The sequence below is a fragment of the Streptococcus pseudopneumoniae genome (assembly GCF_001073085.1).
Classification (GTDB): Bacteria; Bacillota; Bacilli; order Lactobacillales; family Streptococcaceae; genus Streptococcus; species Streptococcus pseudopneumoniae_M.
On the sequence record NZ_JVFV01000043.1, the window covers coordinates 1 to 57,671 of the forward strand.

Sequence of the window (57,671 nt, forward strand, 5' to 3'; positions counted from 1 at the left end):
TATGTGACTGACTTCGTCAGTCTTATCTACAACCTCAAAGCAGTGCTTTGAGCAACCTGCAGCTAGCTTCCTAGTTTGCTCTTTGATTTTCATTGAGTATAAAAATAGTATAAGACTGAAAAGGGGGATGTATGGCTCTATTTAGTAAAAAAGATAAATATATTCGAATCAATCCCAATCGTTCGACTGTAAATCAACCTCAGATCAAGCCAGAGGTTCCAGATGAGCTCTTCTCCCAATGTCCAGGTTGCAAATATACGATTTACCAAAAGGACTTGGGGAGTGAGCGTATATGCCCTCACTGTGGCTATACCTTCCGTATTTCAGCTCAAGAGCGTTTAGCTTTAACCATTGATATGGGTACGTTTTTGGAAATGTTTAAAGGGATTGAGACTCAGGATCCTTTGAATTTTCCAGACTATCGTAAAAAATTGACTTTGATGCGTGAAAAGACAGGTCTTGATGAAGCTGTTGTTACAGGAACTGCTTTGATTAAGGGAGAGAAGGTTGCCCTTGGCATCATGGATTCTAACTTTATTATGGCGTCAATGGGAACAGTTGTTGGTGAGAAAATCACTCGCTTGTTCGAATATGCGACCGCTGAAAAATTACCTGTCGTATTGTTTACAGCTTCTGGCGGAGCACGCATGCAGGAAGGAATCATGAGCTTGATGCAGATGGCCAAAATCTCTGCCGCAGTCAAACGTCATTCCAATGCAGGTCTCTTTTATCTGACAATCCTTACAGACCCGACGACTGGAGGAGTAACAGCTTCCTTCGCTATGGAAGGGGATATCATCTTGGCAGAACCCCAAAGTTTAGTAGGTTTTGCTGGACGCCGTGTGATTGAAAATACAGTAAGAGAAGACCTACCAGAAGACTTCCAGAAGGCAGAGTTTCTTCTAGAGCATGGCTTTGTAGATGCAATTGTAAAACGGCGAGAATTGCCAGATACGATTGCTCGATTAGTAAGGTTGCATAAGGGGGATCGTTGATGAATATAGCGAAAATCGTCAGAGAAGCACGCGAACAAACCCGCTTAACTGCCTTGGACTTCGCAACAGGAATTTTTGATGACTTTATTGAGCTGCATGGGGACCGCTCCTTCCGTGATGATGGTGCTGTTATTGGTGGTATCGGATGGTTAGGAGACCAAGCGGTAACTGTTGTCGGAATCCAAAAAGGTAAAAGTTTACAAGATAATCTTAACCGTAACTTTGGTCAACCTCATCCTGAAGGTTACCGAAAAGCCCTTCGTTTGATGAAGCAAGCAGAAAAGTTTGGTCGTCCAGTTGTAACCTTTATCAATACTGCGGGTGCCTATCCTGGTGTAGGAGCAGAAGAACGTGGTCAAGGTGAAGCCATTGCTCGTAACCTCATGGAGATGAGCGACCTCAAAGTGCCCATTATCGCCATTATTATCGGAGAAGGAGGCTCTGGTGGAGCTCTAGCTCTAGCAGTGGCTGACCGTGTTTGGATGCTAGAAAACTCTATCTATGCAGTTCTCAGTCCTGAAGGCTTTGCTTCTATCTTGTGGAAAGATGGCACGCGTGCCATGGAAGCAGCTGAGTTGATGAAAATCACTTCACATGAACTTTTGGAGATGGAAGTCGTAGATAAGGTTATTTCAGAGAGAGGCCTCTCTGCCAAAGAGCTGCTAGCTCGTGTAAAAAATGAACTTCAAACAGAAATTGAACAATTAAAACAATTATCGTCGGAGAAACTTTTGGAAGAGCGTTATCAACGCTTTAGAAAATATTAAAAAGACAGCTAGAACTAAAAAAGGTTCTAGCTTATTGGTTTCTCTCAAAAATTCATTTCAGGATTAAAAATTGACAGTTGAGGAAATGGAACTGAGAGTCATTAAAAAAAAGATGTATATTATATAATAAGGAATGATAATCTATAAGTGCTACAGAGAATAGACTAAGTTTTTATAGATTTTATGCTGTGCTTGGTCAGTATATAACTGATAAACTGAATAGGGGGTTGTTATTTTTTTCCTCCATCAAGGTAATTTTTTAGGAGTGAGTATGAAAAAACTAGGGCATTTGGGAGTCTTCATCTTACTGGTATTTTTATCGGTTTATCTACCAGAGTTAGGGATTATGCATCTGACTAAGTTTTTAGGATGGGGGATAGATGCCTATTCTATCTTTTTAACAGTAGAAGTAATAGCTCTTTTACTGTCATTTATCTACTGGTTGAAAAAGAAAAAGATGCTCTATATCGTTGAAAATGAGTCTTGGAAATGGTCGACAAATCTTTATCTTCTAGTCGCTCTAGTGGCTACTTATTTTGATCGTCAATTGGTGGATGCTTTTCAATTACAGTTTCATCACTTAATTGATAACAAGTATATCTTTCAAGACCTTATTTCGACTTTATATTCAAATGGACCACCTACTTTTTTAGCGACTAGTTTCTATTTTATATCGAGTGTCATCGTTGCTCCTATATTTGAGGAGACGGTTGATAGAGGGTATTTTATGAATACCTTCTTTCCCAAGTCCAGGTATTATCTGGATGTTATCTTATCAGCCCTTATCTTTGGAATCAGTCATTTGGTATTTTCCCATCGCGATCTCATCAGTTTGATGTTTTATAGTTTAGGCGGTCTCTTCTTTGCCCTTGTCTACCGTTGGACAAAGAATCTAAAAATCACAATCCTGTGCCATAGTTTTTTCAACTTTCTCACTTATGCAAAGCCCATCTGGATATTTGTTTATAATTATGTCTATTACCACTTTTTTAGATAGGGGAAGGGAAAGAAAAAAGTGTTTGATAATTGTCAAACACTTTTTCTATATTATTTAATCTTCTTCTGTCACAAATTGACTAAGGAGTCCATTGATGAAACGGGCTGACTTTTGATCTGAAAAGCTCTTAGCAAGTTCAATGGCTTCGTTAACAGCTACGAGCTGAGGAGTATCAAATGAAGTGATTTCAAAAACTCCTAGGCGTAGTAAATTCTTTTCTACCAAAGTTAGACGATCGATGGTCCAACCAGTTTTCAAATGTTGAGTGATTTGTTTGTCCAGATCATCCTTTTTAGCTTGGACACCAGAAACGAGCTCTACAAGGAAGTTAGGAAGTTGTACGTCTGTATCTTCGCGATCATGTGTGTAGGCGAAGCGACAAGCAGTTTCTAGATCTGAACCAAATTCAAGACTCATCAAGGCTTGGAAGGCACACTTACGTAGTTCACGTCTAGATTCTAATAATGGACTAGTCATTGAGGAAGTCCTCGTCGAATAAGTCTTTCAATTCTGGTTTTGGTGTTTTATCTGGAACGATACCTGCAACGTGAATGTTGACAGCAGAGATTTCAACATCAGCCATGTTACGGACAGCATCCTTAACAGCTTTCTGGATAGCCATAGCAACCTTAGGAACTTTGACACCGTACTCTAGGTAGAGGTAGATATCAGCTGTGAGCTCATCGTTTGCTTCTTTTAGATATACGCCACGACCAAGAGAAAGTTTTGAAAGGGTGTCAGATACTGATTTGTTTGAAAAAGAGTGTACGCCTTCAACTTTCGCAGTTGCAATAGCAATGATTTTTTCAAGTACACGTGGGGCGATGACGATTTCGCCAAGTTGTTCTTCAATTCCCATAGAATGACCTCTTTCTAGTTTCTAGAGATTAGGCGCGAGAAACGTAAGTTCCTTCTGCAGTGTTGATAATCAATTTTTGACCTGCTTCGATGAAGTCTGGAACGTTTACGACAAGACCAGTTTCCATTGTTGCTGGTTTACCAGAACCTGTAACAGTAGCACCTTTAATAGATGGCTGTGTTTCAGTAACTGTCAATTCAACAGTAGTTGGTACAGTCACACCGATTACTTCAGTTCCGTAGAATTGGATTTTTACATCTGAGTTTTCAAGGATGTAAAGCAATTCGTTTTCAACATTCACAACAGGAATTTCGTATTGGTCATAAGTTTCTGTATTCATGAAGTAAGCTGTGTCGTCCATTTTGTACAAGTATTGAGCTGGAACTGTTTCGATGATCGCTTGCTCAAATTTTTCTTCTGGGCGGTAGCTTGTTTCAAAAGTTGAACCAGTGCGGACATCACGCAATTTCATACGCATGATAGTGTTTCCTTTACCTGGTTTGTGGTGGCTAGCTTCCAAAACGCGGATCAATTTTCCGTCAGCTGTTTCAAAAGTCATACCAGCCTTTAGTTTACTTGCTTCAATCATGTTTATACCTCTTTTATAAATAGTTTACTCTTTATTGTACCATAAAATGCAATAATTCTCAAATATCAGATGAGCTTGAATTAGTTGACTGGTACGATATTTCCTTCTTCATCTTTGGTTACGAGAACATACTTGCCGTCTACCTCGATGTAAAAGTTCTTGCTTGCAGTTTGCCCATTATTTTGAATAGGGGCTTGAGTTTGGGCTTGTTGGTTGAGTTGACCGCCAAGTGTTTGTCCTAGGTTCATTCCCATAATCATGTTCATACCATTACCATTGCCTTCATTGTTAGCAGCAGCGATGAGAGCTTCATTACGAGCACGACGTTCTTCAATCTCAATCGTATTGTACTTCATAGCGACAAGCTCGCTATCGAGTTTACGGACAATATCTAAGCTTTCTTGATCATAGCTCAAATCTTCAAGCAGGATGTTGGTTGTTTCAATCCCATAAAGTCCAGCCCATACCTTGTTAACTTCTTGTTTTGCTAGCTCATTGAAAGTATCTTGATTGGCATTAAGGCTATAGATATCTACCTTGTTTTCATTGGTAAATTTAGCAATTGCAATGGCAATCTTTGGTGCGATATTTTGTCGAAGTGTTCCTTGAGCTACATTTTGTAATGTAAAGGCTTTATGGTCTTCAATCTGTTGACTGATGGAGCTAACATAGAATAGGACTGGATCAGCAACTTTGATATCAAACAAACCGTAGAAGCGGATGTTAAGTAATTGTTGATAACGTTCACTGAAGTATTCTACAGCATTCTGTGTACCGAATTTATTTCCGGCAACGGGTTGCATACGAATAAAGATGATTTCTTGTTGGGTAATGACTTGACCACCAAATGAGAAGCGGTTTTTGAAATTTTCCCAAGTGCCCTTTAGGCCACCTTTTTCAAGAAGCCAGGCATTGTCTCCAGAACGCCATTCGTGGCTACCAGCTTCTAAGACATCTCCAAGGAAGGTACCGTTGTTCACTAGAATAGCTACATAGCCTTGAGGCACAATGACAATGCTACCATCTGTTAGTAGTCCAGTGTTTTGATTGCTTTGTCTAGATTTACCATCTGGATCTTTTGAAAGAAGTTGGCCTTTAATGGCCAAAGCATCGGCTGTTAGGTTATTTGGAAGTACGATAGCTTCTTTAAATTTGCTATCGTTGAAACTATTAAGCCCTGAAGATAGAGCGGCACGAATAAATCCCATAATTTCCTCCTAATTATAAAGTTCGTCTTCATCCACAACATCGTAGGTATCGAGTACCCATTGATTTGGACTACGTGTGAGCTCAGCTCCGCAATATTCACATTGGCTAATAGCTGAGATTTTAAGTGGAGCACCACAGTTTGGACAGTGGTCACTGATTGCTTCATCACTGACATTTAGTTCAGTTTGACTTCCGTGTTTGCGGATAAAGTTCATTTGATAAACTGTAAACAAGTCCTCTTGAGGATCACCTTCGATGACACGTTTGCTTTGGTCTTCAATGACATAGTCTCTGAGTGTAGATGACAAGATAACAACAAGGGTATCGTTACCATCTGGATTTTCGTAGAAATCTTTAATGCGGATATTTTCAACATAGACTTTTTCTAAAACATTGGTTGTTTTTGCCCGAATATGATCTTCGAGTTGAGTACTATGTTGGGAATAGAGACTAGTACTTTCGAGAGAGCGAACCAAATTCCAATCCTTTTTAGTCCAGGCTGCCTGCAACTGAATATAGACTTCTTTAACCCATGAAGCGAAGGCATCAGTATCAAAGTTTGGATCACCATGTTTGACACGACTAACAGCTAGTGTGTTGTGTTCTACTCGGCGATGGCTAGGTGGATTATATCCAGTTGAACTGCCGTAAGACTTGCCAGAAGATGAATTCTGGTCGCTTAGATATTTGATGAACATGTAGAGTAAGAAACCTCCAACACCAAACATGATAAGCATGTTCATACCAGTACCTAAAGAACCACCTGAACTAGAGGAGCTACTTCCAGAGCGATAACTACTTCTATAAGAGGAGCTGCGACTTGAGCTACTGCGGCTGCTACTTCTTGAACTGCTTCGGCTAGAGCTACCACTTCGCGAATGGCCAACGCCAGCATCAATTGAGTTAAATGGTGTGAAGAAGAACAACAATAAACAAGTGGCGAGAAGAGTATATAACTTTTTCATATGTCTCCTAACTATGTGAGTACAAAAATAGTTTTTGCTAAATTTTATGTCTATAAAGAGTTTTGGAGTTTTATAGTTTTATTTTCAATAAACCACCCTATAATCCAACCAAATACGAGTATATAATTCTCGATAGCACCAATCGCATTAACAGGAGAATGATATTCAATAAAATTTAACAAATGATTTGTTCCTATTCCTATACCACCAATAATGAGGGCAAGAAGGGCAATTCGCAGGTAAAACCAATCGTACTTAATATTAACGGCAAGAATAATAATTAAGACAGCTAGATTCCAAATTCCAATTTCTCTTTGCCATCCTGCAGAAATACCGTAACCAGAATGCTCTCCCATATATGATGGGAGAAAGATTTGTAGAATAGAAGCACCCAACATGGCGACAATAACTAAAATAAATAGTACTCGTAAAAATTTGTTCATTTATTCTCCTTATTCTATTTTTTAGTAGAAAAGGCTATTAACGAAAGTATATTTACTCGTTCTCTTTCAACTTCGCCAATTCTTGGGCAAGTAGTTTAAGAGCGACTTGTGGGTTGGCTTGACCCTTGGTTGCTTTCATGAGGAATCCTGTGAAGGCCTTGTCAGCGTTACGTTTTCCTGACTTGAAGTCGGCAACAGCGGCTTCGTTATCCGCAAATACTTGATGAATAATTGGAATCAAAACATCAGGATCTGAGATTTGAACCAAACCAGCTTTTTCAACGTATTCACGAGCACTACCACCATTTTTAGCAAGGTGAACAAAGACTTTCTTGGCAATCTTAGACGAAATAGTACCGTCTTCGATGATGGCAATCATTTCAACCAAGTTTTCTGGTGTCAATTCGATTTGTTCCAGTGTCTTACCTTCGGCGTTCAAGAATTGAGCGACTTCACCTTGGAGCCAGTTAGAAACTTGTTTAGCATCACCACCGAGGGCGACAGCTTTTTCAAAGAAATCAGAAGTGACTTTATTGGCAGTCAACTGGCTAGCATCGTATTCTGATAAGCCAAGTTGAGATACGTAACGAGCACGGCGCTCTTTTGGAAACTCTGGCAATTCAGTACGCATCTCTTCGATCCATTCATCTGAGATTTCAAAGAGTGGTAGATCTGGTTCTGGGAAGTAGCGGTAGTCTGCAGCACCTTCCTTGACACGCATGAGGATGGTTGCTTTGTTCGCTTCATCGTAACGACGTGTTTCTTGGCGGATTTGACCACCTGAGCGAAGAATTTCAGCCTGACGTTGCACTTCGTACTCAAGACCCTTACGCACGTTTGAGAAGGAGTTGAGGTTTTTCAACTCAGTTTTGGTACCAAATTTCTCTTGACCATAAGGACGAAGGGAGATGTTGGCATCCACACGCATGGAACCTTCTTCCATCTTAACGTCAGAGATACCAGCATACTGGATCACTTCCTTAAGAGCTGTTAGATAAGCATAAGCTTCTTCTGGTGAGCGCATGTCGGCTTCAGATACAATCTCAATCAATGGCACCCCTTGACGATTAAGGTCGACATAAGAGAAACCATCTGTTCCGTGAGTATTTTTACCAGCATCTTCTTCCAAATGGGCACGCTCAATACCGATTTTCTTAGTTGTTCCGTCTTCTAGCTCCACTTCAATCCAGCCGTTATAACCGATTGGCTCATCAAACTGAGAAATTTGATAGGCTTTAGGATTATCAGGATAGAAGTAGTTTTTGCGATCAAAGTGCATCTTCTTATGGATGTCCATGTTGAGGGCAAGAGCTGCCTTGATACCAGCATCGACAACACCCTTATTGAGAACTGGCAGTACGCCAGGGAAAGACCAGTCAATCACGTTAGTATTGGCATTTTGGTCGTTTCCGAAGTGGGCAGAAGTAGGTGAGAAGATTTTTGAATTGGTGTTGAGCTCTACGTGGACTTCAAGTCCAATGACTGTTTCAAAGTTCATTAGTTATCACCTCCAAAAATCACGGGTTGTTGCTTGTGGTAGTCTGTTGTTGCTTCAAAAGCAGCAGCAGCTTGGTAGATAGTCTCTTCTGAGTATTTAGGACCAATCAATTGGAGTCCTACTGGTAGACCTTGAGCAAATCCAGCAGGAATCGAAATTCCTGGTAGACCTGCCAAGTTGACAGGGATGGTCAAAAGGTCAGCCAAGTACATGGCAACTGGGTCATGGTTGAGTGAATCCAAGTCATAAGCAACACTTGGAGCAGTTGGTCCCAAAATCAAGTCATAATCCGCAAAGACGTTTTCGAAATCTTGGATGATGAGGGTACGGACTTGTCCAGCTTTTTTATAGTAGGCATCATAGTAACCTGATGAAAGGCTAAAGGTACCCAGCATGATACGGCGTTTCACCTCTTCACCGAAACCTTGACTACGGCTGTTTACATAGATTTCATCAAGATTAGTCGCATCTTCTGCGCGGTAGCCGTAACGGATACCGTCAAAGCGTTGCAAGTTTGAGGAGGCTTCTGATGAAGCGATAATGTAGTAAACAGCAACACCGTATTTAGAGTGAGGAAGGCTGACTTCTTCGACGATAGCACCAAGTTTTTCAAAGTGTTTGGCTGCGTTAAGAATGGTTTCCTTAACCTCGGGGTCAATCCCTTCACCGAGATATTCTTTAGGCAAAGCAATTTTCATGCCCTTGATGTCTTTACCGATTTTTGAAGTAAAGTCGGCAATGCGGACAGGAGCAGAAGTAGAGTCTTTAGCATCTTCGCTGGCAATCGCGTTGAGCAAGAGGGCATTTTCTTTAACAGTTGGTGCAAAAGGTCCAATCTGGTCTAATGAGCTACCGAAGGCAATGAGACCGAAACGTGAAACTGTTCCGTAGGTTGGTTTGAGACCAACAATCCCGTTGAAGGCAGCAGGTTGGCGGATAGAACCACCAGTATCAGAACCAAGTGACAAACGGACTTGTCCTGAAGCTACAGAAGTAGCAGAACCACTTGATGAACCACCAGGAACCTTGCTGTGGTCCCAAGCATTTTTAGTCGCACCGTAGTGAGAAGTTTCACCTGAACCACCCATGGCAAACTCGTCCATGTTGGTTTTTCCGACAACAATCATACCCTTAGCTTTGGCATTGGCAACGGCTGTCGCATCAAAGATTGGCTCGTAGTTGTAGAGCATTTTTGAGGCTGCAGTTGTAAGGATACCGTCAGTAGAGATATTATCCTTAACAGCCAGTGGAATTCCAGAAAGGACATTATCCACGTCAATTCCAGCTTCATCAATAGCTTTAGCTTGTGCAAGGGCTTGCTCTTCTGCGATAGTGACAAAAGCGTTGATAGTTGTCTCGCGAGACTTGATATCTTCTAGCGTGGCTTGTGTCAATTCAGTTGCAGAAATTTCCTTAGAGACAAGGAGATTGTGCAAGTCTTCAATAGTTTTGTTATTAAAAGTCATTAGGCATCTCCTCCATCATCTAGGATAGCTGGTACCTTGATATAGTAGTTTTCTTTTTCAGGTACGTTTTTAAACAAGCGGTCACGGTCTGTTCCTTCTTCGGCCACATCAGGGCGGAGTACAGTTTTGCGGTCTGCCATGGTCGTAGTAGGTGCGACACCAGTTGTGTCGACTTCGCCCAGCAATTCAACCATGTCTACAATCTTGGACAAGGTAGTTGCAAAGGCAGCAGTTTCTTCTTCAGAGAATCTTAATTTTGAAAGATTGGCAACGTGTGTTACCTCTTCTTGCGTAATTTTCATCGGGTATCCTTTCGTGAAATGATGATTATTTATCTGTTCTATTTTACCATATTTTCCTATAAATAAGGTGAGCTAAGTTGAAAAGAAGTAGAAATTGAAAAATGGTTTTTAATTCGATATAATGGTTGAAAATAGAAGCAAGAACAGCATTGGTTTTTAGTCGGCAAACAAGATGCATACATTGACCGATTCGAACAAGTTAAGGAGGACATATGAAAATTTGGGATTTACTTTTTACCAGTAAAAAGACAGTTCCTCCTCATTTGGGGACGTGGTACTTCTTATTGCCTACTTCTTTAGTAATCATAGCTGTTTTATCGATTCGTTTCGCATCATCTAAAGGTTACAGAAACTTTTGGTATTGGGGACAATTGATTCAGTTGCTCATTATCAACGCTTGGTATATTGCGGCGCGTCTGCCTCTATCTGAGGCTCTTCCCTTTTATCATAGTCGCATGGCTATGTGGATGATTCTTTTTGCTCCTAACAAGACCTTTTTCAAACAATATTTCGCCCTGGTTGGAGTATTTGGTTCTATTATGGCTTTAGTTTATCCAGTCTTCTATCCTTTTCCTTTTCCTCATGTTTCCTCGGTTAACAATGTTTTCGGCCACTGGGCCCTCTTAGCAAACTGCTTGATTTATCTTGTCAGATACTATCAAGTTCAAAATAGGGATATTTGGAAGATTTGCCAGATGACTCTTGGAGTCAATGCTATCATTTTTCTAGCTAATCTTGCAACAGGAGGGAATTATGGCTTTATGAGCAAACCCCCTGTGATTGGGGATCATGGTAGTTTGCTTAACTATTTGATAGTAACCAGTTTCATGACAGGAACTCTCATCTTCATTAATCAACTTGTTAAATGGAAACATAAGAATAGTTAATATACAACTGAATTCGTTACCTTAAGGAGACTTTATGCATCATTTTATTACAAGAACCCAAACGACGCCACCGCCTATTCCGATTTTTTGGTATGGAGTTATGATAGGCCTTCTTGCCTTGTCTATTTATGCTTCTCTTACTTACTACAAAAATCCCAAATTTGTTCGATTGTTTAAGTGGATTCAAATAGCGCAATTGCTAGCGCTCTATACTTGGTATATTGGATTTGGGATTCCGTTTTCGAACAGTCTGCCTCTTTACCATTGCCGTTTGGCCATGTTTGCAGTAGTTTTCTTGCCAGATAAGTGGAAAATTAAGCAGTATTTTGCCCTTTTGGGAGCCAGTGGGGCAGTATTTGCTTTGGGCTATCCGGTTTTTGATCCTTATGATTTCCCGCATATTACCAGCTTTTCTTTCCTGATTGGGCATTATGCTCTCTTGGTCAATTCCTTGGTTTATCTCATGAATCACTATGATAAAAACCTGCTTAAAAAGTATCGCATTATCGCCTACACTTTTGTTCTCAACCTTTTCCTAGTTGGAGTTAATCAAGTCACAGGTGGAAATTACGGGCTTTTGAATACCACACCTTTTATCCCAGATGCCCCTATATGGATAAAGTATCTTCTGGTTTCAATCATTCTATCTGCAGCCCTAGTACTCTTTGATATCTTGTTTAAGAAACGTTGGCAAAAGAAAATTGCTCTAGAAACGATTCATCTGTGAAGCGATATTAAGAGTGATAGATATAAATAATCAACAAAAGAATCTGAAGAGCAGGTCTACTATCTTGACCTGCTTTTTCTTGTGTAAGCAATTGAAAAACTCTCTAAAATTCGATATAATGGAGTGTTGAAAGGAATTTTAGAGTCCGATGTAACAAAGAACGATTATAAATTGAAATTATTAAAAAAGTAGAAAGAAAGAGAACTTATGAACATTCAAGAAGAAATTAAGAAACGCCGTACCTTTGCCATCATCTCTCACCCGGACGCGGGTAAAACGACTATTACAGAGCAATTGCTATATTTTGGGGGAGAGATTCGTGAGGCAGGTACTGTAAAAGGAAAGAAAACAGGAAACTTTGCCAAGTCTGACTGGATGGATATCGAGAAACAACGTGGGATTTCGGTAACCTCATCTGTGATGCAATTTGACTACGATGGCAAACGCGTGAACATCCTAGATACTCCAGGGCACGAGGATTTCTCAGAAGATACCTATCGTACATTGATGGCGGTGGATGCGGCTGTCATGGTTGTAGACTCTGCCAAGGGTATCGAGGCCCAAACCAAGAAATTGTTTGAGGTTGTTAAACACCGTGGCATTCCAGTCTTTACCTTTATGAACAAGCTGGACCGTGACGGTCGTGAGCCACTGGATCTCTTGCAAGAATTGGAAGAAGTTCTAGGTATTGCGAGCTACCCGATGAACTGGCCAATCGGGATGGGGAAAGCCTTTGAAGGCTTGTATGACCTCTATAACCAACGCTTGGAACTTTACAAAGGGGATGAACGCTTTGCTAGTCTGGAAGATGGGGACAAGCTATTTGCTAGCAACCCATTCTACGAGCAAGTCAAGGATGACATCGAACTCTTGCAAGAAGCTGGAAATGAATTCTCAGAAGAAGCCATCCTTGCGGGTGAATTAACACCAGTATTCTTCGGTTCAGCCTTAACTAACTTTGGTGTGCAGACTTTCTTAGAGACTTTCCTCAAGTTTGCTCCAGAGCCACACGGCCACAAGAAGACAGATGGTGAACTTGTAGATCCTTACGACAAGGATTTCTCAGGATTTGTCTTTAAAATCCAAGCCAACATGGATCCTCGTCACCGTGACCGTATCGCCTTTGTCCGTATCGTATCGGGTGAATTCGAGCGTGGTATGAGTGTTAATCTCCCTCGTACTGGTAAGGGAGCTAAGCTGTCAAATGTTACTCAGTTTATGGCAGAAAGTCGTGAGAATGTCACTAATGCCGTAGCTGGAGATATCATCGGGGTTTACGATACCGGTACTTATCAGGTTGGGGATACACTAACTGTTGGAAAAAATAAGTTTGAGTTTGAACCACTGCCAACCTTTACCCCTGAGATTTTCATGAAAGTTTCTGCTAAGAACGTCATGAAACAAAAATCTTTCCACAAGGGAATTGAGCAATTGGTGCAAGAAGGAGCGATTCAACTTTATACCAACTACCAAACAGGTGAATATATGTTGGGTGCCGTTGGTCAATTGCAGTTTGAAGTCTTCAAACACCGTATGGAAAATGAGTACAATGCAGAAGTGGTTATGAGCCCAATGGGTAAAAAGACGGTTCGCTGGATTAAACCTGAAGATCTGGATGAGCGTATGTCTTCAAGTCGAAACATCTTGGCTAAAGACCGCTTTGACCAACCTGTCTTCCTTTTTGAAAATGATTTTGCTCTCCGCTGGTTTGCGGACAAGTATCCAGATGTAGAGTTAGAAGAGAAGATGTGATTCAGTAAGTCTACTTGATTGCAAAGCAATCTAAGTAGACTACGGCAAGTCCTATAAGACTTGCCTAACTGCCTCACTAACTTAGTTTTACAAATGGAATCGATTTGTAAAACTAAGTGTCGTAATCTAATAAACACTATTCACTAAGACGGTTTACCTAAACGCTTCACTAGGCAAAACCCACGAATGGTATCGATTCGTGGGTTTTGCCATCGTAACAGAAAGGAAGCGGACTAGCTGCCTTACTAACTGCGTTTGGCAAATAAAATCGATTTGCCAAACTCCGTGTTGTAGTAAAAAAGTATTTGCTTTGGAACCTTAAATCTATTTAAAAAGGCCAAGAATAATATCTTCTTGGCTTTTCTTCTTGGCTGATTTTAACAAAATTCCTAAACTCCGCCCTGGTGAGGGACGGAGTTTAGGAGATCTTTTAGGTCGCTAATCGGTAAATAGCTTCAGTATAGATATCCATTTTTAAACTATATAAAATTTATGCATAAAAATATTTTTAAAATTTTTAAGATGGTAGAAAAAATGAATTTCTCCGAGATAAAGTGCTGCTTGAAACAAAAAAAATCCCTTAGACCAGGACGATTGATCTAGCCTAAAGGAATGGATAGTTGGGTATTAGATACCGAAATTTTTCATAAAAATTGTGAAGAGTGCCAGTAAGATGAAGCTGATACTATTAAGTAGCATATGGACCGAGATAGACATTTCCAAACGTCTGGTACGATAAGCAGTCCAAGTGAGGACAGTAGACATCCAACCATAAATCAAGAAGGAAGGGAGATTAGAAGGCATATGTGCAAGGAGGAAGATTAGCCAACCAATGACATAGCCAAACTTTTCGTAGCCTTGGAAGAGTTTGGTAGGAATAATCCCGCGACAGATGATTTCTTCACAAATAGGTGCGATTAAAACGATGAGGAAGAAACTGCTAATCAGAGAGCTTTCAGAAATAAGGTTGTTAATTACTTGTTGATTAGAAGTTGTTGTTTGTTTCATGAGTTGTAACCAGATTCCACCTACAAGATTTCCAACATAAATAGCTAGGTAGCTAAAGACAATGCGAGGAAGATCGTTAACGGTGAGAAGTTTAGATTTTAAATCAAGCAACTTGCTCTTATGGGCTCCGTATAAAAAGATAGCAAGTACAAGAATCGAAATGAGGGACACAAGAATTGTTGACCAGATTGGATTAAACTGAATTTTAGTTAGTATAGCTAGAGTTAGCATAGGAGTCTGAGATAGAAAGATAGCTACTAACAAAATCCCAAACCAAGCGAGTCGTTTACGAAAATCTTTAAAAAAGTTCATTGATGTATCTCCTAAAATTTTTTTAATTATAACATAATTATTGCAAGGATTCTATTTGTTACCATAAGAGGAAGGTACAAACGACAAATAGAATATCCCGAATTAAATGACTGTAGAATGACACCTCTTGTCTTAAGTTTTTTGGGAATAAAAAACTGAGAAATAAAGCGCCAAGGCCAATATAAAAAGCGATGGATAAAATGGTGATTGGATTACGTAGGAAGATTAAAATGGAAATGAAGATGATGGAAAATCTCACTTCCTTGCTACTTGAATTTTTTTTCAACCTTCTCCATTTTTTCAAGGGGAGAAAGGTAATAAGATCAACTCCAAAGAGAAAAAAGAAGGAGGGGAGGATGAGTTCTACAGCTGCTTTTTGAAGTAAGTTGACAGTAACGATAGTATCTGATAGAACCAGCCCAACCCCGCAGAGGTTGACCACAATCATCATACTATAAAATAAAAAGATAAAGCGACTCCTATCAATCAGTCTATCTCTTTTCAGGTTTTGACTAGATAAATAATGCATAAAGGCACAAGACCCAGATAAGCCTAATAAAGCCAGTAGAAAATAAAAACAGGATTGTTTAAGGGCTAGAGAGGTTCCAGACCAAAAGATACAACTACAAAATGCCAGTTGGATTAAGGCAAAGAACAAGAGTAGTCGAATTGATTTTATGACTTTTTCCATAAAGTATCCCCTATATTTTTTTCTTATTATAGCTAAAAGATAGGAGAGAAAAATCCTTAAATTCCCAATTGTCGATTTTTAGAGCTGTCTTGTCTGTTGAAACTAAAAAATCCCCCTTCAAGGGTTCCTTGAAGAGGGGAGATAGGGTGTAAAGTTGATTGTTCTAACGTTTAGACCAAGTTCGCTTCATAAAGAGCAGTATGATTGGATAGATTTCAAGACGTCCTGCAATCATTGCAAAAGATAGTAGAAGTTTTGAAAATGGACTAAAAATTGAGAAACTTGCAGTTGTTCCTAAAATAGGACCGATATTGTTAAAACAACTGAAAACAGCACTCGTGACAACCATTAAATTATTGGTATCTAAACTGACGATGAAAATCAAACTGAGTAGAATCATGATATAAACCACAAAATACTTCAGGATCTTGTGCTGGGTATCCTTATCAATAACCGTTTGATTAACCTGAAGGGTTAACACACGGTGAGGTGATATGGTAGACAAGATTTGATTTTTAGCAATTTTAGATAGGATGACTCCACGGATGACCTTGAGACCACCAGCGGTAGAACCAGCAGAACCACCGATTGCCATCAGCATTAGCAAGATGTATTGAGAGAACAAAGGCCAGTTCGTGATATCTCCATATCCAAAACCGGTAGTGGTAATGATGTTAGATACTTGGAAGAAGGCCATCTCAAAGCTTTGTGAAACGCCACTATAGAGGTGGAGTGTGTTAAGCGTGATTAAGCCAGTTGATATGGCTACAATCAAGAGATATGCTCGGAGTTCTTCATCAAAAAAGAATTCCTTGATCCGACGAAGCATGAGGTAGTAGTAGAGGTTGAAATTGATACCAAACATCAAAACCCCGACACTAGTCAGATAGGTGATGAGAGAACTGTGATAGTGGGCAATTCCGTCATTATAAACAGTAAATCCACCAGTACCAGCAGTACCCATAGCGATAACAAAACTATCGTAGAGTGGCATCCCAGCAAGGTAATAAATAACCACAAAGAGGGCGAACATAGCCAGGTAGAGGATGTAAAGGATTTGGGCTGTATTTTTTAGCTTAGACACAACCTTGCCAAATACTGGTCCTGGAACCTCAGCCTTCATAACTTCTAGGTGACTATTTTTAGCATTGTCCATAATAGCTAGGGCAAAAACCAGTACCCCCATCCCTCCGATGAGGTGGGTAAAACTCCTCCAAAATAGAAGAGAACGACTTAAGACAGAAACATCATTTAAAATGGTTGCTCCAGTTGTTGTGAAGCCAGAACTAATCTCAAAGAAGGCGTCTATCATATTGGGAATTTGCCCTGAAAAGACAAAGGGAAGGGCACCAAAGAATGACCAGAGGATCCAACAGAGGGCTACAATTAAGACCCCTTCTTTTGCATAGATTCGCTGTTTTTTAGGCTTGCTGATGATGCCGAGAAGACCTAGAACAACAAGGATCCCGATGGTAGAGAAAAGAGCTGTAAAAACTTGACTCGATTCTCGATAATAAAGAGCAATGCTAACTGGAACTAAGAGTAGACCAGCCTCGATCAAGAGTAGCTTTGCAAGAAGAAATCGTACCATACTTCTATTCATAGCTTACCTCTCTAACAGATCATAAATCTTGGTGATATTTGATAGTAGTGTGATGACAACCAACTTATCACCGACTTGAAGGCTATCTTCACCTGTTGGGAAGATTGTTTTTCCATTGCGAATAATAGCAGCAATTAAAATATCTTTTTTGAGTTTCAGTTGAGACAAAGGTTTACCAGTCATCTTGTTAGCTTCCTTAATAAGGAATTGGAGAGTCTCAATCTGTCCATTTGCTAGGTGGTGCATTGCTTGAAGGTCTGAATACTGGGCATTGGCACGACCATGGATAAAGTGCATAATCGTATCAACAGCGATTGTTTTTGGTGTGATGATACTAGAAAACTCAGGTGCATGGATAATCTCTAAGAGACTAGTTCGATTGACCTTAGTGATGTTTTTCTGAACACCAACACTATCCAAGAACATAGATGTAATAATATTTTCTTCGTCAACACCAGTAAGGGTTGCGACAGCATCGTAGTGTTGGGCACTTTCTTCTAGGAGAATATCTTTTGCAGTTCCATCTCCTTGTACAATATAGAGTTTTGGATATTTTTGACTGAAAAATGCTGCGCGATCTGGATTGAGCTCAATGACCTTGGTATCAATACGGCTATCTTTTAAAATACCAACTAGGTAGTAGGCGATTTTCCCAGCTCCGATAATGAGTAAACTTTTAACGACACGAGATTTGACATAGTTATGAAAAAGCATCATATCGACACGATGACCTGTTACAAAGATACGGTCTTTATCTTCTAACATAAGGTCGCCACTAGGAATCATCAGTTTATGATCGCGCTCAATCGCACAGACAATCACATTGCCAAACTTTTTCCGGAAGTCTGCGATAGACATCTGACAGATATTGCTATCCTTACGGACAACAAATTCCATCAAACTAACCAAACCACCTGCAAAACGCTCAACAGAAAGAGCATTTGGGAAATCGATGATATTAGCGATAGCACGAGCTGCAAGGAGTTCTGGATTGACAATAAGAGAAAATCCGAGAATATTTTTTTCTTTAAAGTAAGGGTTGGAATACTCAGGATTGCGGACACGGACGATGGTTTCTTTAGCCCCCATCTTTTTAGCTAAGACAGCAGAGACCATATTGACCTCATCATACTGAGTCATAGCGATGAAAATATCGCAGTCTTGAACATTGGCAGCTTCTAGCATGGCAAAGTCAGCCCCATTACCTGCAATTCCAATAATATCAAAACGGCTTGTCATATAATTAAGAACCGTTTCGTTCTGTTCAATTAAGACAACATCATGATTGTCAGCGACAAGTGAACGACAAAGGGCAGAACCAACTTTCCCCCCTCCGACAAGAATAATCTTCATATCAAATAACCTACTTTTTCAATATGTATCTATCATACTCTTTTTTAGAATAAAATGCACTCGGCAACCGACTCTTTTCATTATTAGGGTAGAAAATTGTCCCACTGATAATCTTACTTGTTAAAAATTTAAGATATAAATCAGCTATTTTCGTGTAATTCTAATGAATACATAAGCATTTTAAGCTAATGTAAATATGTTTGTAAAAAAATTGAAAAAATCAAGTCATTTCTATTGACAATCAAGCTGAAAGTGATATACTAAAACAGTAGTTTCGCTGATTTACTTCAAACCTGTTGTGAGGTAAGTTAACGACGCCTTAACCACGCTGTTTGCTGAGCTTGACTCCGGGCAGTGTGGCTATTTTTTTGCACTAGTGAGAGGAAACAAGGCATGACAAATCACATTGTATTATTTGAACCCCAGATTCCACAAAATACGGGTAATATTGCTCGTACTTGCGCAGCAACGAATGCTCCCCTTCATATTATCAAACCGATGGGTTTTCCTATTGATGATCGTAAGATGAAGCGGGCAGGTCTAGATTATTGGGACAAGCTTGAGATTCATTTTTATGATAGCTTGGCTGATTTTATAGAAAAAATGGATGGTCAACTCTACTTGATTTCCAAGTTTGCAGAAAAAGTCTATTCAGATGCAGATTTCACGATAGAAGGAGATCATTATTTTCTCTTTGGGCGTGAAGATAAGGGTTTGCCTGAAGAATTTATGCGTGAGTATCCAGAAAAGGCTCTCAGAATTCCGATGAATGATGAACATGTTCGTAGCCTGAATGTATCTAATACAGTATGTATGATTGTCTATGAGGCTCTCCGACAACAAAACTTCGTGGGTCTCGAACTAGTTCACACTTACGAAACAGATAAGTTGAAATAAACACTTAGATAAAATGCTTGCGCTTGCAAGCTTTTTTTGTTATCATAAAGGGGTCTTCAGGGCTGGGTGTAATTCCCGACCGGCGGTGACTTTTACTCGGAAATGTTCTTTTCCTTTTATACTTTGTTGCCAAGCTTTGCCTAACCAAAAGTTATGCCTACAGCTTGTCGCCTAGTCTAAAAGAAAAATCTCCATTTCCTTACTCTAAAAGAAGTCCGCGAGCGCAAGCTGATGTGGTGAGATTCCACAACCGACAGTATAGTCTGGATGGGAGAAGACGAAAGAATGGCTTTGTCTATTCTAATTGATTTTTTATAGGTAAATTGCAACCGCTTGCTTAAACAGAGTGAGGGGAAACTTTTGGAATTTAAAAATAAAAATAGAGAGTAGATAGAGGAATCCTTTCCAACTTCTTCTGATTTTATAGAAAATTGGAGGAACCTGTTATGACAAACACACGTCGACTTTCGACCATTGCAATTCTATCAGCGCTTTCATTTGTGTTGATGTACTTTGACTTTCCGCTTTTGCCAGCGGCATCCTTTTTGAGGATTGAGTTCAGTATTTTACCGGTCCTTGTGGGTTTGGTAGTCTTGGATTTACCAGCAGCTTTTGGAGTGCTTTTCCTTCGGTCCTTGTTGAAAATTTTTTTGAACAATCAAGGGGTTAGTACCTATATTGGTTTACCGATGAATATTGTTGCCTTGGGAGTCTTTGTGCTTGCTTTTGGTTTGATTTGGAAAAAAGAGCGAACAACCATGCGTTTCGTCCTAGCTTCACTAGCTGGTACGCTTGGTTTGACTCTAGCTATGCTAGTTCTGAACTACGTCTATGCTGTTCCTTTGTACGCTAAGTTTGCTAATTTTGATATTGAGAAAATCTTAGGATTGAGCAACTACCTGATGACTATGGTCTTGCCTTTTAATCTGATTGAAGGTATGATCTTTGCCATCTCTTTCTGGTTGTTGTTTGTCCTTTTGAAACCAACTTTAAAATACTATGAAAGATAAACAAACATATTTGATGAAGGGCTCTTTTGCCCTTTTGCTTTTTGTAATTTTAGGTTATATTGTCAAGTTTTACCCTAATATGCTGATTGACTTTGATCAACCAATCCAGACTGCTATTCGAGGTGACTTACCTGCTTCCTTGACCTTCCTTTTCAGAACAATCACACATTTAATTGATATCCCAGTCATTATCACTTGGGTTCTCATTGTAGCTTTTATTTTTTACCGTAAGCAATGGAAACTGGAAAGTTATCTCATGCTGGGGAATTTGACTTTAGCTGGAATCTTAATCGTAACCTTTAAAAATATCTACCAACGACCTAGACCAGAAATAGTACATCTAGTAGAGGAAAAAGGTTTTTCTTTTCCTAGTGGACATTCTCTAGCTGTGACGCTCATGGTAGGATCTTTGATTGTGATTTTGAGTCAACGGATTAAGAATACAACTTGGAGAAAAGTCGTGCAAATCTTGCTAAGTCTATATCTCGTTAGTGTATTGGTATCAAGAATTTATCTGGGAGTTCACTACCCATCAGATGTGATTGCTAGCCTTTGTGTAGGCCTAGGAGTTTTGTTTATGGAGTTTCCTTTCTACGATAAACTGCGTTTTCAATGGCGCTTCAAAGGAAAGCAGAAGTAGGAATTGCCCCTTCTTGAGGAGATAAAATGGAAGTCAACATAAAAGATCTTCATCCGACTCAACTATACTTATCAGAAAAGAAGTTAAAAGATATCCAGATGCTTTATCAGTCGAAAGAAAAGCGCAATATCAATCCAATTAGCGTTCTTGCATTTGGAAATTGCTTCTTGATTACAGATGGCCATCACAGGGCTTATCAGGCTTTGTTGGTAGGCCAGGATACAATTTCTGCTGAGTTTGATAGAGATGGAGGTGATGAACTATATCATCTCTATGCGCAAGCTTGTGAGAAAAGAAAGATATACTCTGTTCTGGATTTAAAAAATCATATCTTACCTCAAGATGAGTATGAAGCAAAATGGTATAACTGGTGTGATGGTTTTAATCAAGCAGTGGAGCTAGTATTAGGAGTAGAAAATGATGACAAAAATCATTCAAATAGATGATTCCTTACGTCTAGTTCCCTATTTTTTAGCAGATCATCAGGATGCAGCTTTGGCCTGGTATCAAGATGTGGATTTGGTAGAACTTGTAGACGGCATTAGAATACCCTATAGTTCGGAAAAATTAAATGCTATGTATTCCTATTTAGAGAGTCACGGGGATTTGTTCTGGATTGAGTTTCGAGAAAAGGGAGAGTGGCTTCCAATTGGGGATGTAACCTTATCTCAGGAGAATCTTCCTATTGTGATTGGCAATCCGACTTATCAACATCAGGGACTTGGACGCAAGGTATTGAAGACTTTGATTGATCTAGCTCGGCAAAAGGGGTGGAAAAAATTGAACGTTCAAGAAATCTATACTTTCAATCGTATCTCTAGAAACTGTTTTGAGTCTCTTGGTTTTGTAGAAAGTGGCGCTACTGAAAATGGAGTGAGTTTTGTACTGACTTTGAGCGAATGAATTCTTTCCATCATGGTAGAAGATTTTGAAGATTGATTTCACCAAAAAAGTGTAACAGAAAGAAATGTCAAAAATAAAAATTTCTCTTGCATTTTTTTAAAAATAGTGTATAATAGATGGGTATGTGTAAAGCATACTTGTGGGAGGTAAAAATCTCTAAATTACCGCCAAAACCACAAAGGAGGATTTAAAAATGGCTAAAAAAGTCGAAAAACTTGTAAAATTGCAAATCCCTGCTGGTAAAGCTACACCAGCTCCACCGGTTGGACCTGCTCTTGGTCAAGCTGGTATCAACATCATGGGATTCACAAAAGAGTTCAACGCTCGTACTGCTGACCAAGCTGGTATGATCATTCCAGTTGTTATCTCAGTATACGAAGACAAATCATTTACTTTCGTTACAAAAACACCACCAGCTGCTGTTCTTTTGAAAAAAGCTGCAGGTGTTGAAAAAGGATCAGGTACACCTAACAAAACTAAGGTTGCTACAGTTACTCGTGCACAAGTACAAGAAATTGCAGAAACTAAGATGCCAGATTTGAACGCTGCAAACATTGAGTCTGCAATGCGTATGATCGAAGGTACTGCTCGTTCTATGGGATTCACTGTTGTTGACTAATCAATAACATCCCTATATAACCCGCAAGACTTCATCATTTCGAGAAGTGACGTGGGAGATGAAAATCGATTGAACCACTTACAAGGAGAATAGAAAATGGCTAAAAAAAGCAAACAACTTCGTGCTGCTCTTGAGAAGATCGACAGCACAAAAGCATACAGCGTAGAAGAAGCTGTAGCTCTTGCAAAAGAAACTAACTTTGCAAAATTTGATGCAACTGTAGAAGTTGCTTACAACTTGAACATTGACGTTAAAAAAGCTGACCAACAAATCCGTGGAGCAATGGTATTGCCAAACGGTACTGGTAAAACAGCTCGCGTTCTTGTATTTGCACGTGGTGCAAAAGCTGAAGAAGCAAAAGCTGCTGGTGCAGACTTTGTTGGTGAAGATGACCTTGTTGCTAAAATCAACGACGGTTGGTTGGACTTCGATGTAGTTATCGCTACACCTGACATGATGGCTCTTGTTGGACGTCTTGGACGTGTCCTTGGACCTCGTAACTTGATGCCAAACCCTAAAACTGGTACTGTAACAATGGATGTTGCTAAAGCAGTTGAAGAGTCTAAAGGTGGTAAAATCACTTACCGTGCAGACCGTGCAGGTATCGTACAAGCGATCATCGGTAAAGTTTCATTTGAAGCTGACAAGTTGGTTGAAAACTTCAAAGCATTCAACGAAACAATCCAAAAAGCTAAACCAGCTACTGCTAAAGGAACTTATGTAACAAGCTTGACAATCACAACTACTCAAGGTGTTGGTATCAAGGTTGACGTTAACTCACTTTAATTAGTAATAATTTAACATGAAAGGTTGAAGACAGATCTGTCTCAACCTTTTTTCTGTTAAAAAATATAAATACGTATAAACTTTCTAATTCATTTAATATTGTAAAATATCTAGATAGAAAATTCAGAAAATTTGCTCTTTTCTCTTGAAAATTTTTGAAAAAATGGTATCATAGTAACAAGCTATTTTTAAGAGAAGAGAAAGGGGAACGATGGAGAAAATCATTTTAGACTCACCTAAGTCGGGATCGGATCTTGTTTTGGAAACACTTCGCGACTTAGGAATCGACACGATTTTTGGTTATCCTGGTGGAGCAGTACTTCCTTTATATGATGCTATTTATAATTTTAAGGGAATCCGCCATATTCTAGGTCGCCATGAGCAGGGCTGTCTTCACGAAGCTGAAGGTTATGCTAAGTCAACAGGAAAACTGGGTGTTGCAGTCGTCACAAGCGGACCAGGAGCTACAAATGCCATTACAGGGATCGCAGATGCTATGAGCGATAGTGTTCCCCTTTTGGTCTTCACAGGACAAGTTGCAAGAGCGGGAATCGGTAAGGATGCTTTTCAAGAAGCTGATATCGTTGGTATCACCATGCCAATCACTAAGTACAATTATCAGGTTCGAGAAACTGCGGATATTCCGCGAATTATTACAGAAGCTGTGCATATTGCGACTACAGGTCGTCCAGGACCAGTCGTCATTGACCTACCAAAAGATGTTTCTGCGCTTGAGACAGACTTCATTTACTCTCCAGAGATAGATTTACCAAGTTATCAGCCAACACTTGAGCCAAATGATATGCAAATCAAGAAAATCTTGAAGCAATTGTCTAAGGCTAAAAAACCAGTCTTGCTAGCTGGGGGTGGGATTAGTTACGCTGAGGCTGCAGCAGAGTTAAATGAATTTGCAGAGCGTTATCAAATTCCAGTTGTGACAAGTCTTTTGGGACAGGGAACAATTGCAACTAGCCATCCACTTTTTTTGGGAATGGGTGGAATGCATGGTTCCTTTGCAGCAAATATTGCCATGACTGAGGCTGATTTTATGATTTCTATTGGTTGCCGCTTTGATGACCGTTTGACTGGAAATCCTAAAACCTTTGCTAAGAATGCAAAAGTAGCGCATATTGATATCGATCCTGCAGAGATTGGTAAGATTATCGCAGTTGATATTCCAGTTGTCGGTGATGCGAAAAAGGCTTTGCAGCAGTTACTAGCTGAGCCAATCGTTCGTAACAATACTGAAAAGTGGATTGAAAAAGTTACCAAAGATAAGAATCGTGTTCGTTCTTATGATAAGAAAGAACGTGTGGTTCAACCTCAAGCAGTTATTGAACGCGTCGGTGAGTTGACCAATGGCGATGCCATTGTCGTAACAGACGTTGGACAACACCAAATGTGGACGGCTCAATACTATCCTTACCAAAACGAGCGTCAATTGGTAACATCAGGTGGTCTAGGAACAATGGGATTCGGAGTTCCAGCAGCTATTGGTGCTAAGATTGCTAATCCAGATAAAGAAGTTGTTCTCTTTGTCGGAGATGGCGGTTTCCAGATGACCAATCAGGAATTGGCAATCTTAAATATTTACAAGATTCCAATCAAGGTCATCATGCTTAATAACCATTCACTTGGGATGGTTCGTCAATGGCAAGAAGCCTTCTACGATGGTCGAACATCAGAGTCAGTCTTTGATAGCCTTCCAGATTTCCAATTGATGGCTCAAGCCTATGGAATTAAGAATTATAAGTTTGATAATCCTGAAACTCTTGAGAAGGATTTGGAAGTCATCATGGAAGATGAACCAATGTTTATTGAAGTAGACATTTCTCGGAAAGAACATGTTTTACCGATGGTACCAGCTGGTAAGAGTAATCATGAGATGTTGGGGGTGAAGTTTAATGCGTAGAATGTTAACAGCCAAACTTCAAAACCGTTCAGGTGTTCTCAATCGTTTCACCGGAGTCTTATCGAGACGCCAAGTCAATATCGAAAGCATTTCTGTTGGCGCAACGGAAAATCCTAACGTATCACGGATTACCATTATCATCGATGTTGCCTCACATGATGAGGTGGAGCAAATCATCAAACAACTTAATCGTCAGATTGATGTAATTCGTATTCGTGATATTACGGATCAGCCCCACTTAGAACGAGAAGTAATTCTTATAAAGGTTTCAGCGCCTGCTGAAAAACGTGCAGAAATTTTGGCTATTATCCAACCTTTCCGTGCAACAGTAGTCGATGTGGCTCCAAGTTCCATTACCATTCAGATGACTGGGAATGCAGAAAAGAGTGAAGCTTTGATTCGAGTCATTAGACCTTACGGTATTAAGAATATCGCTCGTACGGGTGCAACTGGATTTACCCGCGACTAATACTCTTCGTAAATCTCTTCAAACTACGTTAGCGTCGCTTTGTCGTAGGTATATGTTACTGACTTCGTCAGTCTTATTTACAACCTCAAAGCAGTGCTTTGAGCAACCTACAGCTAGCTTCCTAGTTTGCTCTTTGATTTCATTGAGTAAAAGAATCCAACTTAAATTTGTTAAACTAGCCTAACAGGCAATAAAAATAGAAAAGAGAGAAAAAACTATGGCAGTTCAAATGGAATACGAAAAAGATGTAAAAGTAGCAGCACTTGACGGTAAAAAAATCGCCGTTATTGGTTATGGTTCACAAGGACATGCGCACGCTCAAAACTTGCGTGATTCAGGTCGCGATGTGATCATCGGTGTACGTCCAGGTAAATCTTTTGATAAAGCAAAAGAAGATGGTTTTGACACTTACACAGTAGCAGAAGCAACTAAATTGGCTGATGTTATCATGATCTTGGCACCAGATGAAATCCAACAAGAATTGTACGAAGCAGAAATTGCACCAAACTTGGAAGCTGGAAATGCTGTTGGATTTGCACATGGTTTCAACATTCACTTCGAATTCATCAAAGTTCCTGCAGATGTTGATGTCTTTATGTGTGCTCCTAAAGGACCAGGACACTTGGTACGTCGCACTTACGAAGAAGGATTTGGTGTTCCAGCACTTTACGCTGTCTACCAAGATGCTACAGGAAATGCTAAAGACATCGCTATGGACTGGTGTAAAGGTGTTGGTGCAGCGCGTGTAGGTCTTCTTGAAACAACATACAAAGAAGAAACTGAAGAAGATTTGTTTGGTGAACAAGCAGTTCTTTGTGGTGGTTTGACTGCTCTTATCGAAGCTGGTTTTGAAGTCTTGACTGAAGCTGGTTATGCTCCAGAATTGGCTTACTTTGAAGTTCTTCACGAAATGAAATTGATCGTTGACTTGATCTATGAAGGTGGATTCAAGAAAATGCGCCAATCAATTTCAAACACTGCTGAATATGGTGACTATGTCTCAGGACCACGTGTAATCACTGAACAAGTCAAAGAAAACATGAAAGCAGTTCTTGCGGACATCCAAAATGGTAAATTCGCCAACGACTTTGTGAATGACTACAAAGCTGGACGTCCAAAATTGACTGCCTACCGTGAACAAGCAGCTAACCTTGAAATTGAAAAAGTTGGTGCAGAATTGCGTAAAGCAATGCCATTTGTCGGTAAAAACGACGATGATGCATTCAAGATCTACAACTAATTTTTAAGAATATAAACAGAAGGCGAGTTGGGGGGAACCTAACTCGCTTTTTATCTTGAAAACTCATCTAGGAGGAGATTATGCTAAGTGCAAAAGATGTGGTGAAAGCCCACAAGATTTTGAGTGGTGTAGTAGCCAATACACCACTTGACTACGATCATTATTTATCCGAAAAATACGGAGCGAAAATTTATCTTAAAAAGGAAAATGCTCAACGTGTCCGTTCTTTTAAAATTCGTGGGGCTTATTACGCTATTTCCCAATTGACAAAAGAGGAACGTGAACGTGGTGTAGTGTGTGCTTCAGCGGGAAATCACGCTCAAGGAGTTGCCTACACATGTAATGAGATGAAGATCCCTGCAACAATCTTTATGCCAATTACGACACCTCAACAGAAAATTGGTCAGGTCCGTTTCTTTGGAGGAGATTTTGTGACGATCAAATTAGTAGGGGATACTTTTGATGCTTCAGCCAAGGCTGCTCAAGACTTTACTGAAGCTGAAAATCGTACTTTTATTGATCCCTTTGATGATCCCTATGTTCAAGCTGGTCAGGGTACGGTAGCCTATGAAATTTTAGAAGAAGCTCGTAAAGAATCTATTGATTTTGATACTGTCTTGGTACCTGTTGGAGGCGGAGGTCTCATTTCAGGTGTTTCTACTTATATTAAAGAAACAAATCCTCAAATTGAGGTCATTGGAGTCGAGGCTGAAGGTGCTCGTTCTATGAAGGCTGCCTTTGAAGCTGGGGGACCGGTTAAACTTAAAGAAATTGATAAATTTGCGGATGGGATTGCAGTGCAAAAAGTAGGGAAGTTGACCTATGAAGCAACACGAAAAAATGTTGAAACTCTTATCGGTGTAGATGAAGGCTTGATTTCTGAGACCTTAATTGATCTTTATTCTAAACAAGGGATTGTAGCTGAGCCTGCGGGTGCTGCTAGTGTTGCAGCCTTGGAAGTATTATCCGATTATATTAAGGGCAAGACCATTTGTTGTATCATTTCTGGAGGGAATAATGACATCAACCGTATGCCAGAGATGGAAGAACGTGCCTTGATTTATGATGGTATCAAGCATTACTTTGTAGTGAATTTCCCACAACGTCCGGGAGCACTTCGAGAGTTTGTAAATGATATCTTAGGACCTCATGATGATATTACTCGTTTTGAATATATCAAACGAGCTAGCAAGGGAACTGGTCCAGTACTAATAGGGATCGCACTTGCTGATAAACATGATTATGCGGGATTGATTCACCGAATGGAAAAATTTGACCCATCTTATATTAACTTGAATGGGAATGAGACCCTATATAATATGCTTGTTTAATATGCTATAAAATTTTTATCATATTATTTGCCTAACCTATTTACGAGTGCTATAATGTAAGTGAAGAAAGGGGGAGATTCCCATGGTTTTAAAAGTTATACTTGTTCTAATTATTCTAATGCTTATTGTAGGAGCTATTTTAATGAGCTCAATCTATGTTGTTCGACAACAATCAGTAGCTATCATTGAACGATTTGGTAAGTATCAAAAGTTGAGCAATAGTGGTATTCACCTAAGAGCACCATTTGGGATTGATAAAATTGCAGCTCGTGTACAACTGCGTCTCTTGCAAAGTGAAATCGTTGTGGAAACCAAGACTCAAGATAACGTATTTGTGACGATGAATGTTGCAACACAGTACCGAGTAAATGAACAAAATGTTACAGATGCTTACTATAAACTAATGAGACCTGAGGCTCAAATCAAATCTTATATTGAAGATGCATTGCGCTCATCAGTTCCTAAGTTAACTTTGGATGAATTGTTTGAGAAAAAGGATGAAATTGCATTAGAAGTTCAAAAACAAGTAGCGGAAGAAATGTCAACGTATGGGTACATTATCGTCAAAACGCTCATTACCAAAGTAGAGCCGGATGCGGAAGTCAAGCAATCGATGAATGAAATCAATGCTGCTCAACGTAAGAGAGTAGCAGCACAAGAATTGGCCGAAGCAGATAAAATTAAGATCGTAACAGCGGCCGAAGCAGAGGCAGAAAAGGATCGCCTACATGGTGTGGGGATCGCAGAGCAAAGAAAAGCAATTGTTGATGGACTTGCTGATTCTATTAAAGAGTTAAAAGGAGCTAATGTTGAATTAACTGAAGAGCAAATCATGTCAATCTTGTTAACTAACCAGTATTTAGATACATTGAATAATTTTGCAGAAAAACAAGGTAATAATACAATTTTCTTACCAGCAAATCCTAACGGAGTTGAAGATATACGAACCCATATATTATCGGCTTTAAAAGCTAAGTAAACCAAATCTTAACGTCTTATTTGATTGGATATATGTTTTGTTATTGACAAATGCCATAAAAACGTATACAATTAAATATCGTAAAGAATAAAATAGGAGAAAAACATGGCTAAGACTAACTTTGAAAAAGTAGAATCAGTTGTTAGCTGGGTTCGTGATAAGAAGATCACTGGTTATCGTATTTCTAAAGAAACGAATGCACGTGAAATGTCTATCATTGCTCTAGCTCAAGGACGTGCAAAAGTTAAAAATATTTCCTTTGAAACAGCCCTTGGATTAATTGATTTCTATGAAAAAAATCATGAAAAATTTGAAGATTAATCTTTGGATACTAGCAGACTCTAATTAGAGTCTGCTTTTATTTATGGAACGGCGAAATAGCCTTACTATGACCTACTAAACAAATCTATCTGTTAGGATGAACTAGGTTGACAGGAGAAGAGTGATCTCACTCATGAAAATCAAATAAAAGATTAGGAATAGAGCTACAAGCATTACTTGCTCAGGAAACAGAAGAAGGGATAAAAGTGATTTTTAAAGTATATAAAAAGAGGTCGGGATAAAAAACTCCGACCTTGATTTTTATATTCTTATGTTCGTGAGCCTTTGACTCAATGTTGATTGGGGATTGAATAGGAAAACAACTCTTGGTTTAAGAGGTTTATTCAACCGCTTTTGTCTTATCCTAAATAGCGTTGTAAAAATTCTCTTGTACGTTCCTCTTTAGGATTTGTAAATAAATCTTCAGGTTTGCCTTCTTCTGCAATCACACCTTTGTCCATAAAGATGACACGGTGTGATACGTCACGAGCAAATTCCATTTCGTGGGTTACAACGATCATTGTCAAGCCTTCTTGAGCTAGTTCTTGCATGATTTTTAGAACTTCACCGACCATTTCAGGATCAAGGGCTGAAGTTGGCTCATCAAAGAGAATGGCATCAGGGTTCATAGAAAGTGCGCGAGCAATGGCGACACGTTGCTTTTGACCACCTGAAAGTTGCTTAGGTTTAGCTTGCCAGTAGCGCTCTCCCATTCCAACTTTTTCAAGGTTTTCTTTAGCAATTTTCTCTGCTTCGGATCGTTCACGTTTGAGAACGGTTGTCTGTGCAACAATCGTATTTTCAAGAACATTGAGATTTTCAAAGAGGTTAAAGGACTGGAAGACCATACCTAGTTTTTCACGATAGTGAGTGAGGTTATACCCTTTTTCAAGTACGTTTTCACCGTGATAAAGGATTTCACCTTCAGTTGGTGTTTCGAGAAGGTTGATAGAACGTAGGAAGGTTGATTTACCACTACCGGAACTACCGATGATAGAAATCACTTCTCCTTTATGAATAGTGAGAGAGATGTCTTTTAGGACCTCGTTTTGCCCGTAGGATTTTTTGAGGTGTTTGATTTCAAGGATTGGTTGACTCATTATTTCAAATCCTCCGTTTGCATTTGGTTAGCACCTGTCGTGTAGGTATCCATATCCATACGTTTTTCGATGAAGCGGAGGATACGCGTTACTGTGAAGGTGAGGACAAAGTAGATAACTGCTATGATGGTAAAGGTTTGGAAGTACTGGTAGGTTTGTGTTGCTACTGTATTTCCTGAGAAGTAAAGTTCTACTACAGAGATAACGTTCAATACAGAAGTATCCTTGATGTTGATGACGAACTCATTACCAGTCGCTGGTAGAATATTTCGAACAACTTGAGGCAAAACAATCTTACGCATGGTCTGGTTATGAGTCATACCAAGTGCAGTTGCCGCTTCAAATTGTCCCTTATCAACAGACAAAATACCACCACGAACAATTTCAGTCATGTAGGCACCAGTGTTGATTGAAACGATAAAGATAGCAGCTAGCGTACGGTCTAGGTTGATCCCGAAAGCTTGGGCAGTTCCATAGTAGATAACCATAGATTGTACAATCATAGGTGTTCCACGGAAAATTTCAATATAGATATTGAGAATCCAACCGATTAGTTTTTGGATTCCAAAGATAAATTGGTTTTCAGAAAGAGGTGCAGTACGGAAAACACCGATAGCAAGACCGATAGCGAGACCAACGATGGTACCGATAATTGAAATGAGAAGGGTAATACCAGCACCACGCAAGAGTTGCTGCCAGTTTTCAGTCAGAATTTTAGCAACTTGGCCAAAGAAATTACTGTTGCTTTCTTCTGTCGTTGTAGATTCTGCTGGTTGCTCTTTGATCATACGATCCATGAGAGCAACTTGTTCATCTTTAGATATGGTTTCGATACTAGCATTGATTTGGCTGATACGGTCATCATCTTTACGAAGTCCAATAGCGATAGATGTATCCTCTTCTCCAGTTTTAAAACCAGGTTCAGGCTGAATCATTTTGAACTTTGCATTTGCTGATTCGGCAGTTAGAGCTTCAGGACGTTCAGAAACGTAGGCATCAATGACACCAGCTTCAAGAGCTTGACGCATTTGTGCGAAATCACCCATGGCAGTTTCTTTTTTGGCGCCTGGAATTTGAGAAATCAAGTCGTAAAGGTAAACACCTTGTTGAGAAGTGATTTTTGCTCCGCTAAAGTTCTCTAGTGATTTGGCGTTTGCATAGGCAGAATCCTTTTTGACTAAAAGTACTGGTTCGCTAGTATAGTAGCTGCTTGAAAATGCAATTTCTTGTTTGCGTTCAGCAGTTGGGCTCATACCTGCAATGATCATATCAATCTTACCAGAAGTAAGGGCTGGAACAAGTCCTTCCCACTTGGTCTTAACAACCAAGGGCTCTTTACCTAGGTCATTAGCAATCTTTTTAGCTATTTGGACGTCGTAACCATTAGCATATTGGTTGGTTCCATCGATTTTGACAGCGCCGTTACTGTCGTCATCTTGAGTCCAGTTAAAGGGTGCGTAGGCTGCCTCCATACCGATGCGTAAATATTCATCGGCTTGGACCTGGCTAACTAGTCCTAAAGTAAGGGCCAGGCTAGCAAGGATAGTTAAGCATAATTTTTTCATGATTTCTCCTATTTCTAGTCTAAAATTGCTTCTCTCTATTGTATCGAAAAAGCGGAACTTTTTCAATCTTAGTAAACCCTTACTTGTAAAAAATGATATAATAGTGAAAAACTTGAAAGGGAGTTTACGATGAAAAAAAGATGGCTATTTACTTTGGTGTTTGCCTGTTTGCTATTGGTACCTCACCTGGTTTTTGCTGTAGACTTTGATATTCTATCTTTTGATATTCTATCTTATAAGGGAGATTTGAATATTCATGCAGATAATACAGCGGAATTTAGTCAGAAGATAGTTTACCAGTTCGAGGAGGATTTTAATGGTCAAATCGTGGGGCTTGGTCGTGCAGGTAAGATGCCTAGCGGGTTTGAAATTGATCCTCATCCAAAGGTTGAGGCCTCTAAAAATGGTCATAAAATCGAAAATCTTACTAGCGAAGTGACAGAAGAAACGAATGGTTATACTGTTAAAGTCTATAATCCAGGTCAGGAAGGGGACAGGGTCGAAGTGGAACTTACCTGGCAATTGAAAAATCTTCTTTTCTTATATGATGATATCGCTGAATTAAATTGGCAACCCTTAACAGATAGTTCAGAATCTATTGAAAAATTTGAGTTTCATGTGATGGGAGATAATGGGGCCGAAAAACTCTTTTTCCACACAGGGCAACTCTATAGAGAGGGAAGGATTGAACAGAGTGATCATGACTATACGATTCGTTTAGACAATCTTCCGTCTAAGCGCGGAGTTGAGTTGCATGCCTACTGGCCTCGAACTGATTTTGCTAGCGCTACAGATCAGGGCTTAAAAGGGAATCGTTTAGAAGAGTTTAATAAGATAGAAGAGTCGATTGTTAGAGAAAAAGATCAGAGTAAACAACTCGTTACTTGGGTGTTTCCTTCAATACTTTCCATCTCCTTGTTATTGAGTATCTGCTTCTATTTTACCTATAGAAGAAAAACCACTCCTTCAGTCAAATATGCCAAAAATCATCGTCTCTATGAACCGCCGATGGAATTAGAGCCTATGGTTTTATCAGAGGCTGTCTACTCGACCTCCTTGGAGGAAGTGAGTCCTCTAACCAAAGGAGCAGGTAAATTCACCTTTGACCAACTTATTCAAGCTACCTTGTTAGATGTGATTGACCGTGGGAATGTCTCTATTATTTCAGAGGGAGACGCAGTTGGTTTGAGGCTGGTAAAAGAAGATGGTTTGTCAAGCTTTGAAAAAGACTGCCTAAATCTGGCCTTTTCAGGCAAAAAAGAAACAACTCTTTCCGATTTGTTCGCGGATTACAAGGTATCTGAGAGTCTTTATCGCGGAGCCAAAGCTGCTGATGAAAAACGGATTCAAGCAAGGGGACGTCAGCTCAAATCCTCTTTCGAAGAAGCATTGAAAGAGATGCAAGAAGGAGTGAGAAATCGGGTTACCTTCTGGGGACTCCCAGATTACTATCGTCCTTTAACTGGTGTGGAAAAGGCCTTGCAAGTGGGTATGGGACTTTCTACTATCCTACTTCTATTTATCGGATTTGGTTTGTTCTTGTACAGTTTAGATGTTCATGCTTATTTTTACCTCCCTTTGCCAGTACTTGGTTTTCTAGGTTTAGTTTTGGCTGTTTTCTATTATTGGAAGCTTCGACTAGATAATCGTGATGGTGTCCTAAATGAAGCAGGGGCAGAGGTCTATTATCTCTGGACCAGTTTTGAAAATATGTTACGTGAGATTGCGCGATTGGATCAGGCTGAGCTGGAAAGTATTGTGGTCTGGAATCGCCTCTTGGTCTATGCGACCTTATTTGGCTACGCGGACAAGGTCAGCCGTTTGATGAAGGTGCATCAGATTCAAGTGGAAAATCCAGATATCAATCTCTATGTAGCTTATGGCTGGAACAGTATGTTTTATCATTCAACAGCACAAATGAGCCATTATGCTAGTGTCGCAAATACAGCAAGTACTTTCTCTGTATCATCTGGAAGCGGTAGCTCTGGAGGAGGTTTTTCAGGCGGTGGCGGTGGTGGAAGTATTGGTGCTTTCTAAAGAAAACTCAACACAGCCTTTAAAAGTATGATATAATGGAGGGTAGAAAAAGGAGTAATCTATGTATTTTTTTGAAATTTTAAAATCGATCTTTTTTGGGATTGTTGAAGGAATAACGGAATGGTTGCCGATTTCAAGTACTGGTCACTTGATTTTAGCAGAAGAGTTTATCCAGTATAAAGATCAAACTGAAGCCTTCATGTCTATGTTTAACGTAGTCATTCAGCTGGGCGCAATCTTAGCCGTTATGGTTATCTACTTTAACAAACTTAATCCCTTCAAACCAGGTAAGGATAAAGTTCAAGTTCGTAGAACTTGGCAATTATGGTCCAAAGTTTTAGTTGCGACTCTACCTCTTCTCCTAGTCTTTAAGTTTGATGATTGGTTTGACACTCACTTCCATAATATGGTTTCAGTAGCGATTATGTTGATTGTTTATGGGGTTGCCTTTATCTATCTTGAAAAACGTAACAAAGCGCAAGCGATTGAGCCAACAGTCACAGAGCTAGACAAGTTGCCTTATAAAACAGCATTGTATATCGGTCTTTTCCAAGTCTTGGCCCTTCTACCAGGAACTAGCCGTTCAGGTGCCACTATCGTTGGTGGTTTGTTAAATGGAACTAGTCGTTCGGTGGTAACTGAGTTTACCTTCTATCTGGGAATTCCAGTTATGTTTGGAGCCAGCGCTTTGAAGATTTTTAAATTCATCAAGGCTGGAGAAGTCTTGAGTTTTGGTCAATTTTTCTTGCTCTTGGTAGCAATGGTAGTGGCTTTTGCAGTCAGCATGGTTGCCATTCGTTTCTTGACCAGCTATGTAAAAAAACACGACTTTACAATGTTTGGTAAATACCGTATTGTCCTAGGTAGTGTCTTACTACTTTATAGCTTCGTTCGATTATTTGTATAAGAAAAAAGCCTTGAGGGAAGCTGCTTCCTTCAAGGTTTTAAAATCCAGTTACAGTGACACCCAATAAGCGAACGTCTTTATCTTTATCTGTCAGAGATTCGTAAAGTTGGATAGCCATTTGTGAAATAGTTTCAGCATCTTGGATCTTTTGAGATATGCTTTTCCGCTTAGTCATTGTAGAAAAGTCAGCATAGCGGATTTTTAAAATAATAATCTTTCCAGATTTTTCATGTTTTTGAAGACTCAGGGCAACTTTTTCCGAAAGGAGAGTTAGCTCTTTTTTGATATCCTCTTCTAGATTGAGAATTTTACTATAAGTTTTTTCTTTTCCAATAGATTTACGAATGCGATTGGATTTGACGGGAGAATTATCAATGCCACGAGCCTTGCGATACAAGTCAAAACCGAGTCGACCAAAACGATCAATGAGACTAATTTCAGAAATTTTTAAAAGATCAGCACCTGTAAATACCCCCATTTGATGCAATTTCTCAACTGTTTTCTTACCTACACCGTGGAATTTAGCGATATCCATTTGTTTGAGAAAATCTTCAGCTTCATCAGGAAGAATAACTGTCAGGCCTCGAGGTTTTTGGTAATCGCTGGCTATTTTAGCTAAGAATTTATTATAAGACACACCAGCAGAAGCAGTCAGATGAAGTTCTTGCCAAATATCTTGTTGAATTAGTCGAGCGATTTTAACAGCTGACTTGATACCGAGTTTATTTTCAGTCACGTCTAGATAAGCTTCATCGATACTCATAGGCTCGATATTATCTGTATAACGTTTGAAAATAGCCCGAATCTGTTGACCAACAGCAGTATATTTTTCGTAGTTTCCAGAAATGAAAACAGCTTGAGGGCAACGTTCATAGGCTTCTTTAGAACTCATAGCTGAGTGGATGCCAAAGACTCGCGCTTCATAACTACAGGTAGAAACAACTCCTCGACCACCAGTTTTTCTAGGATCACTACCAATCACAACTGGCTTCCCTTTAAGTTTGGGATTGTCTCGAATTTCAACAGCAGCAAAAAAGGCATCCATGTCAATATGGATGATTTTACGAGATAAATCATTCATTAGTGGAAAAATCAACATGAAGAAACCTCTCAGTGCTAGTTTGTTTAGTTTTATTATACTCTTTTTCTGAAAAAATGAAAATCAAATAACCTCTTTCAAAAATATAATACAGTTTGTGGTATATTTTGAACTGTATTAGAAAAGAAAGTGTTTAAAAAGTGAGTTTTTAGTTGTTGAAATCGTTTACTGTGTGTTATACTGAATACATGAATGTAACAGATGACTGTTACTAGAAAGAAAAAAGAGGAAATAACATGGTTGTTAAGACAGTTGTTGAAGCACAGGACATTTTTGACAAAGCTTGGGAAGGCTTTAAAGGTGTTGACTGGAAAGAAAAAGCAAGTGTATCACGCTTTGTACAAGCAAACTACACTCCTTATGATGGAGATGAAAGCTTCCTTGCAGGACCAACAGAACGTTCACTCCACATCAAAAAAATCGTAGAAGAAACTAAAGCACACTATGAAGCTACTCGTTTCCCATACGATAACCGTCCAACTTCTATCGCAGGAATTGATGCTGGATACATTGATAAAGAAAATGAATTGATTTATGGTATTCAAAATGATGAACTCTTCAAATTGAACTTCATGCCAAAAGGTGGTATCCGTATGGCTGAAACTACTTTGAAAGAAAATGGTTTTGAACCAGACCCTGCAGTTCATGAAATCTTTACAAAATATGTAACAACTGTAAATGATGGTATCTTCCGTGCCTACACTACAAATATTCGTCGTGCTCGTCACGCTCACACAGTAACTGGTCTTCCAGATGCATATTCACGTGGACGTATCATCGGGGTTTATGCTCGTTTGGCTCTTTATGGTGCTGATTATTTGATGGCTGAAAAAGTAAGTGACTGGAATGCTATCACTGAAATCGATGAAGAATCTATCCGCCTTCGTGAAGAAATCAACCTTCAATATCAAGCATTAAAACAAGTTGTTGAATTAGGTGACCTTTATGGTGTAGATGTACGTCGTCCAGCATTTGACACAAAAGAAGCTATCCAATGGACTAACATTGCATTCATGGCAGTTTGTCGTGTTATCAATGGTGCCGCTACATCTCTAGGACGTGTACCAATCGTGTTGGACATCTACGCAGAACGTGACTTGGCTCGTGGTACTTATACAGAATCTGAAATTCAAGAATTTGTTGATGATTTCGTAATGAAACTTCGTACAGTTAAATTTGCTCGTACAAAAGCTTACGACGAATTGTACTCAGGTGACCCAACCTTCATCACAACTTCTATGGCTGGTATGGGTAACGACGGTCGTCACCGTGTTACTAAGATGGACTACCGTTTCTTGAACACTCTTGACAATATCGGTAACTCTCCAGAACCAAACTTGACAGTTCTTTGGACTGACAAATTACCTTATAGCTTCCGTCGTTACTGTATGCACATGAGCCACAAACACTCTTCAATCCAATACGAAGGTGTAACAACAATGGCTAAAGATGGATATGGTGAAATGAGCTGTATCTCATGTTGTGTATCTCCACTTGACCCAGAAAACGAAGAACAACGTCACAACATCCAGTACTTCGGTGCTCGCGTTAACGTTCTTAAAGCTCTTCTTACTGGTTTGAACGGTGGTTACGACGATGTTCATAAAGATTATAAAGTATTTGACATCGAACCAATCCGCGACGAAGTTCTTGAATTCGAATCAGTTAAAGCTAACTTTGAAAAATCTCTTGACTGGTTGACTGACACTTACGTAGATGCTTTGAACATCATCCACTACATGACTGATAAGTACAACTACGAAGCTGTTCAAATGGCCTTCTTGCCAACTAAACAACGTGCTAACATGGGATTCGGTATCTGTGGTTTCGCAAACACTGTTGATACATTGTCAGCTATCAAGTACGCTACAGTTAAACCAATCCGTGACGAAAATGGCTACATCTACGATTACGAAACAATCGGTGAATACCCACGTTGGGGTGAAGATGACCCACGTTCAAACGAATTGGCAGAATGGTTGATCGAAGCTTACACAACTCGTCTACGTAGCCACAAACTTTACAAAGACGCAGAAGCTACTGTATCACTTTTGACAATCACATCTAACGTTGCTTACTCTAAACAAACTGGTAACTCTCCAGTCCACAAAGGTGTATACCTCAACGAAGATGGTTCTGTGAACTTGTCTAAACTTGAATTCTTCTCACCAGGTGCTAACCCATCTAACAAAGCTAAAGGTGGATGGTTGCAAAACTTGAACTCACTTGCTAGCCTTGACTTTGGTTATGCAGCTGATGGTATCTCATTGACAACTCAAGTATCACCTCGCGCTCTTGGTAAAACTCGTGACGAACAAGTTGATAACTTGGTAACAATCCTTGATGGTTACTTTGAAAATGGTGGTCAACACTGTAACTTGAACGTTATGGACTTGAACGATGTTTATGATAAAATCATGGCAGGTGAAGATGTTATCGTACGTATCTCTGGATACTGTGTTAACACTAAATACCTTACTCCAGAACAAAAAACTGAATTGACACAACGTGTCTTCCACGAAGTGCTTTCAATGGATGATGCATTGAGCTAAGATTCATAAATAGTAAATCAAAAACCAGTCACTCTGACTGGTTTTTTTTGTTATAAAAATTTTTTTAAAAAAATTAGTAAAATTTGGTCAAATTTCTTGACTATTACTGACTAAAGTGATAAACTAAGAACATAAGGATAAGGAAAGTCCTTAGAAAACCTTGATTTTAAGGTGATTGTTTATGTTATCTTAAGATCAAAGTATGGGTAAAACCTAGAAAAGAGGTACAACCTATGATGAACATTAGTATTTTTAGAAGTCCAATTACAAAACCTGTATTGGATAAAGAAAAACCTGAAATTATACGTAGAGTAGCAAATAGCTAGTCTAAATTTTTTAAAACAAAGGTCAGAGAAAGTCAAAGAAATTTGACTAACTAATTTTGAAAACAAACGAGGTATGAAATATGAATAACAACTTTAATAACTTTAACAATATGGATGATTTATTTAACCAATTGATGGGCGGTATGCGTGGATATAGTTCTGAAAATCGTCGTTACTTGATTAACGGTCGCGAAGTAACGCCAGAAGAATTCGCTATTTACCGTCAAACAGGCCAACTGCCAAGTGAAGGAAGTGACCAAGCTCAGTATGTTCAAGGTAAAACTATGAAACAAGATGGTATTCTTGCAAAACTTGGACGCAACTTAACAGCTGAAGCTCGTGAAGGTAAGTTAGATCCGGTTATTGGACGTAATAAGGAAATCCAAGAAACTTCTGAAATTCTTTCTCGTCGTACTAAGAACAACCCAGTCCTTGTAGGTGATGCTGGTGTCGGTAAAACAGCAGTAGTTGAAGGTTTGGCTCAAGCTATCGTGAATGGTGATGTTCCAGCAGCAATCAAGAATAAAGAAATTATCTCTATTGATATTTCAGGTCTTGAAGCTGGTACTCAATATCGTGGTAGCTTTGAAGAAAATATTCAAAACTTGGTAAAAGAAGTTAAAGAAGCTGGAAATGTTATCCTCTTCTTCGACGAAATCCATCAAATCCTGGGTGCAGGTAGCACAGGTGATGGTCAAGGATCTAAAGGTCTTGCTGATATCTTGAAACCAGCTCTTTCACGTGGTGAATTGACAGTGATTGGTGCAACAACTCAAGACGAATACCGCAACACTATTTTGAAAAATGCTGCCCTTGCTCGTCGTTTCAATGAAGTGAAGGTCAATGCTCCATCTGCTGAAGATACCTTCAAGATTCTCCAAGGTATTCGTGATCTATATCAACAACACCACAATGTTATCTTGCCAGATGAAGTTTTGAAAGCGGCTGTTGATTACTCAGTACAATATATTCCTCAACGTAGCTTGCCTGATAAGGCTATTGACCTAGTCGATGTAACAGCTGCTCACTTGGCAGCACAACACCCAGTGACAGATGTACATGCTGTAGAGCATGAAATTGAAGAAGAAAAAGCTAAACAAGAAGCTGCAGCTGCTAAAGAAGACTACGAAGCAGCTTTGAAAGCAAAAGTTCGCATCGAAGAACTTGAAAAGAAAATTGCCAACCATACAGAAGATCATAAGGTTACTGCAACTGTCAATGACGTAGCTGAGTCTGTTGAACGGATGACTGGTATTCCAGTATCTCAAATGGGTGCAACCGATATCGAACGCTTGAAAGATATGGGTCATCGTTTGCAAACTAAGGTTATCGGTCAAGATAAGGCTGTTGAAGCAGTAGCACGTGCCATTCGTCGTAACCGTGCAGGATTTGACGAAGGTAACCGTCCAATCGGTAGCTTCCTCTTTGTAGGACCTACTGGGGTTGGTAAGACAGAGTTGGCTAAACAATTGGCTCTTGATATGTTTGGAACTAAGGATGCTATCATCCGTTTGGACATGTCAGAATACAGCGATCGCACAGCCGTTTCTAAGTTGATTGGGACCACTGCTGGTTATGTTGGTTACGATGATAACAACAACACTTTGACTGAACGTGTTCGTCGGAATCCATACTCAATTGTCCTTCTTGATGAAATTGAAAAGGCAGATCCTCAAGTGATTACTCTTCTTCTTCAAGTTTTGGATGATGGTCGTCTGACTGATGGTCAAGGTAATACTGTAAACTTTAAAAATACAGTGATTATCGCAACTTCAAATGCTGGCTTTGGTTACGAAGCAAACTTGACAGAAGAAGCGGATAAACCAGAACTCATGGATCGTTTGAAACCTTACTTCCGTCCAGAATTCCTCAATCGCTTCAACGCTGTGATTGAATTCTCACATTTGAGCAAGGAAGATCTTTCTAAGATTGTTGATTTGATGTTGATTGATGTTAATAAGACCCTTTCTAAGAAAGAAATCGACTTGGCAGTGAGCGATGCAGCTAAAGAATACATGACTGAAGAAGGTTATGATGAAGTCATGGGTGTTCGTCCACTCCGTCGAGTAGTTGAACAACAAATCCGTGACAAAGTCACAGACTTCCACTTGGATAATCTTGATGCTAAACACCTTGAAGCCGATATGGAAGATGGTGTCTTGGTCATTCGTGAAAAAGCCTAAATTAAAATTTTGAGTGTAAAAAAGGACCAGTTGAAAAACTGGTTCTTTTGTGTTAAATGACATGACGTTCAAAGGCATCGTCTGAGATTCCTTGCTCCAAAATCAATTTTGCCCATTCCTTAGCAGAAAATAGGCTGTGGTCCTTGTAGTTTCCGCAAGATTCAATAGTTGTTCCTGGGACATCTTCCCAAGTTGTAGTCTCAGCGATTTCCTTTAGTGAATCCTTGATGACAGCAGCGATTTCAGCGCTAGTATGGCGTCCCCACATAATCATATGGAAACCTGTACGACAACCAAATGGGGAACAATCAATCATTCCGTCAATGCGAGTACGGATGAGCTTAGCCAATAGATGCTCAATAGTATGGAGGCCAGCAGTAGGGATAGAGTCTTCATTTGGTTGAACCAAGCGAATATCAAAGTTAGAAATAATATCTCCCTTAGGACCTGTTTCTTCCCCAATTAAACGGACATAAGGTGCTTTGACAATGGTGTGATCAAGTTCAAAACTTTCAACAATAACTTCTTTTGACATGGCATTTCCTTTCAACTTTCTCCTTTCATTATATCATAAAGATTTACTTGAAAACTGCTAATAAAGAGATTTTTCAAATATGAATGCCATAAAAGAGTCTGACTGTAAAAAATAATTTTAAAATGGCAATTGTTTTCAATTCAATTGGAAAAATTCTGAAAATTGTATTGACACATGGCTGAAAAGGGACTATAATGTATAAAAAGTCAAAAGGAGTTTATTATGAAATTTTCAAAAGTAATGGCCCTAGCAGGAGTGACTCTGTTAGCGTCAGGTGTTTTGGCAGCTTGTTCAGGTTCAGGCTCTAGTGCAAAAGGTGAGAAAACTTTTTCTTACGTTTATGAAACAGATCCAGACAGCCTCAACTATCTGACAACAGGTAAGGCTGCGGTTGCTAATATCACAAGTAATGTCGTTGATGGTTTGATGGAGAATGACCGCTACGGTAACTTCGTGCCATCTTTGGCAGAAGATTGGTCAGTGTCTAAAGACGGGTTGACTTACACTTACACAATCCGTAAAGATGCTAAGTGGTACACTTCTGAAGGCGAAGAGTATGCACCAGTTAAAGCGCAAGACTTTGTAACAGGTCTTAAGTATGCGGCTGACAATAAGTCAGAAGCCCTTTATCTTGTTCAAGAATCTATTAAAGGTTTGGATGCTTATGTAAAAGGTGAAGTTAAAGATTTCTCAGAAGTTGGAATTAAGGCTGTAGATGATCAAACAGTTCAATACACTTTGAACAAACCAGAAAGCTTCTGGAACTCTAAGACAACCATGGGAATTCTTGCACCAGTCAATGAAGAATTCCTTACTTCTAAAGGAAGTGACTTTGCTAAAGCAACAGATCCAAGCAGTATCCTTTATAATGGTCCTTTCTTATTGAAATCATTGGTAGCTAAATCTTCAGTAGAATTTGAAAAAAATCCAAACTATTGGGATAAGGACAATGTTCATATTGATAAAGTAAAACTATCATTCTGGGATGGTCAAGACAATAACAAACTTGCAGAAAACTTCAAAGATGGAAGCTTTTCAATGGCTCGTCTCTTCCCAACAAGTGCAAGTTATCCTGAACTCGAAAAAGAGTTTAAAGACAACATCGTTTATACACCACAAGATTCTTCAACCTACTTGATTGGTACCAATATTGATCGTCAATCTTACAAGTACACTTCTAAGACTACAGATGAACAAAAGACATCAACTAAGAAAGCCCTCCTTAACAAAGATTTCCGTCAAGCTCTTGCCTTTGGTTTTGATAGAACTGCTTATGCTTCTCAAGTAAATGGAGAAAGTGGAGCAACAAAACTTCTTCGTAACTTGTTTGTGCCACCAACATTTGTTCAAGCAGATGGTAAAAACTTTGGTGAATTAGTTAAAGAAAAATTGGTAACCTATGGTGACGAGTGGAAAGATGTCAATCTGGATGACGCTCAAGACGGTCTTTACAACCCTGAAAAAGCGAAAGCAGAATTTGCTAAAGCTAAGACAGCTCTTCAAGCAGAAGGTGTTCAATTCCCAATTCACTTGGATATGCCTGTTGACCAAACAAGTACTACAAAAGTACAACGTGTTCAATCATTAAAACAATCACTTGAAGCAACATTAGGAGCTGATAACGTAGTTGTTGATATCCAACAACTTCAAAAAGATGAAGTTCTCAACGTTACCTACTTTGCTGAAACAGCTGCTGGAGAAGATTGGGATCTCTCAGATAACGTTGGTTGGTCACCAGACTATATCGACCCATCTACTTACCTTGATATCATCAAACCGTCTGTAGGTGAAAATACTAAGACTTATCTAGGATTTGATTCTGGTACAAACAATGCAGCTGCTAAACAAGTTGGTTTAGAAGATTACGAAAAGATGGTTGTTGAAGCCGGAAACGAAAACACTGATGTTTCAAAACGTTATGATAAATATGCTGCAGCTCAAGCTTGGTTGACAGATAGTGCATTGATTATTCCAACAACTTCTCAAACTGGACGTCCAATGTTGTCTAAGATGGTGCCATACACTCTTCCGTTTGCATACTCAGGTAACAAAGGAACAAGTGAAGCCCTCTTGTACAAATACCTTGAACTTCAAGATAAACCAGTAACTGCTGATGAATATCAAAAAGCTCAAGATAAATGGAAGAAAGAAAAAGAAGAATCTAATAAAAAAGCGCAAGAAGATCTTGCAAACCATGTCAAATAAGAAAAAAGAGGCCGGACAAAAAGTCTGGCCTTTTGATACCCTTCCTGAGACTTTAGTTTAGCATGTTGATTATTGGTTTAAGCCCTGCATTGAAGTAGTAGATTAGACTTTCTAAGTCACGCCCCTGTTCATAGATAAACTACATAAAAATAAGGTATCTTTTATCTATGATATTAAACAGTTTTACCGACTATTTAACATGTGTTTGGTATAAGGTTGATTGAGATAACTTTGACAGTTTTAGTCTGTTAAGTTGTTTCTCTTCCTATTTTCAAAATTTGGCTTTATATAGTTGATTGAAATAAGATGTGAACAAAGAGGTTAGGAAAGTCAAATTAATTTCTAAAAATGTTTTAGAATCCATGGCGTACTACTCTAAGTTCAATCCACTATAAAAATTAAGATTCCACTATAAAAAAACTGCATACAAAAAACTGAGAATAAATCCTCAGTTTTTTATATATTTTATTGTTGTCTTCGTGGATTTTGTTGGGGTTGGTTTTGTTGTTGAGAATTTGCAGACGAATTTGGTACTGATGCATTTGGATTGGTAGTACCATTCGTATTTTCGTTTGAAGAGCTTTCGCTTTCAGTTGTTGAAGTTGAACTTGAGCTAGAGCTCTCTGTTGTCGAACTTGCTTGAGTTGATTGTGGAATCCAGTTGCTACGTGCACCATTCTTGAAGACGTAATCACCGCTTCTATAAAGTCCTTCTGGCATTGTCCAGTCACCAGGATGATCGTCCTCTGCTAGATACTGCATCATAGAACGATAGATACTAGTGGCAACGGTAAAGCCATCACCAACGATTGGAGTAAGGCGGTTTGAATAACCAGTCCAGACTGCCATTGAATATTTACGGGTATAACCAACAAACATTTCATCCGGAGCAACAAATTGACTTGTTTTAATGTGGTTTTCAATCTCTTCATCAGTGTAGTTTGATGTACCAGTTTTACCTGCTTGTTGAAGCCATGAAATATAAGCGTCTCGGCCTGTACCAGAGTATAATACTGTTTTCATCATTTCTGTCATCATATAGGCGGTTGTTTCTTTCATAGCACGAGTACCTTGATCAGAAAACTCTTTTGAACTACCGTCGCTAAAGACAACTTTATTGATATACATTGGTTTGTGATAGATACCACCGTTAGCAAATGCAGCATAGGCGGCAGCCATTTTTTCACTACTTGCACCGTACTGTTTACCTGATTCAGTCGTATTACTTGAAATTGCGTTTGCATATACCATGGTTGGATAATCAATGCCAAGTCCGTTTAAGAATTTTTTGGCTTTATCAAGTCCAACTCTATCGAGAGTTTCAACTGCTGGTACGTTACGAGATTGTTGGATAGCAGTTTGAAGAGTGATGTTCCCATAATAGCCACGATCCCAGTTGTAGACTGGAGTGCTAGTGCCTGGGAAGTTATATGGTACATCCTTAAGCATATAAGCAGTTGAGTCATAGATGTCGTACTCAAGCGCAGGTGCATAGTCCGTAATTGGTTTCATAGTTGAACCCCAGTCACGGTTAGTTTCCACTGCTTGGTTAGTACCAAAGGATACATTGCTAGCTTGGTGACGAGATCCGAGTTGGGCGATCACTTTACCATTTGATATATCAATGATAGTAGAGGCTGCTTGGATATCATCATCAGGATAGTTTACGTATTGATCAGTATTATAGACGTCCCAAAGGTGTTTTTGTACCTCTTGGTCGACGTTTGTATAGACTTCCATACCTGTTGTTAATAGATTATAACCTGTTTCTTGTTCTACTTGGTCAATAACCTCTTTAAGATAGTTATCCATGTACTGTGGATAGCTATTAACAGATTTTAGACTTTGAAGTCCATCGGTGATTGGAGTATTGATGGCTGTTTCATATTGCTCAGCTGTAAGGTAACCTTGTTTTTGCATTTCTGACAAAACGAGGTTTCGTCTTTCAAGGGCGGCTTCAGGATGAGAATAAGGATCGTACTGGTTTGGAGCCTGCGGCATACCTGCTAAGAGTGCTAGCTGAGGAATGGATAAGTCTTTGAGGTCCTTACCATAATAGTTTTCTGCAGCTGTCTGCATACCATAGTTACCATTTGACATGTAGACCTTATTGACGTAATAGGTTAAGATTTCTTGCTTAGTTGCAGTTCGCTCTAGCTGGATAGCTAACCAAGCCTCTTGAACTTTACGGGATAGAGTTTGATCAGCTGTTGATGTTGAAAAGTAAGTTAATTTAATTAACTGCTGAGTCAAAGTTGATCCACCTTGAAGACCACTATTGCTTCGAAGGTTACGAAGGAATGCTCCTGCTATACGAATGCTATCAATTCCTCTATGGTTAAAGAATCGATGATCCTCGATAGAGACAATCGCATTGACAAGACCAGTAGGAATGTCACTACTTTGAGCATTGACACGACGTTCAGCACCTAAATCTGCGATGAGTTCATTTTTGCTATCATAAATTTTACTTGATGTAGTTGCAACAAGTTTACTCTCGGAAAGTTCAGGAGCTTTGTTTGCATAGTAAAGAAAGACACCACCACCAAGCAGGAAAGCTGCGATAAATAAGCTAATCACACCAATGCCGAGGTATTTAGCGATGCGTAAGATAGTTTGTTTGTTCATATTGTTTTACCACCTAGTAAATGTTGTTTGACTGTAACAAGATAAGGAATTTGTGGAAAAGCAGACTGCTCAATCATATAACCGAATTCTTTGATATAGTCAAGCGGCATTGACTTTTTTCCCATATCCTGATGATAAAAACGGATGAGGTCAAGTGCCGGCAATAAATACGTTTCTTGATAAGAAGAAAAATGAAGAAGGACAAAGCAAATTCCTTTTTGTTCAAGGACTTGTTCCATATGCCGAATCTGATGAGGATGGAAGTTCTTCATCGGAATCGCATGTTTTTGCTTGGTTTCCTTGGCTTCGAAATCGATGTAAAACCCTTCATAAACTCCAGAATAATCGGTAGTTGATGCTTGTCTAAAATAAGCTTCAACAATCTTAGCCCGACTACGCTGAGGATAGTCTACGCGGACAATCTGAACAGGAGTTGGTTTTTTGTGGATAACAGCCAAACCGTGTGTCAGATAATACTCGTTTGTAGCATTGATCATCTTTTCAAAGGTCATCCCACGATTTGCGAAATTTTTAGTTTGTGAGGTGACTTGTTGTTTTTTTTTTGATGAAAGTTTATGAGGATAGTTGACCATAATTCTCCTTATTGGTACAATAACATCACTCTATTATACCATAAAGGTGCACAGAAAGGGAGAAAAAATGCATACAGCCTTGATTTTAGGCTATTCTAGCTTTGATTTAGGATTGTTTAATGACAAAGATATTCGTTTAAAAATTATTAAAAAAGCCATTCGTAGAGATTTGGAAAAAATGGCTGACGAAGGGTTGAAATGGTTGGTGTTTACGGGAACACTGGGATTTGAACACTGGGTTTTAGAGGTGGCCAGAGATATGAAAGATGACTTTGGTTTCCAACTTGCGACTATCTTTGATTTTGAGACTCATGGGGAAAACTGGAATGAGGGGAATCGGGTTAAACTTAGTGAATTTAAACAAGTTGATTTTGTTAAATACGCCTATCCCAACTATGAACACAAGGGGCAATTACGAGATTATCAACTTTTCTTACTTGAAAATACAGATGGAGCCTATCTTTTTTATGATGAAGAAAATGAAACAAAACTGAAGTATTTTTACGAACTGATGAAAAAGAAAGACAACTATATTACAAAAAGATTAACATTTGAGGAATTAAACGAAGTAGCTGAAAATTTTTCCGAAAATTGAGCCTTTGACCTTGCTTTTTGTTTGCCTTTTTTTATATAATAATACTAGCAACTGAGAATGGAGAGAGACATGGCAAGTATTATTTTTACAGCAAAAGATATTTTTGAGCAGGATTTTGGAAGAGAAGTACGTGGATATAGTAAAGCAGAGGTTGATGAATTCTTGGATGACGTCATCAAGGATTATGAAACTTATGCAGCATTAGTAAAGTCACTCCGTTTAGAAATTGCAGAGTTGAAAGAGGAATTGGCGAAAAAACCTCAAGTGACTCCAGTAGCTTCTGAACCAGCAGAGCTTGGAAGTACAACTTCTATGACAAACTTTGATATTTTGAAACGTTTGAATCGTCTTGAAAAAGAAGTATTTGGCAAACAAATCATGGATAATTCTGATTTCTAAGAATACTTCTGTTGTGCAATTTTTGGATAATCGCGTGAAGAGAGTTTCTTTTCATGAGGAAAGTCCATGCTAGCACAGGCTGTGATGCCTGTAGTGTTTGTGCTAGGCGAAACCATAAGCCTAGGGACGAGAAATCGTTACGGCAGTTGAAATGGCTAAGTCTTAGGATATGTCAGAGTAGACTTGAAAGTGCCACAGTGACGGAGTCTCTCTGGAAACAGAGAGAGTGGAACGCGGTAAACCCCTCAAGCTAGCAACCCAAATTTTGGTCGGGGCATGGAGTGCGCGGAAACGAACGTAGTACTCTGACTGCTAGCAGCTAGAGCTGCTAGTGGTAGACAGATGATTATCGAAGGAAGTGGTCCTAGTCACTTCTGGAACAAAACATGGCTTATAGAAAATTGCATATAGGTTGGGGCTGAGATATATTCTCAACCTCATTTTTTAAAGTGAATAAAGAAAGGTCTATAAAAGACTGAAATGAAAACAACATTTAATTTAATTGCGACTGCGGCGGCGGGTTTGGAAGCTGTAGTTGGACGTGAAGTAAGAGATTTGGGTTATGATTGTCAAGTTGAAAATGGGCGTGTTCGTTTTCAAGGTGATGTTAAAGCGATTATCCAAACTAACCTGTGGCTAAGAGCTGCAGATAGAATCAAAATTGTTGTGGGAACTTTTCCTGCAAAAACATTTGAAGAGCTCTTCCAAGGTGTTTTTGCTCTAGATTGGGAGAACTATCTCCCACTTGGAGCCCGTTTTCCAATTGCCAAGGCTAAGTGTGTCAAGTCAAAATTACACAATGAGCCAAGTGTGCAGGCAATTTCTAAGAAGGCAGTTGTTAAGAAACTACAAAAACACTATGCACGACCAGAAGGTGTTCCTCTGATGGAGAATGGCCATGAGTTCAAGATTGAAGTTTCCATTTTGAAAGATGTAGCGACTGTTATGATTGATACAAGTGGGTCAAGTCTCTTTAAACGTGGTTACCGTACTGAAAAAGGTGGAGCTCCGATCAAAGAAAATATGGCAGCTGCGATTTTGCAACTGTCAAACTGGTATCCAGATAAGCCTTTGATTGATCCAACCTGTGGTTCTGGAACTTTTTGTATTGAGGCGGCTATGATTGCGCGCAAGATGGCGCCTGGTTTACGTCGTTCTTTTGCCTTTGAAGAATGGAACTGGGTTAGTGACCGCTTGATTCAAGAAATCAGAACTGAGGCTAGTAAGCAGATAGATCGAGAGATTAAACTGGATATTATGGGCTGTGATATTGATGGTCGTATGGTAGAAATTGCCAAGGCTAATGCGCAGGCAGCAGGAGTATCTGGAGATATTCTCTTTAAACAGATGCGCGTACAGGATTTGCGTACGGATAAGATTAATGGAGTCATTATCTCTAACCCACCTTATGGGGAACGTTTGTCAGATGATGCAGGAGTAACTAAACTTTATGCTGAAATGGGTGAGGTTTTTGAACCTCTCAAAACTTGGAGTAAGTTTATCCTGACAAGTGATGAAGCCTTTGAAAGCAAATATGGTAGTCAGGCGGACAAAAAACGAAAACTCTACAACGGTACTTTGAAAGTTAATCTATATCAATATTTTGGTCAACGTGTCAAAAGAAATTTGACAGATTAGAAAGGAGTTGCCATGGATCAGAAGGATAAAAAAGAAGAAATGTTAGAACCGGAGAAAACCTCCCAAGAACCTCAGTTTGATTTTGAGGAAGCTAAGGATCTGACAGTTGGACAAGTTATTCGAAAAAATGAAGAAATTGAAGCGGGAGTAACTCCTGATGACACGATTTTGGACAAATACATCAAACAACACCGTGAAGAAATCGAAGCTGACAAATTTACAAACATTCAGGCAAAGAAAGAGGAACTTCAAAGTCTCGATGATTTGATCCAAGAAGCTAAAGAAACGATTGAAGAAGATGTGGAACCGGTAGAAGAAGTCTCTGAATCAGAAAAGTTTGCTGAAGAAGAGGGAGTAGCAACTGAAGAAGTTCTACTTTCGCCACTAGAAGAAACTTTAGTTATGGATAAAAATCTTGTAGAGGAAGTATTTGAACCAGAACAGGTAGAAAATGAGGAAACTTTACAAGAAGAAACCCCATTTCTAGCTCGCTCTCTTCAAGAAGAGGATGAGCCACGACGCAAAAAACTGTGGGTAATCTTGTCAGCTCTTTTAGCGATTGTTGTCTTGATTATTGGGGGTAGCTACTACGTTTATCGTCAAATTACTCGTTCTTCTCAAGAAATTCAGTCTCAGTCATCTGATGCAGGTTTGGTAAGTAATCAAGCAATACTCGATCAATTTAACAGTCTCTATGACACTTTTTATACTGATGAGAATAAAACTGCCCTAAAAAATAGTCAGTTTAGTCAATTGAGTCAGCTCAAAGAGCTATTAGATAAACTTGAGGGTGCTAAAGAACATACTCTTGCCAAATCAAAATATGATAGCCTTGAAACACAAATCAAGGCAGTACAAGATGTCAATGCTCAATTTGAAACACCAGCGATTACAGATGGTGTTCTAGATACAAATGCTAAAGTAAAGGCAGATGCTAAATTTACCGAAGTTAAGACTGGGAATACTGAAATTGATAAACTGCTAGATAAGGCTATTAGTCTCGGTAAGAGTCAACTTTCAAGTTCTACAAGCTCTAGCAGTAGTCAATCAAGTTCATCAAGTCAAACAGAGTCAAACTCAGCAACTGAAAGCAATGCTAGTAGCTCTGCTAATGCATCAACTTCAGCGGGTGAAACAGCCTCAGCAAATAATATCCTTAATAGTGGACTAGCAAGCAATGGTGTGAACCTACAAAGAAGTGTCAGTCGAGTACCGTACAATCAAGCTGCTGTTAGTGATAGTAGTAATCCTGCTTGGACTTTTGCAGATGGTGTCCTTGAACGCATTCTTGAGACTTCGCGTGCGCGTGGCTACATTACAGGCAACCAATATATTTTGGAACCTGTGAATATTGTAAATGGTAATGGCTACTATAATCTTTATAAACCAGATGGTACCTATCTCTTTACCCTTAATTGTAAGACAGGTTACTTTGTAGGGAATGGTTCTGGACATGCGGATGATTTAGACTACTAGTCAAATTGTTACAAAATTCTTTCTTTTCACAGATAAACATGATAAAATAAAACATATTAAACAAGAGGAGTGTCACATGACAAAAGCTAACTTTGGTGTTGTTGGTATGGCCGTAATGGGTCGTAACCTTGCCCTTAATATTGAATCCCGTGGTTATACAGTTGCTATTTATAACCGTAGTAAAGAAAAAACTGAAGATGTGATTGCTTGCCACCCTGATAAAAACTTCGTGCCAAGCTATGATATCGAAAGCTTCGTAAATTCAATTGAAAAACCACGTCGTATCATGCTTATGGTTCAAGCAGGACCTGGTACAGATGCGACGATTCAAGCCCTTCTTCCACACTTGGATAAAGGTGATATTTTGATCGACGGAGGAAACACTTTCTATAAAGATACCATCCGTCGTAATGAAGAATTGGCGAACTCAGGTATCAACTTTATCGGTACTGGTGTATCTGGTGGTGAAAAAGGTGCCCTTGAAGGTCCTTCTATCATGCCTGGTGGACAAAAAGAAGCTTACGACTTGGTGGCTGATGTTCTTGAAGAAATCTCAGCTAAAGCACCAGAAGATGGAAAACCATGTGTGACCTACATCGGTCCTGATGGAGCTGGTCACTATGTGAAAATGGTCCACAATGGTATCGAGTACGGTGATATGCAATTGATCGCAGAAAGCTACGATCTTATGCAACACTTGCTTGGTCTTTCTGCAGAAGATATGGCTGAAATCTTTACTGAGTGGAACAAGGGTGAATTGGACAGCTACTTGATTGAAATTACAGCTGATATCCTTGGACGCAAAGACGATGAAGGTCAAGATGGACCAATCGTAGACTACATTCTTGATGCTGCAGGTAACAAAGGAACTGGTAAATGGACTAGCCAATCAGCGCTTGACCTTGGTGTGCCATTGTCACTCATTACTGAGTCAGTATTTGCGCGTTACATCTCTACTTACAAAGAAGAGCGTGTACATGCTAGCAAGGTGCTTCCAAAACCAGCTGCTTTCAAATTTGAAGGAGATAAGGCTGAGTTGATTGAAAAAATCCGCCAAGCCCTTTACTTCTCAAAAATCATCTCATACGCACAAGGTTTTGCTCAATTGCGTGTAGCTTCTAAAGAAAACAACTGGAACTTGCCATTTGCGGACATCGCATCTATCTGGCGTGATGGATGTATCATCCGTTCACGTTTCTTGCAAAAGATCACAGATGCTTACAACCGTGATGCAGATCTTGCTAACCTTCTTTTGGATGAGTACTTCTTGGATGTCACTGCTAAGTACCAACAATCTGTTCGTGATATTGTAGCTCTTGCTGTTCAAGCTGGAGTACCAGTACCAACATTCTCAGCAGCTATTACTTACTTTGATAGCTACCGTTCAGCTGATCTTCCAGCTAATTTGATCCAAGCACAACGTGACTACTTTGGTGCCCACACTTACCAACGTAAAGACAAAGAAGGAACCTTCCACTACTCTTGGTATGACGAAAAATAAGTAGGTCAGCCATGGGGAAACGGATTTTATTACTTGAGAAAGAAAGAAATCTAGCTCATTTTTTAAGTCTGGAACTCCAAAAAGAGCAATACCGAGTTGATCAGGTAGAAGAGGGACAAAAAGCCCTCTCCATGGCTCTTCAGACAGACTATGACTTGATTTTACTGAATGCTCATCTAGGGGATATGACAGCCCAGAATTTTGCAGATAAGTTGAGTCGAACCAAGCCAGCTGCGGTGATCATGGTCTTGGACCATCGAGAAGAATTGCAAGACCAACTTGAAACAATCCAGCGTTTCGCTGTTTCATACATCTATAAACCAATCATTATCGATGATTTGGTCAGTCGTATTTCAGCTATCTTCCGAGGTCGAGATTTCATCGACCAACACTGTAGTCAGATGAAAGTTCCGACAGCTTATCGCAATCTGCGTATGGATGTTGAACACCATATAGTCTATCGTGGCGATGAAATGATTGCTCTCACTCGTCGTGAATATGACCTCTTAGCTACACTCATGGGCAGTAAGAAAGTCTTAACTCGTGAACAATTGCTAGAGAGCGTCTGGAAGTATGAAAGTTCTACAGAGACCAATATCGTAGATGTCTATATCCGATATCTACGGAGCAAGATTGATGTCAAAGGTCAAAAGAGCTACATTAAAACAGTGCGTGGTGTTGGTTATACCATGCAGGAATAGAAAGCAGTTGCAGTTGTGTAACTGCTTTTTTGATCTTTAAATAAACGAACATCTTTATCGAAAATTTCATGAGGCTTGGCTGTGCTGTCTATCAGTTTATTTTTTAAACAAATTGGTCAGTCTTAACTTCAAGTTCAAAGCAAACTTTGAGTAGATTCTTGTTGGTTTAAACTTAATATATTGATAAAAACAAAAACATTTGCTATAATCATTTTGGAGGATAAAAGAATGAGATTTTTGAAAAAATTGATGCAAGTCGGTCTAGCAGTCTTCTTCTTTGGTCTGTTAGCAACTAGTACAGTATTTGCGGATACTACTGGTGGACAATTTCTTGATAAGGACAATAGAAAATATTATATAAAAGATGACCATAAAGCAATCTATTGGCATAAAATAGACGGTAAAACTTACTATTTTGGTGATAAAGGAGAAATGGTAGTTGGCTGGCAATATATAGAAATTCCTGGAACAGGTTATCGTGATAATTTATTAGATAACCAACCAGTTAATGAAATCGGTCTTCAACACAAGTGGTACTATTTTGATAAAGATGGCGTACTACAAGAGTTTGTTGGCTGGCAACAATTAGAGGCTAAGTATTCGTTAACTGTTGGCAAAAAGCATGGTGAAGGCTTTGAGGGTCCTGAAGTTCTTAAATTAGCAAACTACTACTTTGAGCAAGATCACTCATTAAAAACAGGTTGGCTTTATGATCAGTCTAACTGGTATTACCTAGCAAAAACAGGTTCTTCAGGAAAAGACTACATTGGTGGAGAAAGACGTGCTGGTTGGATTAACGACAATTCGACTTGGTACTATCTCGATCCAACAACCGCTGCAATGCAAACTGATTGGCAGTATCTTGGTAACAAGTGGTATTATCTCCGTTCATCAGGTGCTATGGCGACAGGCTGGTATCTAGATGGTTCAACTTGGTATTACCTAGATGCTCAAAATGGTGATATGAAAACAGGCTGGATTTATGTTGATAATACTTGGTATTATCTTCGTTCGTCAGGAGCTATGACGACAGGTTGGTTCCAGGTCAATGGTAAATGGTACTATGCCTATAGTTCAGGTGCTCTAGCTGTGAATACCACAGTAGATGGCTACCAGGTCAACTATAATGGCGAGTGGGTCCAGTAATGAAAACAAGCGATTGTGAAGGAAACAATCGCTTTTTTTGTGAAAATATAATAAAATAGAAAGGAATAAAGTTCTAAAATTTTATCTAGAAAAAGACGCTTTTCGTCTGATAGAAGGATTAAATGACAAAAGAAGTTGGTGTCGGTCAGGCACATAGTAAAATTATTTTAATAGGAGAGCATGCGGTGGTTTATGGCTACCCAGCCATCTCTTTACCGCTTTTAGAGGTAGAGGTGACTTGTCGGGTAGTTCCTGCAGCGACACCATGGCGTCTTTTTGAAGAGGACACCTTGTCTATGGCTGTTTATGCTTCTCTCGAGTATCTAAATATCAAAGATGCTTGCATCCGTTGTCAAATTGACTCGGCTATTCCGGAAAAGCGAGGGATGGGTTCTTCAGCCGCTATTAGCATTGCGGCTATTCGCGCGGTATTTGATTATTTTGAAGCAGAACTTCCGCATGATGTTTTAGAGATTCTGGTTAATAGAGCAGAGATGATTGCCCATATGAATCCTAGTGGTTTAGATGCTAAGACCTGTCTTAGTGACCAACCTATTCGTTTTATTAAGAATGTTGGTTTTGAAGAACTAGCCATGAACTTGTCGGCTTATCTGGTCATTGCAGATACAGGAGTCTATGGACATACTCGTGAAGCTATCCAAGTTGTAGAGAGTAAAGGCAAGGATGCCTTACCTTTCTTACATGCGCTAGGAGAGTTGACCCAGCAAGCAGAAGAAGCAATAAAAACAAAAGATGCCGTGAAGCTGGGAGAGATTCTTACCAAAGCCCATGGAAATCTAAAGGAAATTGGAGTTAGCAGTCCTGAGTCAGATGCCTTGGTTGAAACTGCTCTCGACAATGGTGCTCTTGGCGCCAAGATGAGTGGTGGTGGCTTAGGAGGCTGTATCATCGCCTTGGTTGCTAATGAGAGCCAAGCGCAAGCACTAGCAGAAAGATTAGAAGAGAAAGGAGCTGTTCAGACATGGATCGAAAGCCTGTAACAGTATGTTCCTATGCCAATATTGCCATTATTAAATATTGGGGTAAGAAAGCCGAAAAAGAGATGGTTCCTGCGACTAGCAGTATCTCTCTAACCTTAGAAAATATGTATACGGAGACGACACTTTCTCCTTTACCAGCAGATGCAAGCTCGGATGCCTTTTATATCAATGACCAGTTGCAAAATGAAGCCGAACATAAAAAAATGAGTAAAATCATTGATCGCTACCGTCCTGAAGGAGCAGGTTTTGTTCGTATCGATACCAAGAACAATATGCCAACAGCGGCAGGTCTTTCTTCAAGTTCCAGTGGCTTATCTGCCTTGGTAAAAGCTTGCAATGCCTATTTCCAATTAGGACTAGATCGTAAAGACTTGGCCTTGGAAGCTAAGTTTGCATCGGGTTCTTCATCTCGTAGTTTTTATGGACCTTTGGCAGCTTGGGACAAGGATAGTGGAGAGATCTATCCAGTTGAGACTGACTTGAAACTCGCTATGATTATGCTAGTTTTAGAAGACCAGAAAAAACCGATCTCTAGTCGAGATGGCATGAAACTCTGTGTCGAGACTTCGACAACTTTTGATGAGTGGATTCGTCAATCTGAACAAGATTACAAGGATATGTTAGTCCACCTCAAGGAAAATGACTTTAAAAAAGTTGGAGAATTGACAGAGAAGAACGCCTTGGCTATGCATGCTACGACTAAGACTGCAAATCCATCCTTCTCTTACTTGACAGATGCTAGTTATGAGGCTATGGATTTTGTTCGTCAGCTTAGAGAACAAGGAGAATCTTGCTACTTTACCATGGATGCGGGACCTAATGTCAAGGTTCTTTGCTTGGAAGAGGACTTGGAACATTTATCAGAACTTTTAGGTCAACGCTATCGCTTAATCGTTTCAAAAACAAAGGATTTGAGCCAAGATGACGATTGTTAAAACTTGTGGGAAGCTCTATTGGGCTGGGGAGTATGCCATTTTAGAACCAGGACAGTTGGCGCTAATAAAGGCTATTCCCATCTATATGACTGCTGAGATAAAAGCATCTGATGTTTATAGACTCTACTCAGATATGTTTACCTATAGTGTAGACATGCGACCAGATTCCTCCTATGCTTTGATTCAAGAAACAGTTGCCTTGGTGGAGGAGTATCTGACTGATCAAGGGGTTGACTTGCAGCCGTTTTCTTTAGAGATTCGAGGGAAAATGGAACGCGAAGGCAAGAAGTTTGGACTGGGTTCTAGTGGTAGCGTCATTGTCCTGGTTATCAAGGCCATGCTTGCTTTCTATGAAAGACCTGCTGACAGAGAAATCCTGTTTAAACTGGCGAGTGCTGTACTTCTTAAACGTGGGGACAATGGCTCCATGGGGGACATTGCCTGTATCGTATCAGAAGACCTCGTCCTCTATAAGTCATTTGACCGCGAGAAAGTGGCACAATGGCTAGAAAAGGAAGACTTGAAAACTGTATTGGCACGTGATTGGGGCTTTTCTATTAGGAGTGTTGAAGCAGCTTTGAAATTTGATTTTCTGGTTGGTTGGACCAAAGAAGTGGCTGTATCTAGTCACATGGTCAAGCAAATCAAGAATAATATGAACGCTAGCTTTTTGCAGGCTTCAAAAGAAATTGTAGCTAACTTGGTAAAGGCTTTGCAGGTAGGTCAAGAAGAAACCGTTATTGACTTGCTAGAACAAGCTAGCCAACTCTTAGAAGGCTTGAGTTCAGACATTTACACACCTTCGCTCAGACAATTAAAAGATTCCAGTAGAGACATAAAAGCCGTCGCTAAAAGTAGTGGTGCTGGTGGTGGAGACTGTGGGATAGCCCTCAGTTTTGACCAAAATTCGACCACATTACTGAAAAAACGCTGGGCTGATTTAGGAATTGAGCTCTTGTATCAAGAAAGGATGGGACATGACGACAAATCGGAAGGATGAACACATCCGCTATGCCCTT

General features: G+C 39.5%; 54 protein-coding genes, 1 other RNA gene and 1 riboswitch (1 of these 56 running past the window's edge). Of the genes, 36 read left to right on the forward strand and 19 right to left on the reverse strand.

Annotated features, from left to right (window positions below; genetic code table 11):
• Positions 1–131 precede the first annotated feature (131 nt).
• From accD to ADH90_RS09345, 3 genes are all read left to right on the forward strand, one after another.
• Complete coding sequence (accD, locus tag ADH90_RS09335) at positions 132–995, forward strand: acetyl-CoA carboxylase, carboxyltransferase subunit beta (RefSeq protein WP_049531032.1); 864 nt, start codon at positions 132–134, stop codon at positions 993–995.
• Complete coding sequence (locus ADH90_RS09340; RefSeq protein ID WP_049531034.1) at positions 995–1,762, forward strand: acetyl-CoA carboxylase carboxyl transferase subunit alpha; 768 nt, start codon at positions 995–997, stop codon at positions 1,760–1,762. The genes accD and ADH90_RS09340 overlap by 1 nt, the downstream gene beginning before the upstream one ends.
• A gap of 271 nt (positions 1,763–2,033) precedes the next feature.
• Positions 2,034–2,759 (forward strand): CPBP family intramembrane glutamic endopeptidase, encoded by a 726-nt coding sequence (locus ADH90_RS09345; protein WP_049531036.1) that lies wholly within the window; start codon positions 2,034–2,036, stop codon positions 2,757–2,759.
• Positions 2,760–2,813: 54 nt separating this feature from the next.
• Here the strand turns inward: ADH90_RS09345 and nusB are convergent, their stop codons facing one another.
• From nusB to gatC, 9 genes are all read right to left on the reverse strand, one after another.
• The gene (gene nusB / locus ADH90_RS09350; RefSeq protein ID WP_049503062.1) at positions 2,814–3,236 is read right to left on the reverse strand and encodes a transcription antitermination factor NusB; all 423 of its coding nucleotides are present in this window, start codon (positions 3,234–3,236) and stop codon (positions 2,814–2,816) included.
• Positions 3,229–3,618, reverse strand: a complete 390-nt coding sequence (locus ADH90_RS09355; protein WP_049503061.1) for an Asp23/Gls24 family envelope stress response protein — start codon at positions 3,616–3,618, stop codon at positions 3,229–3,231. Before ADH90_RS09355 ends, nusB begins: the two co-directional genes overlap by 8 nt.
• A gap of 28 nt (positions 3,619–3,646) precedes the next feature.
• Positions 3,647–4,207 carry an elongation factor P gene (efp, locus tag ADH90_RS09360; protein ID WP_049531037.1) on the reverse strand — a complete coding sequence of 187 codons (561 nt, stop codon included), beginning with the start codon at positions 4,205–4,207 and terminating at the stop codon, positions 3,647–3,649.
• An 80-nt stretch (positions 4,208–4,287) separates the two neighbouring features.
• Positions 4,288–5,415 (reverse strand): SPFH domain-containing protein, encoded by a 1,128-nt coding sequence (locus ADH90_RS09365; protein ID WP_049531038.1) that lies wholly within the window; start codon positions 5,413–5,415, stop codon positions 4,288–4,290.
• A gap of 9 nt (positions 5,416–5,424) precedes the next feature.
• Positions 5,425–6,381: a zinc-ribbon domain-containing transport protein gene (locus tag ADH90_RS09370; protein ID WP_049531040.1), complete on the reverse strand. Its 957-nt coding sequence runs from the start codon at positions 6,379–6,381 to the stop codon at positions 5,425–5,427.
• A 50-nt stretch (positions 6,382–6,431) separates the two neighbouring features.
• On the reverse strand, positions 6,432–6,824 hold the full coding sequence (locus ADH90_RS09375; RefSeq protein WP_045763692.1) for a hypothetical protein: 393 nt from the start codon (positions 6,822–6,824) through the stop codon (positions 6,432–6,434).
• A gap of 52 nt (positions 6,825–6,876) precedes the next feature.
• Entirely contained in the window at positions 6,877–8,322 is a 1,446-nt protein-coding gene (gatB, locus tag ADH90_RS09380) for an Asp-tRNA(Asn)/Glu-tRNA(Gln) amidotransferase subunit GatB (RefSeq protein ID WP_049531042.1), read from the reverse strand.
• Entirely contained in the window at positions 8,322–9,788 is a 1,467-nt protein-coding gene (gatA, locus tag ADH90_RS09385) for an Asp-tRNA(Asn)/Glu-tRNA(Gln) amidotransferase subunit GatA (RefSeq protein WP_049531044.1), read from the reverse strand. Before gatA ends, gatB begins: the two co-directional genes overlap by 1 nt.
• Positions 9,788–10,090 (reverse strand): Asp-tRNA(Asn)/Glu-tRNA(Gln) amidotransferase subunit GatC, encoded by a 303-nt coding sequence (gene gatC / locus ADH90_RS09390; protein ID WP_000705420.1) that lies wholly within the window; start codon positions 10,088–10,090, stop codon positions 9,788–9,790. Before gatC ends, gatA begins: the two co-directional genes overlap by 1 nt.
• Positions 10,091–10,302: 212 nt before the next feature.
• Here gatC and ADH90_RS09395 point away from each other — a divergent pair, with 212 nt between their 5' ends.
• The 3 genes from ADH90_RS09395 (at position 10,303) to ADH90_RS09405 (ending at position 13,456) form a co-directional block, all read left to right on the forward strand.
• Complete coding sequence (locus tag ADH90_RS09395; RefSeq protein WP_049531046.1) at positions 10,303–10,977, forward strand: TIGR02206 family membrane protein; 675 nt, start codon at positions 10,303–10,305, stop codon at positions 10,975–10,977.
• 34 nt (positions 10,978–11,011) lie between these two features.
• On the forward strand, positions 11,012–11,704 hold the full coding sequence (locus tag ADH90_RS09400; RefSeq protein ID WP_049531048.1) for a TIGR02206 family membrane protein: 693 nt from the start codon (positions 11,012–11,014) through the stop codon (positions 11,702–11,704).
• A 207-nt stretch (positions 11,705–11,911) separates the two neighbouring features.
• Entirely contained in the window at positions 11,912–13,456 is a 1,545-nt protein-coding gene (locus tag ADH90_RS09405; RefSeq protein WP_049531050.1) for a peptide chain release factor 3, read from the forward strand.
• Positions 13,457–14,083: 627 nt separating this feature from the next.
• On the opposite strand, the gene ADH90_RS09410 is transcribed toward ADH90_RS09405, so the two are convergent.
• The 4 genes from ADH90_RS09410 to trkA all read right to left on the reverse strand — a co-directional run bounded on the left by ADH90_RS09410 (position 14,084) and on the right by trkA (position 18,423).
• Positions 14,084–14,776, reverse strand: a complete 693-nt coding sequence (locus ADH90_RS09410) for a CPBP family intramembrane glutamic endopeptidase (RefSeq protein ID WP_049531051.1) — start codon at positions 14,774–14,776, stop codon at positions 14,084–14,086.
• A gap of 58 nt (positions 14,777–14,834) precedes the next feature.
• Positions 14,835–15,467, reverse strand: coding sequence for a hypothetical protein (locus tag ADH90_RS09415; RefSeq protein ID WP_049531052.1), 633 nt, complete (start codon positions 15,465–15,467; stop codon positions 14,835–14,837).
• A gap of 163 nt (positions 15,468–15,630) precedes the next feature.
• Positions 15,631–17,070 (reverse strand): TrkH family potassium uptake protein, encoded by a 1,440-nt coding sequence (locus tag ADH90_RS09420; RefSeq protein ID WP_049531053.1) that lies wholly within the window; start codon positions 17,068–17,070, stop codon positions 15,631–15,633.
• Positions 17,071–17,073: 3 nt separating this feature from the next.
• Positions 17,074–18,423, reverse strand: a complete 1,350-nt coding sequence (trkA, locus tag ADH90_RS09425; RefSeq protein WP_049531054.1) for a Trk system potassium transporter TrkA — start codon at positions 18,421–18,423, stop codon at positions 17,074–17,076.
• Between the two features lie 393 nt (positions 18,424–18,816).
• Here trkA and ADH90_RS09430 point away from each other — a divergent pair, with 393 nt between their 5' ends.
• From ADH90_RS09430 to ADH90_RS09495, 13 genes are all read left to right on the forward strand, one after another.
• Complete coding sequence (locus ADH90_RS09430; RefSeq protein ID WP_049531055.1) at positions 18,817–19,320, forward strand: tRNA (cytidine(34)-2'-O)-methyltransferase; 504 nt, start codon at positions 18,817–18,819, stop codon at positions 19,318–19,320.
• A 48-nt stretch (positions 19,321–19,368) separates the two neighbouring features.
• A riboswitch (FMN riboswitch) is annotated at positions 19,369–19,603 on the forward strand.
• A 163-nt stretch (positions 19,604–19,766) separates the two neighbouring features.
• Entirely contained in the window at positions 19,767–20,330 is a 564-nt protein-coding gene (locus ADH90_RS09435) for an ECF transporter S component (protein WP_049531056.1), read from the forward strand.
• Positions 20,320–20,970, forward strand: coding sequence for a phosphatase PAP2 family protein (locus tag ADH90_RS09440; protein WP_049531057.1), 651 nt, complete (start codon positions 20,320–20,322; stop codon positions 20,968–20,970). The genes ADH90_RS09435 and ADH90_RS09440 overlap by 11 nt, the downstream gene beginning before the upstream one ends.
• 26 nt (positions 20,971–20,996) lie before the next feature.
• Entirely contained in the window at positions 20,997–21,416 is a 420-nt protein-coding gene (locus ADH90_RS09445) for a chromosome partitioning protein ParB (RefSeq protein WP_049531058.1), read from the forward strand.
• Positions 21,391–21,873, forward strand: coding sequence for a GNAT family N-acetyltransferase (locus tag ADH90_RS09450; RefSeq protein ID WP_049531122.1), 483 nt, complete (start codon positions 21,391–21,393; stop codon positions 21,871–21,873). Before ADH90_RS09445 ends, ADH90_RS09450 begins: the two co-directional genes overlap by 26 nt.
• 193 nt (positions 21,874–22,066) lie before the next feature.
• The gene (rplK, locus tag ADH90_RS09455; RefSeq protein ID WP_001085808.1) at positions 22,067–22,492 is read left to right on the forward strand and encodes a 50S ribosomal protein L11; all 426 of its coding nucleotides are present in this window, start codon (positions 22,067–22,069) and stop codon (positions 22,490–22,492) included.
• Positions 22,493–22,588: 96 nt separating this feature from the next.
• Complete coding sequence (gene rplA, locus ADH90_RS09460; RefSeq protein ID WP_001085672.1) at positions 22,589–23,278, forward strand: 50S ribosomal protein L1; 690 nt, start codon at positions 22,589–22,591, stop codon at positions 23,276–23,278.
• A 211-nt stretch (positions 23,279–23,489) separates the two neighbouring features.
• Entirely contained in the window at positions 23,490–25,190 is a 1,701-nt protein-coding gene (locus tag ADH90_RS09465) for an acetolactate synthase large subunit (RefSeq protein ID WP_049527360.1), read from the forward strand.
• Complete coding sequence (ilvN, locus tag ADH90_RS09470; protein ID WP_001253809.1) at positions 25,183–25,659, forward strand: acetolactate synthase small subunit; 477 nt, start codon at positions 25,183–25,185, stop codon at positions 25,657–25,659. The genes ADH90_RS09465 and ilvN overlap by 8 nt, the downstream gene beginning before the upstream one ends.
• Positions 25,660–25,876: 217 nt before the next feature.
• Entirely contained in the window at positions 25,877–26,899 is a 1,023-nt protein-coding gene (gene ilvC / locus ADH90_RS09480; RefSeq protein WP_045763621.1) for a ketol-acid reductoisomerase, read from the forward strand.
• An 80-nt stretch (positions 26,900–26,979) separates the two neighbouring features.
• Positions 26,980–28,230 (forward strand): threonine ammonia-lyase IlvA, encoded by a 1,251-nt coding sequence (gene ilvA / locus ADH90_RS09485; protein ID WP_049531060.1) that lies wholly within the window; start codon positions 26,980–26,982, stop codon positions 28,228–28,230.
• 82 nt (positions 28,231–28,312) lie between these two features.
• Entirely contained in the window at positions 28,313–29,209 is an 897-nt protein-coding gene (locus ADH90_RS09490) for an SPFH domain-containing protein (protein ID WP_000243418.1), read from the forward strand.
• Positions 29,210–29,314: 105 nt separating this feature from the next.
• Entirely contained in the window at positions 29,315–29,530 is a 216-nt protein-coding gene (locus ADH90_RS09495) for a hypothetical protein (protein ID WP_001140700.1), read from the forward strand.
• A gap of 359 nt (positions 29,531–29,889) precedes the next feature.
• Here ADH90_RS09495 and ADH90_RS09500 read toward each other — a convergent pair whose 3' ends face one another.
• Both ADH90_RS09500 and ADH90_RS09505 read right to left on the reverse strand, forming a co-directional pair.
• A complete protein-coding gene (locus ADH90_RS09500) occupies positions 29,890–30,630 on the reverse strand; it encodes an amino acid ABC transporter ATP-binding protein (protein ID WP_000081949.1) in 741 nt (246 codons plus the stop codon).
• Positions 30,630–32,195, reverse strand: a complete 1,566-nt coding sequence (locus ADH90_RS09505; RefSeq protein ID WP_049531061.1) for an ABC transporter substrate-binding protein/permease — start codon at positions 32,193–32,195, stop codon at positions 30,630–30,632. The genes ADH90_RS09500 and ADH90_RS09505 overlap by 1 nt, the downstream gene beginning before the upstream one ends.
• 129 nt (positions 32,196–32,324) lie before the next feature.
• On the opposite strand from ADH90_RS09505, the gene ADH90_RS09510 reads away from it, so the two are divergent.
• Both ADH90_RS09510 and ADH90_RS09515 read left to right on the forward strand, forming a co-directional pair.
• Positions 32,325–34,232, forward strand: coding sequence for a DUF2207 domain-containing protein (locus ADH90_RS09510; protein WP_049531062.1), 1,908 nt, complete (start codon positions 32,325–32,327; stop codon positions 34,230–34,232).
• Positions 34,233–34,293: 61 nt separating this feature from the next.
• Complete coding sequence (locus ADH90_RS09515; protein WP_049531063.1) at positions 34,294–35,139, forward strand: undecaprenyl-diphosphate phosphatase; 846 nt, start codon at positions 34,294–34,296, stop codon at positions 35,137–35,139.
• A gap of 37 nt (positions 35,140–35,176) precedes the next feature.
• Here ADH90_RS09515 and dinB read toward each other — a convergent pair whose 3' ends face one another.
• On the reverse strand, positions 35,177–36,238 hold the full coding sequence (gene dinB / locus ADH90_RS09520) for a DNA polymerase IV (protein ID WP_049531064.1): 1,062 nt from the start codon (positions 36,236–36,238) through the stop codon (positions 35,177–35,179).
• A 236-nt stretch (positions 36,239–36,474) separates the two neighbouring features.
• Here dinB and pflB point away from each other — a divergent pair, with 236 nt between their 5' ends.
• Positions 36,475–38,790, forward strand: a complete 2,316-nt coding sequence (gene pflB, locus ADH90_RS09525) for a formate C-acetyltransferase (RefSeq protein WP_045763615.1) — start codon at positions 36,475–36,477, stop codon at positions 38,788–38,790.
• A gap of 406 nt (positions 38,791–39,196) precedes the next feature.
• Positions 39,197–41,299 carry an AAA family ATPase gene (locus tag ADH90_RS09530; protein ID WP_049531065.1) on the forward strand — a complete coding sequence of 701 codons (2,103 nt, stop codon included), beginning with the start codon at positions 39,197–39,199 and terminating at the stop codon, positions 41,297–41,299.
• A 52-nt stretch (positions 41,300–41,351) separates the two neighbouring features.
• Here ADH90_RS09530 and ADH90_RS09535 read toward each other — a convergent pair whose 3' ends face one another.
• The gene (locus ADH90_RS09535; protein ID WP_000032544.1) at positions 41,352–41,834 is read right to left on the reverse strand and encodes an S-ribosylhomocysteine lyase; all 483 of its coding nucleotides are present in this window, start codon (positions 41,832–41,834) and stop codon (positions 41,352–41,354) included.
• Between the two features lie 222 nt (positions 41,835–42,056).
• Here ADH90_RS09535 and ADH90_RS09540 point away from each other — a divergent pair, with 222 nt between their 5' ends.
• Entirely contained in the window at positions 42,057–44,039 is a 1,983-nt protein-coding gene (locus ADH90_RS09540) for a peptide ABC transporter substrate-binding protein (RefSeq protein WP_049531066.1), read from the forward strand.
• A gap of 465 nt (positions 44,040–44,504) precedes the next feature.
• Here ADH90_RS09540 and pbp1a read toward each other — a convergent pair whose 3' ends face one another.
• Positions 44,505–46,667, reverse strand: coding sequence for a penicillin-binding protein PBP1A (gene pbp1a, locus ADH90_RS09545; protein WP_049531067.1), 2,163 nt, complete (start codon positions 46,665–46,667; stop codon positions 44,505–44,507).
• Complete coding sequence (recU, locus tag ADH90_RS09550; protein ID WP_049531068.1) at positions 46,664–47,260, reverse strand: Holliday junction resolvase RecU; 597 nt, start codon at positions 47,258–47,260, stop codon at positions 46,664–46,666. Before recU ends, pbp1a begins: the two co-directional genes overlap by 4 nt.
• A gap of 67 nt (positions 47,261–47,327) precedes the next feature.
• Between recU and ADH90_RS09555 the strand changes: the two genes are divergently transcribed.
• The 12 genes from ADH90_RS09555 to fni form a co-directional block, all read left to right on the forward strand.
• The gene (locus tag ADH90_RS09555; protein ID WP_049531069.1) at positions 47,328–47,855 is read left to right on the forward strand and encodes a DUF1273 domain-containing protein; all 528 of its coding nucleotides are present in this window, start codon (positions 47,328–47,330) and stop codon (positions 47,853–47,855) included.
• A 69-nt stretch (positions 47,856–47,924) separates the two neighbouring features.
• A complete protein-coding gene (gene gpsB / locus ADH90_RS09560) occupies positions 47,925–48,254 on the forward strand; it encodes a cell division regulator GpsB (protein ID WP_000146538.1) in 330 nt (109 codons plus the stop codon).
• Positions 48,255–48,272: 18 nt separating this feature from the next.
• Positions 48,273–48,653: RNase P RNA component class B (gene rnpB / locus ADH90_RS10640), an RNA gene on the forward strand.
• An 81-nt stretch (positions 48,654–48,734) separates the two neighbouring features.
• Positions 48,735–49,892, forward strand: coding sequence for a THUMP domain-containing class I SAM-dependent RNA methyltransferase (locus tag ADH90_RS09565; protein WP_049531070.1), 1,158 nt, complete (start codon positions 48,735–48,737; stop codon positions 49,890–49,892).
• A 12-nt stretch (positions 49,893–49,904) separates the two neighbouring features.
• Entirely contained in the window at positions 49,905–51,368 is a 1,464-nt protein-coding gene (gene mapZ / locus ADH90_RS09570; protein ID WP_080982651.1) for a cell division site-positioning protein MapZ, read from the forward strand.
• Positions 51,369–51,444: 76 nt separating this feature from the next.
• The gene (gene gndA, locus ADH90_RS09575; RefSeq protein ID WP_003017375.1) at positions 51,445–52,869 is read left to right on the forward strand and encodes an NADP-dependent phosphogluconate dehydrogenase; all 1,425 of its coding nucleotides are present in this window, start codon (positions 51,445–51,447) and stop codon (positions 52,867–52,869) included.
• A gap of 11 nt (positions 52,870–52,880) precedes the next feature.
• Positions 52,881–53,570 carry a response regulator transcription factor gene (locus tag ADH90_RS09580; protein ID WP_049531071.1) on the forward strand — a complete coding sequence of 230 codons (690 nt, stop codon included), beginning with the start codon at positions 52,881–52,883 and terminating at the stop codon, positions 53,568–53,570.
• A gap of 228 nt (positions 53,571–53,798) precedes the next feature.
• Positions 53,799–54,716 carry an N-acetylmuramoyl-L-alanine amidase family protein gene (locus ADH90_RS09585; RefSeq protein WP_049531072.1) on the forward strand — a complete coding sequence of 306 codons (918 nt, stop codon included), beginning with the start codon at positions 53,799–53,801 and terminating at the stop codon, positions 54,714–54,716.
• Between the two features lie 122 nt (positions 54,717–54,838).
• Positions 54,839–55,717 carry a mevalonate kinase gene (mvk, locus tag ADH90_RS09590; protein WP_049531073.1) on the forward strand — a complete coding sequence of 293 codons (879 nt, stop codon included), beginning with the start codon at positions 54,839–54,841 and terminating at the stop codon, positions 55,715–55,717.
• A complete protein-coding gene (gene mvaD, locus ADH90_RS09595; RefSeq protein ID WP_049531074.1) occupies positions 55,699–56,652 on the forward strand; it encodes a diphosphomevalonate decarboxylase in 954 nt (317 codons plus the stop codon). The genes mvk and mvaD overlap by 19 nt, the downstream gene beginning before the upstream one ends.
• Positions 56,639–57,652: a phosphomevalonate kinase gene (locus ADH90_RS09600; protein WP_049531075.1), complete on the forward strand. Its 1,014-nt coding sequence runs from the start codon at positions 56,639–56,641 to the stop codon at positions 57,650–57,652. Before mvaD ends, ADH90_RS09600 begins: the two co-directional genes overlap by 14 nt.
• Positions 57,630–57,671, forward strand: partial view of a type 2 isopentenyl-diphosphate Delta-isomerase gene (gene fni / locus ADH90_RS09605; protein ID WP_049531076.1) — the 5' end (the start) only. It continues 960 nt past the right edge of the window; only the first 42 of its 1,002 coding nucleotides appear in the window; the start codon lies at positions 57,630–57,632; the stop codon falls past the right edge of the window. Before ADH90_RS09600 ends, fni begins: the two co-directional genes overlap by 23 nt.

Coding starts and splice junctions, on each gene's coding strand:
- rplK (WP_001085808.1), top strand. CDS start 22,067: ATGGCTAAAAAAGTCGAAAAACTTGTAAAATTGCAAATCCCTGCTGGT.
- nusB (WP_049503062.1), bottom strand. CDS start 3,236: ATGACTAGTCCATTATTAGAATCTAGACGTGAACTACGTAAGTGTGCC.
- ADH90_RS09430 (WP_049531055.1), top strand. CDS start 18,817: ATGACAAATCACATTGTATTATTTGAACCCCAGATTCCACAAAATACG.
- ADH90_RS09515 (WP_049531063.1), top strand. CDS start 34,294: ATGTATTTTTTTGAAATTTTAAAATCGATCTTTTTTGGGATTGTTGAA.
- ADH90_RS09600 (WP_049531075.1), top strand. CDS start 56,639: ATGACGATTGTTAAAACTTGTGGGAAGCTCTATTGGGCTGGGGAGTAT.
- gatB (WP_049531042.1), bottom strand. CDS start 8,322: ATGAACTTTGAAACAGTCATTGGACTTGAAGTCCACGTAGAGCTCAAC.
- ADH90_RS09400 (WP_049531048.1), top strand. CDS start 11,012: ATGCATCATTTTATTACAAGAACCCAAACGACGCCACCGCCTATTCCG.
- ADH90_RS09340 (WP_049531034.1), top strand. CDS start 995: ATGAATATAGCGAAAATCGTCAGAGAAGCACGCGAACAAACCCGCTTA.
- ADH90_RS09540 (WP_049531066.1), top strand. CDS start 42,057: ATGAAATTTTCAAAAGTAATGGCCCTAGCAGGAGTGACTCTGTTAGCG.
- mapZ (WP_080982651.1), top strand. CDS start 49,905: ATGGATCAGAAGGATAAAAAAGAAGAAATGTTAGAACCGGAGAAAACC.
- ADH90_RS09355 (WP_049503061.1), bottom strand. CDS start 3,618: ATGGGAATTGAAGAACAACTTGGCGAAATCGTCATCGCCCCACGTGTA.
- ADH90_RS09500 (WP_000081949.1), bottom strand. CDS start 30,630: ATGAGTCAACCAATCCTTGAAATCAAACACCTCAAAAAATCCTACGGG.
- ilvN (WP_001253809.1), top strand. CDS start 25,183: ATGCGTAGAATGTTAACAGCCAAACTTCAAAACCGTTCAGGTGTTCTC.
- ilvC (WP_045763621.1), top strand. CDS start 25,877: ATGGCAGTTCAAATGGAATACGAAAAAGATGTAAAAGTAGCAGCACTT.
- ADH90_RS09405 (WP_049531050.1), top strand. CDS start 11,912: ATGAACATTCAAGAAGAAATTAAGAAACGCCGTACCTTTGCCATCATC.
- ADH90_RS09495 (WP_001140700.1), top strand. CDS start 29,315: ATGGCTAAGACTAACTTTGAAAAAGTAGAATCAGTTGTTAGCTGGGTT.
- ADH90_RS09420 (WP_049531053.1), bottom strand. CDS start 17,070: ATGAATAGAAGTATGGTACGATTTCTTCTTGCAAAGCTACTCTTGATC.
- ADH90_RS09375 (WP_045763692.1), bottom strand. CDS start 6,824: ATGAACAAATTTTTACGAGTACTATTTATTTTAGTTATTGTCGCCATG.
- ilvA (WP_049531060.1), top strand. CDS start 26,980: ATGCTAAGTGCAAAAGATGTGGTGAAAGCCCACAAGATTTTGAGTGGT.
- mvaD (WP_049531074.1), top strand. CDS start 55,699: ATGGATCGAAAGCCTGTAACAGTATGTTCCTATGCCAATATTGCCATT.
- ADH90_RS09465 (WP_049527360.1), top strand. CDS start 23,490: ATGGAGAAAATCATTTTAGACTCACCTAAGTCGGGATCGGATCTTGTT.
- ADH90_RS09435 (WP_049531056.1), top strand. CDS start 19,767: ATGACAAACACACGTCGACTTTCGACCATTGCAATTCTATCAGCGCTT.
- ADH90_RS09445 (WP_049531058.1), top strand. CDS start 20,997: ATGGAAGTCAACATAAAAGATCTTCATCCGACTCAACTATACTTATCA.
- ADH90_RS09580 (WP_049531071.1), top strand. CDS start 52,881: ATGGGGAAACGGATTTTATTACTTGAGAAAGAAAGAAATCTAGCTCAT.
- mvk (WP_049531073.1), top strand. CDS start 54,839: ATGACAAAAGAAGTTGGTGTCGGTCAGGCACATAGTAAAATTATTTTA.
- pbp1a (WP_049531067.1), bottom strand. CDS start 46,667: ATGAACAAACAAACTATCTTACGCATCGCTAAATACCTCGGCATTGGT.
- ADH90_RS09585 (WP_049531072.1), top strand. CDS start 53,799: ATGAGATTTTTGAAAAAATTGATGCAAGTCGGTCTAGCAGTCTTCTTC.
- gpsB (WP_000146538.1), top strand. CDS start 47,925: ATGGCAAGTATTATTTTTACAGCAAAAGATATTTTTGAGCAGGATTTT.
- gndA (WP_003017375.1), top strand. CDS start 51,445: ATGACAAAAGCTAACTTTGGTGTTGTTGGTATGGCCGTAATGGGTCGT.
- pflB (WP_045763615.1), top strand. CDS start 36,475: ATGGTTGTTAAGACAGTTGTTGAAGCACAGGACATTTTTGACAAAGCT.
- recU (WP_049531068.1), bottom strand. CDS start 47,260: ATGGTCAACTATCCTCATAAACTTTCATCAAAAAAAAAACAACAAGTC.
- accD (WP_049531032.1), top strand. CDS start 132: ATGGCTCTATTTAGTAAAAAAGATAAATATATTCGAATCAATCCCAAT.
- ADH90_RS09555 (WP_049531069.1), top strand. CDS start 47,328: ATGCATACAGCCTTGATTTTAGGCTATTCTAGCTTTGATTTAGGATTG.
- rplA (WP_001085672.1), top strand. CDS start 22,589: ATGGCTAAAAAAAGCAAACAACTTCGTGCTGCTCTTGAGAAGATCGAC.
- ADH90_RS09490 (WP_000243418.1), top strand. CDS start 28,313: ATGGTTTTAAAAGTTATACTTGTTCTAATTATTCTAATGCTTATTGTA.
- ADH90_RS09440 (WP_049531057.1), top strand. CDS start 20,320: ATGAAAGATAAACAAACATATTTGATGAAGGGCTCTTTTGCCCTTTTG.
- ADH90_RS09345 (WP_049531036.1), top strand. CDS start 2,034: ATGAAAAAACTAGGGCATTTGGGAGTCTTCATCTTACTGGTATTTTTA.
- ADH90_RS09510 (WP_049531062.1), top strand. CDS start 32,325: ATGAAAAAAAGATGGCTATTTACTTTGGTGTTTGCCTGTTTGCTATTG.
- ADH90_RS09565 (WP_049531070.1), top strand. CDS start 48,735: ATGAAAACAACATTTAATTTAATTGCGACTGCGGCGGCGGGTTTGGAA.
- ADH90_RS09450 (WP_049531122.1), top strand. CDS start 21,391: ATGACAAAAATCATTCAAATAGATGATTCCTTACGTCTAGTTCCCTAT.
- ADH90_RS09505 (WP_049531061.1), bottom strand. CDS start 32,195: ATGAAAAAATTATGCTTAACTATCCTTGCTAGCCTGGCCCTTACTTTA.
- ADH90_RS09535 (WP_000032544.1), bottom strand. CDS start 41,834: ATGTCAAAAGAAGTTATTGTTGAAAGTTTTGAACTTGATCACACCATT.
- ADH90_RS09395 (WP_049531046.1), top strand. CDS start 10,303: ATGAAAATTTGGGATTTACTTTTTACCAGTAAAAAGACAGTTCCTCCT.
- efp (WP_049531037.1), bottom strand. CDS start 4,207: ATGATTGAAGCAAGTAAACTAAAGGCTGGTATGACTTTTGAAACAGCT.
- ADH90_RS09415 (WP_049531052.1), bottom strand. CDS start 15,467: ATGGAAAAAGTCATAAAATCAATTCGACTACTCTTGTTCTTTGCCTTA.
- dinB (WP_049531064.1), bottom strand. CDS start 36,238: ATGTTGATTTTTCCACTAATGAATGATTTATCTCGTAAAATCATCCAT.
- trkA (WP_049531054.1), bottom strand. CDS start 18,423: ATGAAGATTATTCTTGTCGGAGGGGGGAAAGTTGGTTCTGCCCTTTGT.
- ADH90_RS09530 (WP_049531065.1), top strand. CDS start 39,197: ATGAATAACAACTTTAATAACTTTAACAATATGGATGATTTATTTAAC.
- ADH90_RS09370 (WP_049531040.1), bottom strand. CDS start 6,381: ATGAAAAAGTTATATACTCTTCTCGCCACTTGTTTATTGTTGTTCTTC.
- gatC (WP_000705420.1), bottom strand. CDS start 10,090: ATGAAAATTACGCAAGAAGAGGTAACACACGTTGCCAATCTTTCAAAA.
- gatA (WP_049531044.1), bottom strand. CDS start 9,788: ATGACTTTTAATAACAAAACTATTGAAGACTTGCACAATCTCCTTGTC.
- ADH90_RS09410 (WP_049531051.1), bottom strand. CDS start 14,776: ATGAACTTTTTTAAAGATTTTCGTAAACGACTCGCTTGGTTTGGGATT.
- ADH90_RS09365 (WP_049531038.1), bottom strand. CDS start 5,415: ATGGGATTTATTCGTGCCGCTCTATCTTCAGGGCTTAATAGTTTCAAC.